The following is a 44,805-nucleotide window of genomic DNA, read 5'->3' as shown; positions in this document are numbered from 1 at the left end:
AATCAGAAGTGTACATTCTTAAATGATCATTTATGTACATATTTAGATTATCATTTATATAGTTTGTTATAAGATAAGAATAAATGTTGAAGAGGCAATTTTACAAACATATTTTAAAGAATATAAAAAATATAAGAAAAACACCTATAAGCTTTTTCCATATATATTTTGAGAAAAAAGGTTAATCTTTTATGTTCTAAGAGGGCATATAATTATGAAGTGTTATAAATTTATCATAACACTTTTCTAAAGTTACAAATATAGCAAATTATTCTGTTTCAATTTATCTTTGTCAAATTATCTTCGTCAAAATCAAAATATATCATCATAAGCGAAACCCATCTATTATTTATAGATTTTTGATCAGATTTTTACTTAGAAGATACGTAAATACGTCAACTTCTCGTGATTTATAAACATCTATAATTTCAAATGATTTAAAAAAGTCCAAATGGCTTTAAATAAAGCTGAAATGCAACGAATGTAGTTTAAAGAGTCGTGATAAATACTTTGTGGGGTTTTTAGAATCGTTAATAGGTAGGGCATAGAAAAATATGAAATGATAGTAATTGCGATTGAAATAACGAGTCCTAAAATTAAAGAAGCCGCGACGCTTTTCTTTAATTCATCTTCATTTCTTGACCCAAAATAACGAGCTGTAACAATACTAAAACCAGTGCCACAACCATTAGAAAACTGTACAATCAATTCAAAGATTGCGGCAGTGGCCCCCATGGCAGCCAGTGCATTGTCTCCTAAAAAATGTCCAACTAATACAGTGTCAATTGTATTATAGAGTTGTTGAAATAGATTGGAAAAGAAAAGTGGGATCACAAAGAAGAGTAGTCCTTTTGCGATGCTTCCTTGCGTTAAAGAATGATTTTTCATGAAACAAGCCTCCTTTTTGAATATAGAATAAACCATGTGACTAAAACAATACCTTTTATGATGCTAGAAACAGAAATAGCCCACCATACTCCATTAACCCCTAAGAAATGTGAGAATACAAGAGCCATAGGAATTCTTGCGGAAGTAAAGACAATGGAAACAATACTTGGAGGTAATGTTTTACCTAATCCGTTAAACGCTCCTTGTGTAGCAATTTCTATGCACATAAAGAGTTGAGAGAATCCAAGTATAACTAGATAGTCAATTCCATATGGAAGGATATTAGGTTCGTGGATAAAACAAGAAAAAATAGGACCAGGAAGGAAAATTAATATACATGAAGTAAGCAATCCCCATAAACCAACGACAAGCATTCCAGTTTTATAACCTTTTTGAACTCGATTATAGTTTTTTGCTCCATAATTTTGCGAAGTGAACGCATTGATAGATGCACTAAATCCATCGGCAGCCATCCATGAAATGGATTCGATTTGAGATCCTACTTTTTGAACGGCAACACTTATAGCTCCAAAGCTAGAAATTAAACGAGCAATGTACATGGAAATGCATGTAAATAACATGCTCTGAATAGAAGGTGGGAAGCCTATTTTTAAAATTTTAGATATGTGAGTTTTATCTGGTTTTGATAATAACTGTATTTCTTGAAATAAATCTAATTTTTTAGCATCATATAAAAAAACTAAAGTAACAATAATTTGAGCAATAATGGTTGCAAGAGCTGCACCAATGACTCTAAGGTTACAAACAAAAATCAAAACAGGATCTAAAATAAGATTTAAAACTAAACCTGTTGTGGTTGCGATAAAAGTACTTTTTGAATGACCTGCAGCCGTTAAAATACCCGTGAAGATTTGATTCACAAATGAGAAAATAATAAAACCACATGTAATCCATAGATAATTTTGTGCGTCTTGAATTATTGTTGGATCTTCCAAATTGAAGAGTTGTATTAAATTTTTTTGAAAAACAATAATAATGATTCCATAAATCAACGCAAACAATATTGAGCTTTGAAAAGCGGCTTCAATATAATTCTTTGTTTCCTCTTTATTATTAGCTCCTAAGCTTTGTCCAACTAATGCTTGAGAACCAATTTTAGGCATATTTACTAATCCATTTGCCAAATACATGAAATTTCCAGACACGCCAACACTAGCAACGGCGCCAGAACCCAAAAATCCAATCCATAACATATCAACTAGGTTATATGCCATTTGAATAAAATAAGTGGCCATGATTGGAATTGCCAGTAAACTTAACGATTTAAATATAGGGCCATGTAATAGGTCAACACTCTGATTTTTTTTCATACAGGAACTATTGTAGCAATTTTTTAATTATAAAACAAAAAAAAGAAATCTAAGAGATGCTTAAATTTCTTTTTGACATAACAAATAATTATTTATTGTATTCTTCTACAATTTGTACTGTTGCACTTGCACCAATACGAGTGGCACCAGCTTCGATCATTTCTTTTACTTCAGCGTAAGAATGGATGCCACCGGCTGCTTTTACTTCAACATCACTTCCAACGGTATCTTTCATCAATTTCACATCTTCTTTTGTGGCACCACCAGTACCAAATCCAGTGCTTGTTTTAATGAAATCCGGTTTAACTTCTTTAGCAATTTCAGCACATTTTTTGATTTCTTCCTTTGTTAGATAGCAATTTTCAAAAATCACTTTAATTCCTTTGTTTTGTTCGTGACAAATATTTGTTAGAGTTTCCATCTCCTCTTTTACTTTGTCAAATTTGCCCATTTTCACATCGCCAACATTTAAGACATAGTCAATTTCATCTGCACCATCTTTTAATGCCTCTTTCGTTTCGTAAGCTTTTGTGTTTAATCCACATTGTCCTAGTGGAAAACCCACAACACTGCAAACCATTACGTTTGTATCTTTTAGTAATTCCTTACAATAAGCAACCCATTCTTCGTTAACACAAACGCTTGCGGTATTTAATTCTCTTGCTTGTTGACAAAGTGTATCAATGTCTTTTTCTGTGGCAAATGCCTTTAAAAATGTGTGATCGAAATATTTATTGAATTCCATGATAACCTCCTATTTTTCGATATGTTTATCTATATATGAATATATTTCTGCTGGTGAATTTAAGCTTGCAATTTGATCAATACTCTTTTTCTTAGAGAAAATATTGAGCATATCATTTAATACATGAATATGTTTGGTTTTATCTTCTGCACAAAGTACAAGAATAATTTTGGCGTTTTGACCATTTAAAAAAGGAACGGGCTCTTTAAATGTACACATTGATACATCTAATCGATTTACGCCATTTTCAATCGCAGAGTGTGCTAGAACAAGATCATCAGCTAAAAACATATATAAGCCTTTATTTTTTTGATCATTTATGATGGCATTCACATAATCATTTGAAATAGAACCATCATCTAATAATGGTTTTGCTGAAATTTGAATAGCTTCTTCCCAGCTGACTTGTGAATTTACACATTGAATATGGGATCCTTTCAAAAAGTCTAATAAACCTCGATCATAAGTTTTATGAGGTACTTTTTGTACTTGTATACTTGAATAATAATCTTGTAGATTTTTATGGAAGTCATTTAATTGATCGGGATTAATATAATTTGATGCGATTTTCATAATATCATCAATTTGCATTTTTGCCTGCGGCTCAGTTGCCATGCAGTTTCTTAATATAGCTACACGATCTTGATCGGTTAGTATTGGGTGCACCATAATCAACTTTTGTTCATTTGGCAGCATAACCGTTGAAATAACAACATCATAATCGTGTTCTGGCTCATAACTGCTTAAAGGTAAGTTTTTAATTTCAGTTGCTTGAGGCACTAAAGTTGACACTTCTTGGCGTAACATATTTCCAGTTCCAATGCCATTTGGGCATATAATCAAGATTCTAAATGTGTGTTTGTTTGCTTTTTGTGTAGGCATAAAAGCTCCAAAATGCAGGGTTAGATAAGCAACTTCTGCATCCGAAATAAAACAATCAAGATTTTTAGATAATACATTGCAAGCACGTTTTGTTAATTCAAACAATTCTTCATATTCGGTTTTAATATTGTTAAGCATAGGGTTTCCTAATTGAATACCATATTTAAAACGATATAAAGAAGTTTTTAAATGCGCATTGATTGCATTGATCAATTCATCTTCCTGATCATAAAAAACATATGAAATCCTTTCAAATTCATGTACTAAAGATTTTGCCAATTCATATGTTTTATCTTCTTCCTTCATTACATTCACAGGAACAGCTTGCAGTCTAGATCCAAGAAGGTGTAGTGCAATATAAACTTGTTCATAGTCTTTTAAATCATTAAAATATTTATGTACCAAATTGTACTCATTTGTTTCAATAATTTCTTCTTCATCCATGTCTGAAAATGTAATAATGTCATTTCTATTTTGGATGGTTGAAATGAACATAGCTAAAGCAGGTAAGATTCCACTCACATATTCGGCATGCAATTCAGATTCAATATGTTTTAAGCAATTTAATATATCATAAAGTCTTTCTGAATCAAAAGCTTCAATAATGTGATTTTCATAGTAGTGCCAAAGGCTAGGGAACAGCATAAAAAAGACAGCTCTTTTTTTGATCGTATCTCCATGTATGTGATATCCTGTTTTTATACTATATGTAAGTTGAAGTGCATAATGACTTAAAAAAGCATCAACAGATTTTAAATCATTAATTATAGTGTTTCGACTAACTTGGCAAATATCGATAAAATCTTCGATATATAAAGGGCGGTTACGGGTAATTATAGAACAGATTTCAATACGTTGTCTTTCTTCAGGTGTAAAGACAAGTATACTTTCATTTTTTTTCTTATTTAATGTCTTTTGAATAGCCTGAACCTGCTCTTTATGAAGAATAATTCCTTTGCCGCGCTCTTGTATAATAGGATCGATATTATTATCGACCAGCCATTCGTTAATTTTAGAAATGTCATAATAGACGCTTCGTTTAGAAACTTCTAAGTCATCCGCAAGGTCTTGAACTTTTAAATAACCTGTTGTGTACATTACAATATTCAGGATTTCTGTACAACGTTTATCTAATGTATATGAAATAGACATAAGACTCTCCTTAAACCATACTTTCTTTTACTTTTTTATGATAAGGTGTGCCTTTTAAATTCTTTTTTGCTTTATTGAAATAATAATTTGCTTGTTTTACATCTGAAAGATATTGATATTGTAAACCAAGAAGATATTGTAAAATGCCTTGTTGTTGATCATCTGAATTTTTAGATAAAAGCTCATTCACAAATGAGATATCTTCGCTTTTTTTCTCAATCAAAATACGATATAACATACGATCATAAGCAACTTCATCTTCATTTCCTTTTCGTTCAATAATGTCTAATGATTTTTTAGATAATTCAACATTTTGATCGTCCAAAAAGTAAAAGTAAGTCAGACTAGCTACTTGATAAGCTTGGGAATTGTTTAAATTCTGTGACAACATGAATTCTACTTGTTTGGTAATTTCATGTGTATCTTGTTTAGACATATATGTACGTAGAATATTGTAATTTTTTTCATATGACGTAAATAATAAAGTATATAATGGGGCATTCATTTGTTGGATTGCTTCGTCATATTGACCTTTATATATTTTTTTAAGAATGGATTGCCACAAAAAGCTTCGAATAAAAAATGGAATGGCAATTGCACATAGAATAAGTGAAATTAATATAATTGCAGCTAAAAGACTCATATTCATAAAACTTAAAAACCCCTTTCATAACTATCTTTAAAATAACAATTGTTAAAGATTTTATCAAATCCAAATTTTTTCACGATAAACATCCTGCTTTGTGCAAGAAAAAGGATTTTTATGGACTTTATCATTATTTTGCACAAAAAAACACGCCTGTATATAATGATAATAGTGCAAAGCGCTTACAGACAAGGATAAAATATACATTTTGCACAATGTTTGTGCAAAACATTGTTCTTGTTTTTGAAAATCATTTCACAGATAATGCAAGTGTGAAGAGGAGAGATACGAGATGATTAAAGATTTGCTAAAAGTAAAAAATTGTTTTATTAAAGAAAGTGTAAAAGATTGGGAAGATGCAATTTGTGTTGCTTGTACACCAATGATTGAACAAGGATATTGTACAAAAGAATACGAAGATGCTGTTTTTGAAAACACAGAAAAATTTGGGCCCTATTATGTGTTATGCGAAAACTTGGCTTTAATCCATGCGAGCAATCAATCTGGTGTGAATGAAACACAGATGGCGGTTACAGTTTTAAAAGAACCTGTAAGATTCAAGCCTGATGGATATGATGTGCGAATATTAGTTACACTTGTTGCAAAAGATAATCATTCTCACATGGAAGGCATCCAAGCCGTTTCCAATATCTTCGCAGATGAATCAAAAGTGAATTCGTTACTAAATGCTTCAACTCCACAAGAGATATATAATATCTTTGTTGAAAATGTGGGATAAGCTAAGGTAACATAGAAGGAGAAAGATATGTTAAATTTTATCGTTAATATCTTGTCTACACCTGCCATTTTAGTTGGTTTATTATCTTTAATTGGTTTAGCATTACAGAAAAAACCAATCGAAGAAATCGTAAAAGGTACGGTTAAGACAATTGTTGGTTTCTTAGTATTAAGTGCTGGTGCATCATTCTTACAAACTGGATCATTAAATGCATTCGGTGATATCTTCAACTATGCATTCAATATGCAAGGTGTTGTTCCTAACAATGAAGCTATCGTTTCATTAGCATTGAAAGATTTCGCTACTGACACAGCTTACATTATGTGTTTAGGTATGATCGCAAATATTATTTTGGCACGTTTCTCAAGATGGCACTACATCTTCTTGACTGGTCACCACACATTATACATGGCTTGTATGTTAGCTGTTATTCTAAATGTTGGTGGATTGTCAGGAGCTCAATTATGGCTTGCTGGTGGATTAGTATTAGGATTCATCATGGTTGTCAGTCCTGCTTATTGTGAGCCTACAATGCGTAAAATTGTTCAAACAGATGAATTAGGATTTGGTCACTTTGGTGGTGCTGGTTATTGGTTCTCTGCTCAATGTGCTAAATTATTCAAAGGAAAAAGTAAATCAACTGAAGAAGTTAACTTCCCTCAACGTTTAACTTTCTTACGTGACACTACAGTTGCTATTGGTTTAACAATGGTTGTATTCTTCTTGATCGTAACTGGTGTTGCTGTTGGACGTGGAATCTTAGAAGCAGATCCAGAAACTATCTTAGCTACTTATACTAACTTAGGTGGTTTATTAAATGTTGGTGCTGAAACACAAACACACTGGGCTGTTTGGGCTATTACTTCTGGTTTAAGTTTCGCTGGTGGTGTATATATTATCTTAAGTGGTGTACGTTTGATCGTCGGAGAAATCGTTCCTGCATTCCGTGGTATTGCTGAAAAATTGGTTCCAGGTGCAATTCCTGCAATCGACTGTCCAGTTGTATTCCCTTATGCTCCAAATGCTGTATTAATTGGTTTCTTAGTATCATTCTTAGGTGGTATTGTTGGATTGTTCGTATTAGCATTTATTGACAAATCATTAGTACCTTGTGCATTAATTTTACCTGGTGTAATTCCTCACTTCTTCTGTGGTGCAACTGCAGGTGTATTCGGAAATGCTGAAGGCGGATTAAAAGGTTGTGTATTTGGAAGTTTCATGCATGGTTTATTGATTACATTCTTACCAGCAATCTGTATGCCAGTTATGGGTTCATTGAACTTTGCTAACTGTACATTCTCAGATGCTGACTTCTCTTGGTTAGGTATTGTATTAGGTAATATTGCTCAACATGTTCAAGGAACTGGATTATTAGTAATCTGTGTTGTAATCTTCTTATTACCAATCGTTTATAATTTTGTAGCTCCTAAAAAAGCTGAAGAAAAATAGAAAGGGGAATGAAAATGGCTATTCGTAGTATTATGTGTTGCTGTGGTCAAGGACTTGGAAGTAGTATGATGGTAAGTATGAATGTTGAAAAAGCATTGAAAAACCTAGGTGTTACTGGAGTTTCTGTTGACCATACAGCTTTAAGTGAAGTAAATCCTAACTCTGCAGATTTATTTGTAGTAGGACGTGACTTAGCTCCACAAGTAGCATCATATCCTAACAAAATCATTCTTGATCGTATCATGGATATGAATGAATTAACTGAAAAACTTAAAGAAGTTTTCGGTAAGTAAAATTTGATAAAAAGAAGGGTTTTATATCTCCTTCTTTTTGTTTAGCCATTTGGAGGAAATTATGGATAAAAAAGTAGAAATATTAGCAAAAAAAGTGCGTTATGACATTTTGGATATGTTACAACATAGAGGTTATGGACACTTAGGTGGCTCTTTATCTTTGGTTGAATTATTTGCGGTATTGTATGGGAAACAAATGAAATATGATCCTAAAAATCCAAAATGGGAAGGAAGAGATCGCGTTGTATTGTCAAAAGGACATGCAGGACCAGTTTGGTATTCAACATTAAGTGAATGTGGTTTCTTTGATAAAGAAAAGTTAATGACATTAAATGATGGTGGAACAATGTTGCCAAGCCATCCAGACCGAACAAAAACACCTGGTGTCGATATGACAACAGGATCATTAGGTCAAGGAACAAGTACAGCTGCAGGAATTGCTACAGCATTAAAGATGAAACATAGCGATAATTATGTATATCTTATTGTTGGTGATGGCGAATTAAATGAAGGTCAATGTTGGGAAGCCTTCCAATACTTGGCAAACTACAAAATGAATAATTGTATCGTTATCATTGATGACAACAAACGTCAATTAGATGGATATACAAAAGATATTATAAATCCATTTAGCATTGAAGCTAAGATGAAGGCATTTGGTTTTAATACACAAACTGTCAAAGGAAATGATTTAGATGCGATTGATGAAGCTATCACAAAAGCTAAATCAGTGACTGATTCAGCTGTATGTATTGTTCTGGATACAATCAAAGGTCAAGGTGTTAAGTTCTTTGAAGAACTTTTGGATAATCACTCAGTAAAATTCAATACAGAAGAAGTGAATCGAGCAACTGATGAGGCTAAAGCTTCTTTAAAAAAGGAAATTGAAGAGGAGGAGCAACATGTATAAATTAGTAGAAAATCGTAGTGAAAAAGGTAAAGAATTACGTGTTGCAGTTGTTGAGAGTATTCAAGAACTAATCAAAGAAAATGATAAAGTAGTTGCTATGGAAGCCGATTTGGGTGGAGCTAGTAAGTTCACAAATATCAAAAAATCAAATCCAGAAAATTTCATTCAATGTGGTATTTCTGAAGCAAATATGATTGGTGTCGGATGTGGACTATCAAGTGAAGGTTTTATTCCTTATGTACATACATTTGGACCATTTGCTACACGTCGAGTTTATGATCAGATTTATTTATCAGGTGCATATGCACATAATACAATCAATATTTATGGATCAGACCCAGGATTTACTGTAGGACCTAATGGAGGTACACATACAACTTGGGAAGATGTGGCTTTGATGCGTGAAATTCCAGGTTCAATCATTGTGGATCCTTGTGATGAAACACAAACAAGATGGGTTGTAAAAGAACTTTCTAAACATGAAGGTGTACATTATATTCGTGCAAACCGTAAAGATGTTAGAAATGTGTATACACCAGATTCAACTTTTGAATTAGGCAAAGGAAATGTTTTAAGAGAAGGTAAAGATATTCTAATTATTGTATCTGGCCAGTTGGTAAGCGATGCATTAGATTGTGCTGAAAAATTAGTTGAAGAAGGATATTCAGTAGAAGTAATCGATATGTATTGTATTAAACCTTTAGACATTGACTTAGTGTTATCTGAATCAAAAGGTAAAAAGGCTGTTGTTACATTTGAAAATCATTCGATTTATGGCGGACTTGGAAGTGCTGTTGCAGAAGTTTTAATGGAAAATGGAGTAAATGTTCCATTTAAACGTCATGGTGTTGATGAACGTTTTGGACAAGTAGGAACGCCAGATTTCCTTCAAAAAGAATTCCAGCTAACTGCAGATGATTTATATAGAACAATTAAATCAATGATTTAATTGAATGATAAAATAATGCAAAAAAGGAAATTCACATTTTAATATGAATTTCCTTTTTCAATTCCATTATCACCGATCGCATTTCAATCAAATACACTTTTTTGATTCTCTTAATGTATTTAAATCTAAACAAACAATCTCAGAGATTTCTTCAAGCGTTTGATTATTTCTTACAAGCATTTTAATCGCTATTTTGATTTGTGTATTTTTTACACCACGTTTAACACTTTGTAAAGAATGCATACAATATGTGCATTCTTTACAATCAAGCTTTCATCAATAGCTTTTTAATTGATTCTTCACTCACTGAGAAGATGGATGCAGCAGAAGCATTAAGCATATACAGAGACAGAGATGCCGTTGAAAAGACATTCAGAATGGAAAAGAGCTACCTTGGATTTGATGTATTCAGAGTACATGATACAGAAAAGCTGGAAAGCAAGGTGTTTATATCGTTTGTAGCACTCATAATAAGAAACGAAATATATCAGGTGTTGAAGCCAATGTACAAAAAGAACCGCAAAGAAAATACAGTACCAAAAGTAATAAGAGAATATGAAAGACTGAGAATAACAAAACTTTCGGATAATAAATATCATGTAAGATATAGTTTAACTAGCAGACAGAAAAAAATATTAGGTGCAGTTGGTGTAACAGAAAAAGACTACATGGATAAAGTCAATAAAATAGTACAAGCATTGAATGAATCATAAAGAATACCCGTTGTGACAGCACAACGGGATGTTTTTTGTATAGATGTATAAAAATTACGAGAAGTTGACGTAAATACTATTGTCGAATATATATAGATTCAATCCATAGAAAGTACTATATAATCAGGATTAGATAAAATAAATTGATGTATTCGACCTAAAAATGTTTTATCATTTATAGAAAAAGCCTCATTATTAGAATTTCATAATTTTATTTGTTAAGAATGTGTGGTAAAGTAATCTAAAACAGAAAGATAAGGATATTTAATGATTAATATTTTAATTTGTGATGATGAAATAAATGATGCCAACATTGTTAAAGCATGTATAGAGAATTTATTGGATTCAAAAAACATTGCTTACAATATAGAAATATGTTTGAATGCGACAGAGCTAATAGAGAAAAGTAAAAATGTTAATTTTCTCTTTTTGGATATGGAAATTAATGGAATTAGTGGAATAGATATGGGATTGAAGCTTAGAACGTTAAAAAATCAATGTCACATTATTATTACTTCGAATTATCAAAAATATTTATTGGATGGATATTCCATAAAACCAGATCGATATATACTAAAGCCTTATACGCAGGATAAATTTAATATGATTATGGAACCAGTATTCAATGAATATTTAAATGAAAATAGATATATTATGGATGAGAAGATTCCTGGAACAAAGATTTGTATTAATGATATCTATTATTTGGAATATAGTAGGAAATACACCTATTTATATCTACATAATAGAACAATTAAAACTCCTTATTCGTTAAGCTATTGGAGAAGTACACTATGTAACGAGGCATTTGAACAGTGCTATAAGTCTATATTAGTGAATTTGAAAAGAATAAATTATTTAGATAAGCAGGATGTCATCTTACAGAATAATGTTAAACTCCCTGTTTCCAGATTCTACAAAAAGACTTTTGAAGAAGCTTGGATCAATGAAATGAGTAAATCTATATGACGTATTTTTTTCACACATGCTTATTGATGATCTTATATTCAATTCTTTCCATACAAGATAAAATCAAGCCAAACATAAAATCAATCGGCAAATTTATAATATTCACAATCATCATAGTGCTTTTTAATTATTTTATTTCAAATAGTCATTTATTATGGATGTTTGCCTTAATAAATGTTGTTTTTTACGGATCGTTTATTCAGTTTATTTTTCATAAGAACTTAACCGATTCAGTTTACTTGTCCATTTCATATTGGATATGCATCGAAATGGTAGATTTAATATTTCAATTTTGTAAAATTGATTATTTGAATTTGACAAGCAACTACTTGTTTATGTTTGTCCTGATTATAATTATGTATGTGCCCTATCTATATTTAGAGAAAGTTGAAAAAAAGATATGGATCTTTGTATTGCCCATAACATTATGTTTGTTTATGATTTATACTTTAGAAAATGAAGATGTTTTTGAGAATGTTTCAATGCTCATACTGATTGGACTATTTATTTCGAACTTAATCTATTTATATTTCTTCTCATTTACCATCAAAAATATAGAGCTTCAAAACGAAAAAAACGAATTACATCGAAAATTGAAAATTGCTCAAAACAATTACAATAATACATTTGATTTTTTACACGCACTAATACATGATAGTCATTCTATAGATATGTATTTCAAGAACAAAGAATATGAAAAAGCAGAAAATGATTTTTATGTAATGAAGCGGGAAATAATTGAAAAGTTCAATGCCATTTATACCGGAAACACTGCTTTGAGCACCGCAATATGTAACATTGATCTTGGCAATACAACTATTCAGCATTTTGTTAAATGCAATACAGAAGAGTTTAATGATTCGGATTTGACTATATTTTTCATAAATATATTAAGTAATCTGGTAGAAGATAATGAACCAATAATATATGTATCCATAGTAGACATAGGTTTAAATAAGGTTATTTCAATTAAAACAAACCTAGTACATGACTTTTCAACTGTTGAAAGAGAGAACCATAGATTCATAAAAAAATACAATTTAAAAGTAGACAAAGAAGAAAAAAAGATTACTTTCGTGCATCTTAATCCCAAATAACAACCACATGATACCGTGTGGTTGTTTTACTTTCTTTTCTAGGTTAAAGTGAAAACGAAATAATAAAGGAAGAGGAAAAATATGAAGAAAGCATCAAGATATAATCATTTTATTATGCACAATAATTCAGTTATTGCATACAATGCAAGAACAAATGCATTAGCCGAATTAGAAAAAGAAATATATGAATCTTTTAAAAAATGTTCTAGTAATCACTTTAAAGGCATGGATACAAGTCTATTAGATAGTCTCGAATATGGTGGATTTATAGTGGACGAAGATATAAATGAATTAGATATAGTAAAGCATAATATGTATCTATCACGGTTTTCTACTCAACAGTTAGGCTTAACAATTGCTCCTACTTCAAACTGCAACTTTAGATGTCCTTATTGTTACGAAAAAGATGTACTTAGAAGTTCAAAAATGAATGACGAAACAGCAAATGGGATAGTAAATCTTGTAAGAAATAATGCTAATACAATAAATATGTTGGGTGTCACATGGTACGGTGGAGAGCCTTTGTTAGAAGTTAATCGAATTGAGAATCTAACGAAAGCGTTTAAAGAAATATGTAATAAAAACAATGTTAAATATCAAGCTAACATTGTTACAAATGGTTATTTGTTAGATAAGAAAATGATATTAAGGCTAATTGATTTAGATATTACAAGTATTCAAATTACGTTGGATGGAACAAAAGAATATCATGATCAAACTAGATATTTAATTGGAAAAAAGCCAACATTTGATACTATTATTAAAAACTTATTATCTTGTAATGATATCAGAAAAGAAATTAATGATTTTCCTAAAATTACTATTCGTATGAATATTAATAGAGCTAACTATGAAGGCTGCGAAAAACTTCTTATATTATTACATAAAAATAAAATTGATGAATTTATCGACTTTTATCCCGCAATTGTAACAGATCCTGATGATATAGATTTTAAAGAAGTATACACAGTTGAAGAATTTGAAAAAATAAAAAAAGAAGTAGAATTAAAGAAGAATAAAATTGAATGGAGGTTTCAAAATACACCTCAGTATCCAGATTTAAAAGGAAACTGGTGTGTTTGTGATATGTATAACTCATTTGTTATTGATTCAGATGGTGAAATATATAAATGTTGGGAATTAATGGGAAATAAAAATAATTCAATTGGGAATATAAGTGATCACAAATCCATTAATTATAACTCAGATTATTATAAAAACTTGTTAGAAGACCCAACAATTAATGATACTTGTTCTAATTGTGATATCTTACCAATATGCAATGGTGGAGGATGTACAATTTATAGAAAGAATCACAAATATAAACCCACATGTAAGTTTTATAAAGATACATTAATAAAACAAGTTATTGATACATTTGATAATCTTCAAGATAACATAGATAGGTGACATAAAATTAAAAACTTCGAAAAGATTAAAAAAGGTGAAAAGATGAAATATTTAATTGAACCACAAGCTGCTTCAAATGGAATGGCTTCAACAACATGCACATGTAATTGCACAATTAATTTTGGTGTGGGGCATTCAACAGGAGGAGGTAATAAGCCTTGTACAGCTTATTGTCCAAAACTAGTCGTATGTACTACTCCAGGTGGAATTAAGGTATCTCCACAAAACGTTTAATTAACACTTACAATATCTATCTTTGTTATAGTCCAAGTAATTATTATATGATTGCTTGGACATTTTGAAAATTAATGATGAAATAGGGAGGTGTAAAGTTTGAATATGCTCTGTTTCAAACATGTATTATTATGGAAGCACTCAGTATTAAACACTTAAATAAGAATAAGATCTTGAACGATATAAATCTAGACATAGAAGCTGGAGAAATAGTGGCTTTGGTAGGTCCGAATGGTTCTGGAAAATCAACATTAATGAAATGTATAATGGGATTTTCAAATGTAGATAATGGCGAAATTCGAATTCTTGATTCTCTTAACAATAAAAAGGTATTAAAAGATGTAGCTTGCAGCATTGAATATCCACCATTATATCCTGATTTAAATGGATTGGATCATTTTAAATTGATCTCTCAATTAAATAATATTAATAAGCAGCAGATGAACAACTATATAGAGTTTTCTGGCTTAAAAGAAAGACTTAAGAAAAAAACAAAGTATTATTCTGTAGGAATGAAACAGATGTTGATTTTATCCTTAGTTATTATGCAAAAGCCTAGACTTTTAATTCTAGATGAACCATTTAACGGGTTAGACTTACAAACCAAGAAAAGAGTCATAGATGAGCTGGAAAACTTGAACAAACAAGGGACAACAATACTATGGTCATCCCATGAAATCAATCAGTTAAGAGAGATGAGTGATAGATATGTCTTTATTAATTGTGGAAAAATCGTTGGGCATATGAAAAATGAAAAAAAGTATAAAGCAGAGTATCACGAGGATCCTTTGGAACAATACTACTTTGAGGTATGTAAAAATGTTTAATTTTCTAAAATTTGAAATTAGAGGTTTCATGTCAAAAAAAGTACTCTGTAATATTGCACTATGTGCTTTGTTGCTGTTTTGTGGCTGTGTCAAAACGAACAAAGAATATTTGGAGTTAAAGAATGGAAGAATAGAAAATTTACAGATAATGAAAGTTGATGAACAGAATCATATCAACATATTGAAATACGATTTGAGTCAACAATATGATAAGGAAAACGAAAAAGAATTGCAGTATTGGTATCTTCAAATTGTTTATACGGATGCATTGGAAAATGCCTATGTAAAAAATGATGATCTAGAAATACTGAAAAAAAGAATTCAAAGAAACAAACATGTTTTATATGGGGTGAACAAAAATTATTTGAGTCCATTTACAGATTCCTTTGTACCCAATAAGAAAAGTTTAAAATCTGATATAGCGATGGATGAATTTAATTTGAAAAACAACCAATTGGATGTGGTTGATCAACAAAAACCAACATTTTGTTTTTACTTGAAAAATATACAATGTAAATCCGTATTTATAGCTATTATTTTTCTGCTAATTCTTCTTATTAACGCAGACATATGGAGTAAGGAATTTTCAAGTACAAAACCATATCAATACATATTTTCATATCCATTAAAACGAAAATGTATTTTACTAATACGAAATATGTTTTATTGCATAATCTCTTTGTTGTTGGTTGTATCTTTTACTGCTGTTCTTTGTTTTGTTGGATATATTCAATATGGTTATGGAGGACACTTATTTATCCTAACAAATGGTTCATTACTAAAAATCATGCACATCCTATTAAAAAGCTTTCTTATTTTTATGTTGAGTCTACTAATGTATGTTCAATTTATACAGCTATTATCCTTAGTGTTAAAAGATGAGATTATTACCTGGTTTGCCGTAATCATGATATCACTGGTTTCTTGTTTTGTGGTAACAGGTTGGAATCCTTTCTCATATATTCTTTCTTTTAATATTGATTTTTATTATGAAAAGACATTTATTTTATTTTTCATAAATTTGCTTATACCTTTTATTAGCTGTGCCTTTATAGAAAATATGGATTTTGAATAGGAGATTCAATATGATTAAACATCAAGTAATCGCAATCTTAAAAATGAGAATCACTAAAATATTATTACTGTTATTGATTACGTTAAATCTGATATCTTTCATCAGTTTAAATAATCAGAAGAAAGATTTTGAGAATGATGTAAATAACAAAGTTCAAGAAACGATTGCATTAAAACAAAAATTTAAAAGTCTTAGAATTGTATATCAATATGAATCTGATGAAAGTTGGAATAATTTCTTTTCTTATTTGGATTGGAAAATAAATCGCTTAGAAAACTTAGCTGGTCAAGATTCTATCGACGCATATTATAAATGCTTATTAGAAATATCCAGTGTCGACATTGATTGTTATGCAAACGATAGAGTTGGGGATCGTCATTTTAAAAGTATTAAGCCCAAAGAATTTGATCAAGAAAAGTATGAGTTTAACAGAAATACGTTAAATACTGTTTTTGCCAAAGCAAACACATCGAGTTTTATACATCAACTCTATGTTAATGAAGTTTCTCATATGAAATTAATGTATCAAAGAGTATACAAAAATTCTTTTCTAGATAAATCCTCGTTATTAGGTTATTTGCTGAATAATCTGAAAGCAGATTCTATCCTATCTTTTTTGATGCCGATTTTGATTGTTATATTCACTATAACTGTTTTAAACGTATATCAAGACAATAATTTACATCAACTACTCATGATCCAATCTAGAAGAAGGTATTTGTTTAGAGTAGTAATATCTGTATGTATTTGTCTAGGAATTATTTATTGCCTCTCATTTTTTGCGATTGGTATTGCTCTTCTGAAAAATCATCAATTTACTAAGATAGATACAAAAATATTGGTTGACCAGGTCAATATTTTCAAGTTTAACAGTTATGTTCATGGTGTAGAAAAAATGTATTATATGGGAAACGAATACTTTGCTTCTGCTGATACGCTGTTTACTATACCTGAATGCTTAAGTTTAATGCCAATATGGAAAGTCTTATCTCTTTTAGAAATCATAAATATAATAAAAATACTGTTTTATACTTCGGCTACAACATTAATATTCTTATGCACACGAAAAAAGAAGAATTTTAAAACTGTGTGTATAGCATCCTTTATTATTACTTATTGCATTTCGCAATTTGGGTTGTTGTTTCCATGTGTAAACCCATTGGCAATTGTTTCTTCATTTAGCCTGATTTGCGGAGGATATGAAATAACATGGTTGTATGGAATGATAGAGCTAACTCTTTATACACTGTTGTTGTATTTGTTTATACGCAAAAGAATAAGAAAGGTTGATTTTTAAAATGATTAATATTATTAAATATTTTTTTTCCAGTACAAAAGATATTAGACCTCTCGTAATATTTTATTGCTGTATTTCTGTTATAGTCTCTATTATCTCAGCATTGTTTCCTCTGTTTGAAGGCTATTTAATTGATTCTATTACTCAGAAAAATATTCGGGTTTTCGTCGTTGTAATTTGTATATATGGTAGTTTATCATTAGTGTCATTGTTGTTAAATCTATTCATCAATAAATACGCAATTAAAATTTCCAATAATTCATTAAACCAAATGTTGATGAATAATATTGATGGAATTTTACACATATCCTATGATGAAATATGCAAAAAAGACCCATCAGTTATATCACAGGAATTAATTTATGATTGCACTATGATCAATGAATTTATTTTAAACAGTACATTATCTATGGGATTAAATATATGTATGTTTATTTTTACTTTAAATATAATAGCACGTTATTCAATCGTTATGATTTTTTTTATAATACTTTCATCTATTATATATATATTAATTTATTTTTGTGTTAAGAACAAAATATATGAATTTAGTAAACAATTAAATGAATCTAATGCTCTATATTTTTCATATTTTTATAAAATGATGAATTCTATAAAAGATATCCGTTTAAATTCCTTTATAGATAATTCTAAAAAAATACAAAATGATGTTTATAATAATCAGTTGTCGAATTCATTGCAATATCAGAATGTAATAAATCTTCAGGAACTTCTATCAGGCTTTTTATCTTTCTTTGTTCAATTATTCATTTTTATTTATGGCTTTAACTTAGTGTTACAAAACCATATCAGTGTAGGAACAATAGTAGTTATATCAAAATATTCTTCAACTATATTAGGATATTCAAAAGGTATATTAAATTATGTTTCAGAATACCAAAATACAAAAGCTAGTTACAATAGAGTTGTATTATGGAAAAAAATACCAAAAATTGAAAAAGGTACGATAGTTTTAAATAGAATTGATAAGATTGAGTGTAAGGATTTAAAATTTTGTTATAACAACGGATTTACGTTATATAAAAAGAATCTTCAATTTGAAACAGGTAATATTTATTTAATTAAAGGAAATAATGGCTCTGGAAAAACGACATTAGTAGATTGTATTTTTGGCTTGTTTGGAAATAATTATGAAGGAAAGATACTTTTTAACAACGTTAATATACAAGAACTAGATATGGACGCAACATTAAAACTAAATTTTTCTATTGCTCAACAAATCCCTTATTTAATGGAAACAAGTATCAAAGAAAATATGTGCTGTACTACAAATACAACAAATGAAATTATGGAACATTTCATAAAAGGTTTTGGCTTAAATCAATATATAAATCGATTACCAGATAAAGAGAATACAATTTTTAATTTATTTAGCGATGATATATCAGGAGGAGAGAAACAAAAAATTTCTTTAATCAGAACATTTCTGTCAAGAAAACCCGTGATTATATTTGATGAACCTTTCACATATTTGGATGAGAACTCAAAAAAATTTTTTGTTTCAGAAATCAACAAATTGAAAAAAACAACAATTATTATAATTGTAACACACGAAAATATAGATATTGATAGTTCTACGATATTCATTTAATACTACTCATGATAGTTATACATGTATTGACTAAAAGTTAAAAAGATGAGTATCATACGATAGAGATACTCAATTTTTAATGGCACAATAAATTTGGATGGGGTTAGGTGAATTTGTTCTTCGCAATTTAAGGAGTGTCATAACCCCTTAACGGATTATAACTGATACAAACCTTGGACAACCAAAGGTTGTCCAAGTCCGTGTTTGAATATTACGTATGGGCAAGCCCATCTAATACGGAAAAAAAGTCCAGTCGATACGGTGACGAAGTCCATTGAATCGGTTGTATAAGTCCACACTGCATTGTAGATATAAAATATTATCCTCCAGTTGTAAGATATTAACAGATAAGTAAGTATATTTATCTAGTCTTGCAATTAGGTGTATAAATGGCTCTGATTAATGGATTAGGTGGCTCTAAATGATGGAATGGATGGCTCTCAGTGCGTGGAATACTCATTTACAAAGTCGTTCTCTAAAAAATCGATGTGAAGTGTTTGGCAGATTGCTTTATAATTTCTTATAGCCTTAGACAACTCAATGTTGTCTAGGGCTATTTTATGATAGATTTAATTTCTAATAAAAAAGTCACAGATTACCTAAAACTTTTCGATTATACCTAGATATCACTTTATTGATCAACATTAAAGCTTCATGCATCATTTAATTATTTTTCCATTTTTTCTTCTCTTTTCTTAAAGAGTGTTCATTTAAAATGTCATAATACAGAATTTTAATAAATGAAAGCTGATATACTGAATGATAGAATTTATGCACTTTATATTGAACACACGATTTATAGTAACTTAATTTATCTGATACATCACGATTTTGCATTAATAATTCTATATTTTCATTTATACCTATAATATCATTCTTCAATTCCATATAAAGTGAGGGATTATATAGTTGGAAAAAATATAATTTTTCTTTTACTTTAGATAAAGAGTCTATGCAATCATAGTAATTATCATACGAGCATTCTTCTAAAAGATGGTATATTTTTTCAGGAAATTGCTTTAATAAATCATCTTCAAATACTTCCTTATACAAATTTTTCGTTTCATCAACTCTATAAATTTTTTTTGTAGTATATAAAGCAAACACAGAAACAATAAACGACATAATAGCAATCATAGTATCTAAACCAAATTTTTGAGTATTGCCAGTAGCATTCACTACATATTCAATCATTTTAAACTTAATAAAATCCATTCGATAGTAATCCCCTAAAATTTAATATTTCTATTTAATCGTTCTTGTAACATTTCGTTATCAGACTTCAAAGTAATAAGTTGTAGAACTTTTTCTTTACCATATTTGTTCACCAAATCTTTTATCAATCCTTGAATAAAAGAGATTGAAACGCCTTTTATCTGAATAGGAAAATATATTTCATTCTCTTCATCCAATTTTAACTGATCTTTTATTTGGTTTAAATATACTTCCTGCCCATAGGGATTTCCTGCTATATGAGAAAGAGATTTATCAAAGTATAAATTAATTCTATTCATCATTTTTCTCCTTGTCTGAAATTAAATTCAAAGAAAAAATAGTTCCTCCAAAAGACATAGAGGATTTTCCTAACGACTTTTTAGCAGGGATTGCAGATAAATAATCGTTTTCTTCATTAAATCCGATAAAAGTCTTATCTTTTGGTTGAATAAATTCTTCTATTAAAAACAGCACTTTATTACTTGTTAGTATATAACAAAAATTATCATCTGTCTTACCTAAAATGTTATAAATTATTTTTAACAGCCCAGTTCCTCCTGTATCTGATTGGTCTAGTCTTGATGATACACCCTTCTGAAACGCAGAAACCATATAAAAATACTCTTCATCATATCTTATAGAATACTCGTCGGATACAATTTCACCAAAATGGATTTTGTGGTTTTGTTTTGCCTTATCCAAATGTTTAACTTTAATCCTTCCTTGCTGACTAGCCTGTAAAATATTCTGATAAAACAAATTTTCAGATACATTAGAAACAACAATTGATAAAATATTTTTCTTTTGATTTTTTTCATTAAGTCCATAGCCACATTCTATAGTTAAAATGCAATCTTCTTTTGTATGTTCCGTAGCATTAGAACATAATTCTCCAATCACTTCTACACAGTCTTCTATATACGCTTCATCATTCAATTGATTTTGTAAAAAATTATAGGCATCAGTTGAAACATTGTTTATTTTTTTATTTACATCCTTGTCATTTTTAATCAACTTTCTATATCTATGAAGATTGGTATAAGGAGCTTCTGATTCAAAATTGTGTATGTAATCTTTACGTTTGAAAATAAAACTTTGATTTGAATTTATAAAATCGCCAACTATAGAGCCATCTATAAAATTTTGAGTGTATTTTAAATTACTAGGTCTAAATCTAATACAAACCGAGCAATTACTATATTTTAAAAGAAGATATATAATGTATTCAAAAACAACAATAGTTGCTAAATCACTGATTGTTTTTGCTTCTATTTCAATTCTTATTTTTTCGTTTATTTTATGGCAAATAATATACTTCACAGACATTGCTAAATCATTCATTGCCTGTGCATCCAGAGAATCCCCTTTAATTTTTATTTTATAAAGATTTCCGTACTTTTTAACTTCTTTTTCATCTATGTATTTAAAAAAGGTTTCCAACATTCTATCACCAATAAGATTATGCCATATATGTTATTAATTATCCAATCTGTAAATAGATGATTTTTTTATTTTTTTTAATACTGCTCTTGCGTTCAAGTTTATTGATGTATTCAAAATGTAAGATCGTATAACAGAAACTTTAATTATAGAAGATAATAAATATATTTATGATTATGATACAATCAAAGAAATAGTTGTTGTTTATGACTTTGATGAATTTAATCAAGTAGCAGGAACGAATTATACGAAAGAAAGTTTCTTAGATATTGCAATTGATTCTATTGAAAATACAGATTTAACTCCACAAGTTATACCTACGGAAATATGTGGTCAGACTTGGAAAATCGAAGGTTGGAATTATGGAAGAACTGCTCAAACCAAAGCTGTATCAAATGCTTTAGTTAACGATGCAAAAAATTATGCAGAAATTTGTCGTGCTGGTGGAGCCATTGGTGGTGCAGCAACTTCAGCTGTTCCAGCAGTTGCTGTAGTTTTGGTTGCAGCTTCAGCATTGGGTGTTGCATATTATAATACGTTTGCAAATAATTTATCATATCAAAATTCATTGTCAAAATGTGGAACTGTAATTGATATCAATAAATTTTATTTTCATTATCAAATTTGGAATCAGGCTAACTACAATGGATAAAAAATTGTAGAAAAAAGTGCGCAATAAATTTGGATGTGGTAAGGTGAATTTGCTCTTCAAGATTTTAAGGGGCGGCATATACCCCAAAACGGTTTATAGCTGATATTGGACTTGGACAACATTTAGTTGTCAGGGTCTTTTTTTCAATTATTTTAATGCTTGTTGATTGCCAAATTATTTGAATATGAAAGTTAATAATCTAATCACATTAAATGAAAAAGTCATAGCACAAGTTTGAATAAAATCTATTCAAATTATGTGTTATGACTTTTATAATATTTTCTATAGAAAGTGAGAAAAAGAAAAGAGAGTAAAACCAACGCACGCCAATGAGTTCTTTTTACTCTCCGCTCTTACAAACAAGATTATGATAACTGTTTATAAGGCATAAAAAAAGCACCTGGCAAATGCTAGGTGCAATCTTTGACAAATGGTGGTCTCAGTCGGAATCGAAAAGCTATTTTGTTTATAATGGATTTTATTGTTGTTTCTGCTTTATATAAAGGTGTAGCAATTTGAGTATTCCACGGTGGCGGAGCCGCCCAATCCATGAAAATAGGGCCATCGAATCCATTTGGACAGAGCCATGCAATCCATTACTCAGAGCCACTAAATCCACGAAGAGGTAAGCTCAAATAGGGCACATATTAAAAGATCCGATTTGAAATGATACAATGTCATTGTCAATCGGATCTGTTCTATTTTACATATAGGTTCTTTTGCAGCTGTTTAAAGTACGGCAATACACTATTTATGATTTCATTTGATAATCCTTATAATCCGTCTTTAGATTTCTCATTAATTTAACTATCTGATCTACATAATCATTCCATTCATTATCATGAGATACGACGATAGTTATTGTATTTTTTTGAAAAAGCTCATCTTCTAAGATATGAGAAATTAGGCTAAATACATCACTTTTATTTCTTCGGCTGTCCCTGCGGTGTATGGTTCTGTGGACTACCGGAAAAAATCCAAGTCATAGATTTTACTCTGAAGTTACAGTATAATGAGCCCAAAGAGCCGTATTTAAGCTATGTAAAATAATTTTGACAAGGAAAAAAGGTTTTGTAAAAGATATTGGATAGACATTTGATGGTTAATATATGACAATGACACCGAAAGGAGCAATCGGAATATGGAAATAGGTAAGAAACTTAAAAATGCACGAGTACAGTCTGGAATGACACAAGAAAATGTTGCGGGAAAAATCAATGTATCAAGGCAGACAATTTCAAACTGGGAAAATGAAAAATCTTACCCAGACATTATCAGTGTAATAGAGTTGAGCAATCTATATTCTATAAGTCTTGACGTATTGTTAAAGGGTGATGAAAAAATGATTGAACATTTAGGAGAAAGTACAAATGTTGTAAAAAGCAACCAAAAAATGATATGGGCAATTATTGTAAATATCATTGTCGTAGCATTTCTGATAACATTAAATATGTTTATACCAGATAACAGTTATTTCTTAGTTGGAATATTTTGTCTTATGGTTATTACTTCATCAGCATTACTTTACCAGATAATCAAAAAATTTTAAGGAGGATATTTTGTTGTGGACTTGAACATAGTTTTAGCGGTAATTTGTGGAGCAGTTGCACTTGTAGGAGCATTTTGTGTTGTGTTTCAGATTTATCATATGACTGTTATAGATGCAACAGCTAGAGGGTTAAAGCACCCTAAATTTTGGGGAGTATTTACAATGAGTGGGAATACTTCAAGTAGCTTGCTTATGTATTTAATCGGAAGAAGAAAATACCCTATTGTAAATATGAGTGAAAGTAACTCAAAAGAATTAGAAAAACGCAAAAAATCAGCCGGGATCGGATTGTTATTTTTGGCTATTGGTGTAATTGGTATTATATGTGCAACCTTAATATAACTAAGAAATACAGATTTATGATTATATTTTGCAACATTTACAAAGCAGTTAGTCTTAGGATTGACTGCTTTTTTCACACCCAGAAAGGAGTGATTGATTTATGCGTATAAATGATAATCTGGAAATTTATCCATTAATAGAATCCTAAATTTCACGTGCATCTGATTTATACTTTTCAAGATATTTGACTATTAAGTTTTAGCAATATTCATTGTTAAATCCTTTATTTTTACATATTGTTCTTTCTTTTCCAAATTCTTTCCAAACTTGGAAAGAGCTAAAATTATAAAATACTATTTGTTGGTACAGATCTCTGTTTCAGACAGTGAATCTGTTTTTTTTATATTCTTTGGCAAATTAGAAGAAGGGATACTCTTCTAATCAAATTTTTTTTAAAAAATTTCTTCGATTGTGCAATTTTTTGCGTTTTTCGTCGGCTCAATTATGAAGGGATATCCCTTCGAAGCTTAGCTATGAAAAGGAGGAATAATAATGGCTAAACCCTATAATCACCGTCGTGCGGAAAATGAGTACAAGAAATGGAAAGAGAAAGATGAAAGGTTTATGAAAAAGAACGGAATGCCAATGGATAAAATTCTTTTAATGAGAGATTTTGATAGAATGCAATTTAACTCCGATCGAAGATTTTTTGAAAAAGTGGATTATGATAGTGAACAAAAAATATCAAAAGTTGTGCAGCCAAATTTATCTGAATTAAACGATCCCAAAACTGTTGGAGATTTCTTGAATTCCATAACAAGTATTGCTTTTGCAGAATTATTAGAAGAATTTGGCTTTGAGATGCAGCTGATTATTTTTTTAATGTATCGTGGATATTGTGCAAAAGAAGTATCTAAAATCACAGGAATTCCTGAATGGACAATTTGTAGAAGACTAGCAAAACTAGATTGTACCTATAAAATAAGGAAAACAAATAAATAATTGAATTGCGGAATCGAAGGCGATTCCGCATTCTTTTTTATATTCAGATTTAATGATTTTAGCAACTGTAAGCATTAAATTCGTGACTTATTCATTGAAAACTCCTGTTGAAACTATCCGTTTTAGAAAAAAAATATACTTTTTTTTATAAAATTGCAATTTTGAGCCGTTTTCGTCGGCTCACTAGTGAAGGGGATACTCGTATCTTCTTGTGAGGTCTTTGAAAATAGCATAACAACTATTAGATACAAAACTTATATATTCGAGCTAGATCACTACTGCGCGATGATGAAGCAATTCGAGCGATGATACTTTAGAATGATCAACAATTTTGCTGATTGTGCCATGACAATATATAAGATAATGATACTTCTAGCGACAGGCCCAAGCGTAATATGGGTTGGTGAGATTCCAATGAGAGATAATTAGCAACTATCTTGTCTAATAGGATTCCTTTGTTTTCGGGTAATCAGGTGATAAATAGAAGACACGATGAATATTTTAATATTAATTATCAACCAGGAGATGTCCTGGTTTTACATATATTATAGGAGTGGATAGAAATGAAAGTAAAAAAAGGAGAAATCTATTTAGCAGATCTGAATGATGCCTCAGGATCAGAACAAGGAAAAGTTAGACCGGTATTAATTATTCAAAATAATCGTGGAAATAAACATAGTCCAACTACGATTGTTGCGTGTCTTTCTTCTAAAATTTATACAAAACATCATCTTCCAACACATTGTATTTTGCCGGATGGACTAGGATTGAAGTACAGATCTATGGTGATGTGTGAACAAATTCGAGTGATTGATAAATCAAGATTATTTAAAAAGATAGCAACATTAAATAAAAGGCAAATGGCGATTATTGATAAGAAAATAAAGATTAGTTTAGATTTACGTTTACATAACCCGAAGAAATGATTCTTCTGGTTATGGACTCTTTCCCTTTGGAAGCAGTAATGAAACACTGCTTCCTTTGTTTGTAGCTGGGAATTGTATTTTTTGAAAGTTTATAGTGAGGAGGAAAAGGAAATGATACCTGTGTTATGTGAAAAGAAAACTTACACAGTAGCTGAAATCGCAAAGATATTAGGTGTAAGTAAAGGAGCTGCTTATTCATTAGTGAAAGAAAATACTTTTAAAAGTATAAAGATTGGTAAATCTATTCGCATAAACAAGGAATCCTTTGACAAATGGTTTTATAGCGAAGAATAGGGAGGACTAAAAATGGCCGTAGTAATTACTAAAAGACGTAAGGCATACAATGTAATTTATACAATTCAAAATGAGAATGGGGATATAGAGAAAAGATATGAAACGTTCTACAATCGAGAGCAGGCATTGAAGCGTAAAGAACAAATAGATGGTGGAAAAAGAAATAAGATTATTGTAAATAAGAATACACTCTTTATTGATTATTTGAATCAATACGTAAGTGTGATTATATTTAATGATTATTCGATTTCAATATATGAGAATAAACAATCTTTGATCAACAATTATTTAAGTAAAGTTGTAGGAGATAAAAAGGTTAAAGAGCTTAATGCTAAAACATCAAAACAAATTATGCATGATCTTCAATTATTGCCAGGTGTACCTCTTAGAAATCAAATATCAAATGATGTTATTTGTGCATCTGCTGTAAGAGGCTGCTTAAATTTATTATGCCAGGCTAGTGACTATTTGGTTGATCATAATTTAATGAAATTAAATTATTTTACAGAATATAGGCCAAAAGTAAGTGCCAAGAATCAAGAGTCACCAAGTTGGAACTTGTCTTATTGGACTAGATTGATTTCTAATTGTACAAATGAAAAGTTGTTTATTTTATTGCATTTATGTTTTGATTCAGGTCTTTCTTTAAGTGAAGTGAGAGCTATTACCTGGAGTAATTTGGATCATTTAGAAGATGGATATATCGTATCGAATAAAAGAATTAGACGATTGAATAAGAATATTGTTTTAGAAATGGATCCATCTTCAATTATTCAAACTTATAAGAAGAAAGGATTTCAAAATACAAATACAGTTGTAGTACTTCTAAAGAATAAACAAGAAAAGAAAGTGTATTTACATAGCCAGGTCATTGAATTGTTGATGGAATGGCGAAATAGATATGCACAAAATCGTTGTGATGATTCTACTATTTACAGTTTGAAGAATAGTCTTCCTTATGATGACAGAATTATAAACAAACACTTCAAAGAACTTATTAATAAATTAGGATTACCAGGATTGACATTGGTAAAACTGATGTCATTTGGTAGACAAAAGGGTAGAAATGAGGTTTTGTATAGGGATGTGTATTATTCAAGTTTGGGGCGACCTTTAAGATGTAAAAAGCCTGATATTGATGGGGTTCGTGATTTTTTAAATTGCAGACAGGTGATGGAATGTAAAGAAAAATGGAATCAATCTTTTAAAGAGAAAACATCCGGTTTACTCCCAAAAGAAGAACATTCTGATTTTGATGCATTGGTGGATAAATTAAAATCAGATCCATCTTTAAAAAGAGAGTTGTTAAACAAACTATTAGAAAAGAGATGATATGAATGGCAACAATTAATAAGCGTAATAGTAAATATTGTGTAATTTATTATTATGTAGACACAAAAGGAAAAAAGAGACAAAAATGGGAAACATTTGATTCAATTTCTGAAGCTAAAGCTAGAAAGTCAATAGTTGAAGCTGAAAAGGCTAAGGGGGCTTTTATCCCACCTAATACAGATACTGTTGAATCATTTTTAGATACATTTATTGAACTTTATGGCTATCAAAACTGGAGTGTTTCTACATTAACAAGAAATCGTTCTACAATTAAATATTATATTCTTCCATATATAGGTAAAAAGAAGCTGCAAGATATTAAGCCAATTGTGATTGAAAAATATTATAGGGATCTAAAAGAACAAAGAGTTGTTCGACCTTTGAGATCAAACACAGATGGGAAAGTAACTTCTTATATATTAAAATCGGTTCATAAGTTATTGAGCTGTGCCTTTGGGTGTGCTGAAAAGTGGGAATTAATTGCGTCCAATCCTTTTAAAAAAGTTACACCTCCAAAACATGAATATGCCAAAAAAGAAATTTGGGCTTCAGAAATGATTTCTAGAGCACTAGAAGTTTGTGAAGATCCAAAGATTTCATTGGCAATTCAACTATCGTTTGCGTGTTCATTACGTATTGGTGAAGTTTTAGGATTACAATGGAAAAATGTATTCATAAGTGATGAAGATATTGAAAATGATAATGCTCATATTGTTGTAGAACAGCAATTACAAAGATTATCTAAAAAGGGAATTGATGAACTGAATGTTCAAGATATTTTGTATACATTTCCATCAGCTACTGATAATGAAAGCAATACAACAGTATTGGTGTTACGAAAACCTAAAACACAATCAAGTATTCGTACTATATGGTTACCTAATACATTGGTACAATTTTTACGTGAATGGAAAGAACAACAAAATGAATACAAAGAATTCTTTCAAGATGAATATCATGATTATGATATGGTTTTATGTTTTGAAGATGGTAGACCAGTAGAGCATAATATCATTCGTAAAGGATTAGCTAAGCTTTCAGAAAAAGCTGGACTTCCACCGGTGGTATTTCATTCGCTTCGTCATTCAAGTACAACATATAAATTAAAATTAAATCATGGTGATATAAAAGCAACACAAGGAGATACCGGTCATGCTCAGGCAGATATGGTCACAGATTTGTATAGTCATATTTTAGATGAAGATCGTAAAATAAATGCTCAAAAGTTTGATGAGTCTTTTTATCAGAACAATGATGAAGACAATGCCAAAAGGAAGAAAGATAGTATTGATGTGGATAAGCTGGTTGCTTCTTTAAAAGACAATCCAGATCTACTGGATAAACTATTAGATGCATTAAAATAAGATGTCCCTATCAAGGGACTTTTTTAATAAAATGGCCTTCTAGCTAATAGCCAGCTAATATTGACTATATAAAAAACACGAAATCAGGTGAAAAATTCCGTATATTTTATTGAGCGGTCAATATTAGAAAACACAAAAAAAGCCGATAAATAAAGCATATAACGAAATTGTATGTAAATTTCAAGATTAAATAAAATTGTGATGAGTGGTCTCCTAAGCGAAAGGTCGTAGGTTCGACTCCTATCTGGGACGCCAATTTTAAGGGATTTAACAGGATTTTTAATGGATTTTGGTCTGTGAATGATAAAAGAGATTTGTTTGATGTGTGTTCATCATTCAAATCTCTTTTTGTTTTGTGATAAGTGAGGAGTGGGAAATGTTTTCGTTCCAAGTTAATTTCTTTGTGTGAATTCTTGTAGATAAATTAGAATTTGTCATTCCTTTTTGTTCTTTTCAATAGCACTAATCGTGCAAGCAAAACCAGTAATCATTGAAAGTAATATTGCTCTGGTCATTGCTTCGTTCATTCTAGAACCAAAGAAAAAGACGACCAATGCTGCAATTATCATAAGAATAATTGAAATCATTGTTTTCATAATATACCTCCATCAAGTCCGATTTGTAATTCTATTCTTCATTTAAAAGATGTTGTAATTCTTCTTTGCTTGGTAATACTGTTTGGTATTTACTCGCAAATATTTGGTTATTGTTTTCAGGTAAAGTCATTTCCACAATAGATTGTTTTTTATCTTTGCATAAAATAATCCCAATAGTGTTATTTTCATCGTCAAGTTTTACTTTACGATCATAGTAATTCACATACATTTGCATTTGTCCAATGTCTTGATGTTTTAATTCTCCAATTTTTAAATCAATTAATACAAAACATTTTAGTATTCTGTTGAAGAATACTAAATCGACTTTGAAATGTTCTTCGTCAAATGTTAGTCTAACTTGTCTACCTACAAATGTATAGCCTTTACCAAGTTCGAGTAAGAATTGTTGTAAATGATCAATAATCTTATTCTCTAACTCAGTTTCGGAATATACAGGTAATTCTGGCAATTGTAAAAATTCTAATACATATGGATCTTTTATCGCATCTGCTGGCTTTTCGATTATTTGTCCTTTTTGTGATAATAACATCACTTCATCTTTATTTTTACTTAAAGATAAACGTTCATATAATGAAGAATCATATTGTCTTTTTAATTCTGATAAACTCCAATCGTTTTTTATTGATTCAATTTCATAAAAATGTCTTTCTTCAATATTTGAAATTCTCATTAGTTTCAAATAATGTGACCAGCTTAAATAAAATTTACGCCCTGTAACAGTTGTAGGGTAGTTTTTGAATTGGCTAAACACTGTTTGGCTAATTGAATCATTTGAGTATATAAGATAGAATTGACGAAAATTTTTTAAATTCGATATGGAATATCCTTTACCATAATGTTCAGTCAAAAAAGACGATAAGTTTCTAATTATATATTTACCATATTCTGCTCGATTATCGCCATTTTGTTCTTCTTCAATAATCATTCGTCCAATTTCAAAATATGTATAGACCATAGCAATATTCACAGCAGTCTTAACATTTTTCTTGGCTTCTTCGATTAATAAAGAAACTTTATTTAGAAATTTGTTGCTTACTTCATTCATATGTAATACACCACGCTTTCGCTATATAATGTTTTTCTTGCGAATCCTTTTCTGATGAGACTACAGACAAGAGAGGAGCAGTACCTACAGAATAGGTTTCCTAAACGAAAGGTTGTAAGTTCAAATCTTATCAGGGACACCATATAGAGTTAAAAATAGCACTGAAATCATTTTATGTTTTTTTTCATCCTTTTTACTATAACCGCTTACAAATGATAAAAAACATGTACTTTTTGTGTTCAATCACGTATACTAAAAAGTAGGTGAATACATAATGAGGAGAGAATAATATGATAATAAGGAAGCGAATAGTGTCGCTTTTTTTAGCGACGACATTGTTGATGCCACTTACACAAATTACTCCATTGAATGCTGAATCAGATGCAAAAGAAGTGGATGTCATGTTTACACATGATACGCATTCTCATTTGGATAGTTTCACAACAAATATAGATGGAGAATTTCAAGAAGTAGGTGGTTTTTCTCGAATTAAAACATTGATTAATGAACAAAAGAAAGAGAATCCAAATACACTTATCTTGGATGGTGGGGATTTCTCAATGGGAACGTTGGTTCAAACAGTATATGATACGCAAGCAGCTGAACTTAGAATGCTTGGCTATCTTGGATATGATGTCACAACATTAGGAAATCATGAGTTTGATTATCGTTCAAAAGGTTTGGCCAATATGTTAAAGACAGCCAAAAGTTCGGGTGAAACAATACCAGAACTTGTTATTTGTAATGTGGATTGGGATGGCATGAAAAAGGCTGGATTGAATAAAGGTCAAAAACAGATTCAGTCCGGATTTGAAACTTATGGAGTAAAGGATTATGTTGTCATTCAAAAAGGGGATACAAAGATAGCTATTACAGGTGCTTTTGGAAAAGATTCTTTAAAATGTGCACCAACATGTGAATTGTTGTTTAAAGATCCTGTAGAGGCAGTGAAAGATACAGTTGAAAAAATCAAGAAGAATGAAGAAGTAGATATGATTGTTTGTGTATCTCATTGTGGTACTTGGGAGGATGAAAATAAATCCGAGGATGAACTTCTTGCCAAAAATGTTAAGGATATTGATTTAATCATTAGTGGACATACACATTCAGAATTAAAAGAACCTATTCAACATGAAAATACATATATTGTATCTTGTGGTGAATATGGAAAAAATATAGGTTCTCTTTCGTTGAAACAGAATTCGAATGGTCGTTGGGATTTAAGTTCTTATGAGTTGATTCCTGTATCTGAAAATATACAGCCGGATGAAAAAACACAAAATCGTATTGATGAATTGATGGATACAGTGGATACGAATTATCTTGCAGATTTTGGCTATACAAGAAGTGAAGTTTTAGCGCAGAATGATATTAAATTTAATAGTTTAGAAGACTTGTATTCAAAACATGAAGAATCAAATCTTGGACAAATTATTGCGGATTCATTTGCGTATGCAGCTGATTCAGTCGATGTAGCCGTAGTTCCAAGTGGAACTATACGAGATACATATACAAAGGGAGATATTACAGTAGAAGATGTATATAATTCATTTTCTTTAGGAATTGGAAAAGATGGTATAGCTGGTTATCCTTTGATTTCTACATATCTTACGGGAAAAGAATTGAAACTAGCGGCCGAAGTAGATGCTTCAGTTTCTGATTTTATGACAACGGCAAGATTGTATAGTAGTGGACTTAATTTTACTTACAATCCAAATCGAATGATTTTAAATAAAGTTACAGATTGTTATCTTACAAAAGAAGGCCAAAGAATTGAGATTCAAGATGATCAATTGTATCATGTTGTGACAGATTTATACACAGGACAGATGCTTGGTTCAGTAAATAAAATGTCATATGGACTTTTGTCACTTGAACCAAAAGATCAGGATGGAAATCCAATTGAAAATCTTGAGGATCATATCATTAAAGAAGATGGCAAAGAACTAAAAGCTTGGGATGCGATTGCAAGATATATGTGCTCTTTTGATGATACAGATGGTGATGGAATTGCCAATGTTTCAAAATACTATGCTTCAAAACATGAACATAAGGTTGTGGATGATAGTAAGAATATAATTGACTTGATTAAAAAGCCAAATAAATTTAGTGCAATGATTGTGACAATCGTTTTAGTCATTATTTTACTAATTGTACTTTTAATTTTATTGATTCGTAGAATTGTTCGTAAGATAAGAAAAAAGAATAAATAGTAGAAAAGTTAGGGGAATCCTAGCTTTTTAAATATTAACATTTGATTGACTTATATACTTTGCATGATACAATTTAATTAAAAGTGAACGTGATTCATTTTTTAGAAAAGTTATATTTCTTTTACGATAGAAATCAATATTTCAAGAGTAGTCGTTTCATCAAAATCATAATCAAGATTTGAATAATTCGATTCAGCAACTGCATTGATAATTGAATGGATAGCACTCGCATATGTGTTTAATCGAATTTCTGAAGCCGAAGGATTTTCTTTTCTAAGAATGTATACTAATGTTTTTTGAAAAGCTCGCGTTGCTGGAGGAGTAGAGTCATTTATATCATTTTCTATAAGAGCTTCGGCATAATATTTATAAATGGGGTTATCACGGAATTTTTTGACGGATATAAGAATAGAAGATAATGTTTCCTCCAAAGTGGCGTTAGTTTCCTGGATACGAACAATGGATTTTAAACAAGAACTTTCAATATAATTTGTCCATAATTCGACAAGAATATCTGTCTTAGTCTTGTAGTGTTTGTAGAAAATACCTGTAGAGTAGCCAGCACGAGTAACAATATCTGTAATTGTAGTATGATTAAAGCCTTGTTCTATAAATAAGGAATGTGCAGCTTTCAATAATTCGTTATGTGTAATTTTAGATTTTTCAGTTTGATTCATAAGATACCTCATTGTTTCTTGAGTATATCAAATTATAAAATCAAAATCACGTTAAAAAGAGGAGAAAAATATATGAACCAGAATTACCCTACTTTATTATCGCCTGCAAAAATTGGAAATGTTGAACTAAGAAACAGAACAGTAATGGCAGCCATGGGAATGAGCCAGTCCACAAATGGCTTTGTGAATGATGCAGTTGTGAACCACTATGTTGAAAGAGCCAGAGGTGGAGTTGGTATGATTGTTGTTGAAGTAACATGTGTGGATGCACCCCTTGGTTTAAATACGGCACAAATGTTAGTGATTGATGATGATAAATATATTCCAGGAATGACTCGTTTAGCATCTGCCATTCATGAAGAAGGGGCGAAAGCTGTACTACAAATTAGTCATACAGGTCGTGGTGCGCGTCGTAAAATTACAGGGCACCAGCCAGTTGGACCTAGTGCGGTGGCGATGCCATATTCATTTATGATGGGGTTGAGTAATGAAGAGCCTCGAGAATTAACGATTGATGAAATTCATGATATTGAGGAAAAATATGCACAAGCAGCGTTACGTGCAAAAAAAGCTGGATTTGATGGTGTTGAAATACATAGTGTTGGATACTATATGGGACAACAATTCTTATCATCTACCGCAAATATTAGAACGGATGAATATGGTGGAAATCCAGAGAACAGAGTTCGTTTCCATTTAAATATTATTCGTCGAATTCGTGAATTATGTGGAGATGATTTCGCAATTATTGTAAAATTTAGTGCTGTTGAAGCTGGAGAAAACGCTGGTATCACAATGGAAGATGGTATGTATTATGCCAAGCGTTTCCAGGATGTGGGAGTAGATGCTTTAGAAGTACTTGCGGGTACTTGGAAAAAAGAAGCATCGGCAGAAGATATGCCGACATCGGCTGCCAAATCATGTCAAGCTGTTGGTCTTTGCCAGGCATTAAAATATGGAATTTATAAGATGACGGGGGCTCCTGCAACTATAAAAATGATTGGTGGAGGTCGTGCTCAAAATCCAGAAGCAGCAGAAAAGGCTTTGTCTGAAAATATGTGTGAATTTATCTTTATTGGCCATGGCTTGATGGCAGATCCTCATTTAGTCAGAAAGATTGCAGAAAATAAAGAAAAAGAAATTCAACCATGTTTAGGATGCGATATGTGTATTAACTCACAACTACAAGATGGAATGGCACTTTGTTGCTCAGTAAACCCAGTAGCTGGACAAGGCGATAATGACTATACTATCAAACCTGCAGATAAGAGTAAAAAGGTTATTGTAGTTGGTGGTGGTGTGGCTGGTGTTGAAGCAGCTCGAATTGCGGCAATGCGCGGACATCAAGTCGATTTATACGAAAAAAGTGATCGAATTGGAGGTCAATTTAATTTGGCAATTGCACCACCAAATAAAGATAACTTTAAACCACTCCTTCCATGGATGGAATACCAATTAGAAAAATATCATGTAAATGTACATTTAAATACAGAAATAAATGCAGATCAAATTTCTGAAATGAACCCAGACGTTGTGATTTGTGCAACAGGTTTAAAACCAGCAAAGCTTCCTATTATTGGATTTGAACGTGCAATAAACGCAAAGGAAGTTCTTGGTGGAGCTAAAACGGGAAAAGATGTTGTGATTATTGGTGGAGGTAGTGTGGGTATTGAAACAGCCGAATTAATTGCACAAGAAGAAGATAAGAATATTACAATTATTGAAATGACAGATACAATTGCATTGAATATGGTAAATTGCACAAGAACAGTTGTGTTAGGACATTTAAAAGCAGATGATGTCCATTTTAAAATGAATAGTATATGTAAAGAAATTAGAAAAAATGCAGTTGTTTATACAGATAAAGAGGGCGTAGAACATGAAATTCATGCCGATACTGTAATTGTTTCAGTTGGAGATGTTCCAAATACTGCATTATTTGAAGAGATCAAAGATAAAGTTAATGAAGTTTATAACATTGGCGACAGCAATGGTGGTGGACTAATTTATAAAGCTATGCAAGAGGGATATCGAGTTGCATTAAAAATTTAGTTAACAAAACGAGGCGCATTGCCTCGTTTTGTTGTCTTATGAGTCGTTACAGCTTTTATTCATGCCTTAAAGCTTCAATTGGATCTAGATTTGCAGCTTTATAGCTAGGCAACAATCCAAAAATAATACCTATAGCCATAGAGAATAATACGGATAACAACATGGCAGGAATACTAATGGATACAGGAGTACCATTGAATATTGATATTAATTTAGCCAAACCAATACCTGTTAATACACCTACAATACCTCCAATCGAAGTAAGTACTACAGCTTCAGTCAAGAATTGGAATAGAATAGCTTTTTTCTTAGCACCAATGGCTTTTTTAAGACCAATTTCTTTTGTTCTTTCCGTTACTGTTACTAACATGATGTTCATAACCCCAATACCACCTACAAGTAAGGAAATACCGGCAATCCAGATCAACATCGCATTTGTGGATTTAGAAAGATTTTGAATATCTTTAGCCTGCTTTAATAAATCTTGTGCTTTATATTGAACACTTGAAGAAGAAACATTTGTATTTAAGATAGTAGCTGCTTCTTTTCCAACACGAGTCATATTAGAAGTGGCATCCACTTTCAGTAATGCGTTTTGTGGTTCATCAAACTGATAGAAGATTGGCCAAGATTCACTTGGAACATAGACTTTAGAACCCGTAGACTGATTATATGTACGGTAATCATCAATACTTTCCATTATAGGTTCAAAAGTTTCTTTATCTGCACATACACCAACAATGGTGAATGGTGTTGAAGAAATTTCAATCGTTTTACCAATCGGATTGGTTTCACCAAAGAGAAGGTGAGCACTTGTTTCATCTAATATAGCTACTTGTCTAAAGTGTTTGTTGTCTTCATCCGTAATGCCTCTTCCTTTTTTTATAGTTAATCCAGCAATAGAGAAGTAGTCTTGTTGAACACCGACAATATAACCACCATCTAAAGATGTGTTATTTCGATAAATGGCTTGATAGCTTTGTCTAGAACGATAAAGCGTTGCACCTTGGACATGATCGATGTTTTTTAATGATTCAAGTGTATCTTTTGAAACTGTAGGCACACCATCAGGAATTCCTGAATCAAAGGAATATTCCCAATCCTCTTGGTATAGAGCCACCTTTACGGTGTTATCACCTGAACCAATTAAGTTTTTTTCAATCTGATCATTTGTCCCTTTGATTGTAGAAACAATCGCAATGATAGAAGCGATTCCAATAATGATTCCTAACATTGTAAGGAAGGAACGCATCTTATGCGCAAAAATACCTTGAAATGATAATCTTATATTTTCAATCATGATGCATCCTCCGATGATTTTTTGACTTTAACACCCTCTTTTGCGTTTTTACCATACGCAAACGCAATATAATCGGTATCTGTAAGACCCTCCTTGATTTCCATTGTATCTCCCCATACAATTTTACCAATTGTGACATACTGCTTTTTCAATTTGCCATGAACATCTTTAAGTACATAGTACTTGTTTCCTTCTTGTTTAACATAAGCCTTAGAAAGCCAAATGGAGCTTGTCGTGTCTGCAGAAATATTGAAGGTTAATTCTAAGGATTCTCCTGTCTTTAAAGAAGAAGCATCTTCAGCATAGGCTTCAAATCCATAATAGCTCACATTTGGATTGCCAGAACCATTATAGTAGCTATTTGAAGAAGGAACGGTATCAATACTTTGAATCTTGGCATCAAACGTTTCTCCACTTGTCCAGGCATATGCAGAAATTGAATCGCCCTTTTTTATTTGATCCAACATCAATTCACTGACAGTTCCTTTGATGTAGGTTCCTTGACCACCTGCAACTTCTAAGAAGGTATTTCCATCCTGTAAAGAATCGGATGTGTTTTTGACATTGCGAACAACGCCACTATGTGTTGCACGAATAATTCCATCATTTAATAGATTCTTATTTTCGCTTAAAGAAAGCTGGGCTTTTCTTAAATCTAAATCAAGATTTTTTAATTCTTGTTTTTTATCACGGATTGCTTTCGCAAGTTCGATTTCTGTATAACCCGAAGTGCTATCTTGACTTGATTCTTGTTTAATTTCTTCATATCGTTGGTCTTCTTTTGTATGTGAAGTAACTGAATACATATCGCCTTCATTCATAGATTGTTTTGTCGCAAATGTATCGCAGCGAATAAGCCATGAAGAATTTACTTCTCCCTCATTTGTATATACATCGAATCTAAAGTATTGATTTAAATTTGCATTGTCTAAAAATAGCTTTCCATATACATACCCTTGATCTTCGCTTAACTTGAATACATAAGGATTCTTTTTTGTTCCAGCTAAAGAAATATCTTCATAGGGAATTTGTTGTTTATTACTATAATATTCTACCGCATCCTTTGAATCATACGCATTGGTTGAACCATCTGTATATGTATATTCAATCCAGTACCAACATGCATTATCTGAAGCTTTTTCAACTCTTTCTTCTTTCCATAAGGAAGAAGCATCACTAGGTCCTTTTTCAGGAGCTTCACTTTCTGTGGAAGCATAGTAGATTTTATAAGCTGTAAAATTGTTTTCAGCTTGAGAAAGCGAAAGAATATAAGGATATGAACCATTCCCATTCTTATTCGGAACACCAGGCAAAGGTAGAGGCTTTGATTCTGGTATTTCTGGTTCAGGTGTTATTTCTGGAACGGGTGTAGTATTTAATAATTTCTTTAATTCGTGCTCGGCAAGTGTAATCGCATTCTGTGCTTTTTCAACTTCTAATTGGCTAGAGTCCACCGAACTTTTTAGTGTAGTTAAGTCATATGATAATAAAGGATCGCCTGCATTAACTTGTTGGCCTTCTTTGACAAAGACATTTGTGATTGTTTTAGAAGAATCATATAGAACGGATTGTGTTGCACTATTTGATACAAAGCCAGATGATGAAGCTGGATTATCCCAATAGCCTGAATTTAAGGTTGCGACAGAATGTACATCAATTACCTTTTTGGAATGCATATACACTTGAATTCCAACTAAAGAAATAGCACAGACTGAAGCAGCTATAATTCCTTTTTTTATAGAAGGTTTCATGCGACACCTCCTTGCTTATTTTCAATGATTTCTCCATCAATAATATGAAGAATCTTTTTGGCATGACTTGCGACATTGGCATCATGGGTAATCATAATAATTGTGACACCCTCACCATTTAAAGTTTTAAATAATTCCATAACCTGCTTTCCACTCGCTTGATCAAGAGCTCCCGTAGGTTCATCGGCAAGAAGAATTTTGGGGTTATTAATAATGGCACGGGCAATCGCAACACGCTGTTTTTGGCCACCTGATAATTGGTTTGGCTTAAATGTTGTACGATCTGCTAAACCTACTTTACTTAATGCAACATTAGCCCTATGATTTCTTGTCTCTTTATCAACACCTGCATAAATTAAAGGCAAGGCTACATTTTCTTGAGCAGTTTGAGAATTTAGAAGATTGAAATTTTGAAATACAAAACCAATTTTGTTCAATCTTAGATCACTTAAAGCATCATCATTCATTTCAGAAATGTCTTCCTCTTCGAAAAGATAGGTTCCTTCACTTGCTCGATCTAAACATCCAATAATATTCATCAGTGTTGTTTTACCAGATCCACTAGGTCCCATGATTGCAATATAATCTCCTTGTGCTACTTCAAGACTGACATCCTTTAAAACAGGGACAATCAAAGGTTCTTTACCATAGTTTTTATCAATATTTTGAAGATTAAGAAGCATTTGTTTCACCATCCGTTTCCGTTTGGATTTCAGTTGTTGTCTTCATACCTTCTGAATATGAATCATCAGCCCAAGCTATATAGTCATCTTCACTTAGTCCAGACTTTATTTCTGTAGTATATGTTGCTTCATCAGTGTTGCCAAGCTCTACTTTTCTTTTCTTTAATTTACCACGTTCAGATACCCATACATAGGAATTTCCATTATCATCCGAAACTATAAAGCTTGCATCAAGCCAGATTCCTTTTTTCTTTGTAGATTGTCCATTATCTACTTCAATATATACATGTTGACCTAACATTAATCCTTTATTGTTTTCTAAAGAGACAAAGAAAGGGTATTTAGATGCAGTTTCACCTGAATCATTTCCATAAAAGTTATTGTTTGAATTGGATTGAGGATCTGTTTCTACCTTTGTGACAGTTCCTTTATACACTTGATCTTCATTCACACGACTTCGGATAATGACATTGCTTCCTTCAGAAATAGATCCCATCTCACTTATTGTACCCTTGACTCTTAAATCGCCAGTTTGAGTAATAGATATAAGTGGTTTTTGGTTGCCACTCTCATCTGTACCACCATCCTTATTGATTTCTTTGATAATTCCATCAATAGTTGAAATAACAGTAGAATTTTCGATTTGTTTATTCAATTGATCTATTTCTGTTTGTGTGGATTTTATTGTGTTTTGAGCCTGACGAATCGCATAACTTGCATCATTGATTCGTGCCTGAATCTCAACCTTATCTCCACCTTTATTCAGTTCAGCTTTATAATCGGCGATGGTGTTATTCTGAGCAGCAATTTCATTGTTCTGTGCTTCAATATCCAATTTTTTTTGGGCAATGGAATTTGAAGCTTCCGTTGTATCATAAGTAAATAATCGATCACCCTTATGTACTTTTTGTCCTGCTTCTACATAAATATCTGTGATGCTTTTATTTCCATCTTGATTGATGTCTAATGTTTCCTGGGATTCAACTACACCAGAATAACGGTTTTCAGTATAGGATGAACCAATGACTGAGGATACCTTTTGAACGTAGATGTTTCCATTGTTGGATTCTTTTGGAAACAAAAAATAAATGCCGATAATGGTAATTAAAATGCATACTGAGATTAAAATTATAATTTTAGTCTTTTTTTTCATAGATTATTCTCCTGATTTATTATCGCTATATATTCAGTATATCAAATACTATTGTAGAAAATTCCTTAATATTCCTTAAATTATGGTATACTTTAAAGGTTGTTAAAAAGAGAGGGATATTAACAAATGAATTCACTGAAACCGATGTTACTTTTATCATTGAAAAGCTATGATAAGTCTCAGCTTGTCAAAGATGTGACAGCTGGAATTATTGTCGCTATTATCGCATTACCATTATCGATTGCATTGGCACTTGCTTCAGGTGTTGGACCGGAAGCCGGTATATTTACTGCAATCGTAGCAGGTTTTGTCATTTCAGCATTAGGTGGAAGCAGTGTACAAATTGCAGGACCTACGGCTGCATTTGCGACGATTGTTGCTGGAATTGTAGCCCATGATGGAATGGATGGACTTATTGTTGCCACTATTCTTGCGGGTATCTTTTTGATTTTAATGGGACTTTGTCATTTTGGAAGTCTAATCAAGTTTATTCCATTTACCATTACAACAGGTTTTACTTCCGGTATAGCCGTTACGATTGTGATTGGACAACTAAAAGATTTTTTTGGATTAACCTATCCAACGGGAGTAAAGCCTATTGAGACAGTCGAAAAATTTGAGGCTGTAATCAACAATTTTTCTACAATCAATATGGATGCCGTAATTGTAGGTGTGGTATCTTTAGCTATCTTGATTATTGCTCCATATATTTTTAAAAGAATTCCAGGCTCACTTTTAGCCGTTATTGCAGGAATTTTGATGGTTCAATTCTTGCCTTTAAAGGTAAATACAATTGGAAATCTTTATACAATCAGTAATGCATTACCCACTTTACATTTTCCAAGCTTATCATTAAACATGATTCAAAATGCATTACCAAATGCACTAACCATAGCCGTGTTGGCTGCCATTGAATCATTACTTTCTTGTGTTGTTGCGGATGGCATGATTAACGGTAAACATCGTTCGGATATGGAACTTGTTGCGCAGGGTGCTGGAAATATCGCATCCGCATTATTTGGAGGAATTCCTGCCACGGGTGCTATCGCTAGAACGGCTGCCAATATTAAAAATGGTGGAAGAACACCAATTGCTGGTATGGTTCACTCCATCACATTGGTGATTGTATTAGTTGTCTTGATGCCATATGCTGGTATGATTCCGATGCCTACAATTGCAGCGATTTTATTTATCGTCGCATACAATATGTGTCAATGGCGTACCTTTGTGAACTTAGTTAAAACTGCACCTAAGAGTGATGTTATTGTGCTTGTCACTTCATTTGTACTAACTGTAATCTTTGATTTGGTTGTAGCCATTGAAGTGGGTATGGTACTCGCATGTTTATTATTTATTAAACGTATGAGTGAAGAAACAAAAGTCAATGGATGGACATATGTAGATGATGATACACCAGATGTAGATGAACATCTTCAAAAGCTTCCACTTCAGATTCGTGTCTATGAGATTTCAGGACCTTTATTCTTTGGTGCTGCTAGTGTAATTGAAGAAATTGCCGTCAAAGATTTTACAACATGCCTCGTTCTTCGTATGCGCAGTGTTCCTGCATTAGATAGTACGGCACTAAACGCATTAAAAGATTTAGTTCAGGTTTGTGAATCAAAAGGAATCACGATTGTGTTCTCACATGTGAATGATCAACCAATGAAGGTTATGGAAAAGGCGGGCTTTATTGAGCTCGTTGGAGAAGAAAACTTCCAACCAAGTATCAGTGCTGCACTAGATCGTGCAGAAGAAATTATTCATAAATAAACAAAAAAACGCGTTTGCGTTTTTTTAATTTGTTTCAAATAATTTCATCCTATCGGATACAAATTCATTATCATTGATCTTTTGTTCAATATTCTTGTTGAGTGGACAATGTTCTCGTGTAATTGTATAGTTGCTTCCACTAAAATTAAATGTGATGTATTCAAGATTATCGATCAATTTGAATAGAGATACAGAATTGTACACTAGAGCTTTATGTATATATAAGTTTTCATTGTTGTACCAATCTGTACAATTATAGTTTATTGTAAGTCCATAGTTTTCAGAATCAATTTCAAAGACATAACCATATTCCGATAGGGGTAAGGAATTTAGTAAATGGGAAGTATTACTGTTGTCTCCAATATATTTACTTTTATATTTTTTTAGTTGTTCAAATGAACTTTTATCCACATTAAAAGGACTTGTTGGAACGGTATCAATGGTATATTGTTTCTTGTCGTCAATTAAGTAATATTCATTGGGTGTATTGGCATTGATGCGAAATACATTATAAAAAGGATTTTGGTATTCAATCATTTTATTGCCATCATCACTAAATACAGTAGTTGTAGTCAGTCGATAGATGGGTGGTTGTTTAAATTGGGTTACATTGACATAGTCGAAAATAAAGAAGATGCCTAAAAGTAAAATGAATAAAATTGTTGAAATCAATCCTTTCTTGAGTAGAGAACTAATCTTTAATTCTCTAAATATTCCAACTACAAATAAGAACAATCCAATCATAGAATAGATGCTGCTCCAGCTGCTTTCAGAAGGGAAAACAGTAAATGCGCAAAGGGATGTGAAAATACCTATACCAATAATGAATAATGATATTTTCTTATGTTCATTCTTGATTTTCTTATCTGTATAATCAATGGTTTGAATCAGGTTTTGTTCAGAATACTCCTTCGCCTCTTCTTTAATGATTTCTTCTCCAGCTAAAAGTTCATTTAATGTGATATCTAATTCTTTGCTCAAAGGTTCAAGTAAAGATAAGTCTGGCATATAATGTCCATTTTCCCATCGTGAAATGGTTTTATTTGTCACGCCTAATTTTTCAGCTAATTGTTCTTGTGTATATCCTTTTTTCTTACGATTCATCGCGATAAAGGCTCCTATCTTTTTTGTGTCCATAATGGACCTCCTTTCATCTAAAATCTTACTATTTCTAGTATAGATTGAACATACCACAAATGGCGAATTAGCTGATTCTTCTTGACTTAAATAAGTATGTCCCATACAATAATCGAGTACATTAAGAATAACGTTCACTCTTCACCGGATGAGTGGTTAAAGCGTCTAGAATCAAATCGTAGGTGCAGTGATTTACACTGTAAGATTTGGTTTTAGGCGCTTCTTTTTTTTGGAGGTAAGTATGAATAAGACAAAAGAATTATTGGTACAAATGATGTGGGAACTTGTTGGCAGTATTTTTGTGGCCATTGGTATCTATAACTTTGCCGTACAAGCTAAGTTTCCTATGACAGGATTTTCAGGGATTTCGATTATTTTTTATCGACTATTTAATATTCCGATTGGTTTTTCAACGATTTTATTGAATATACCTGTTGCGATACTTTGTTACAAATTATTAGGAAAGAAGTTTTTTATCAGTTCCATTCGCTGTATGATTGTTTCTTCATTGATTATTGACTATGTGGCACCATTATTTCCTGTCTATCAAGGAGATCGACTACTTGCTGCCCTATGTACGGGCGTTTTTGGTGGAATTGGCTATGCGATGATCTATACAAGAAATTCATCTACAGGAGGATCTGATTTTATTATCATGGCTGTAAAGGCATTGAGGCCTCATTTATCTTTAGGAAATATTGCCTTCTTGTCGGATGTTGGCATTATTTTAGTGGGTGGTATTTTATTTAAAGATGTAGATGGAATGATTTATGGTATGATTGTAAATTTATTATTCGCGGTTGTAGTGGATAAAATGATTTATGGTTTGAATTCAGGAAAGGTTGCTTTTATTGTCACAAAACAGGGAAAAAGAATTTGTCAGGTGATTGATGAAGCAAGTCAAAGGGGAAGTACGATTTTAAATGCACAAGGTGGATATAAACAAGATGATATGCAAGTGGTAATGTGTGCATGTAATAGTAAAGAAATGTATCAAGTTCGAAAGGCTGTACAAGAAGCGGATCCTGAATCTTTCTTTGTGGTTGTCGAATCGCATGAAGTGCATGGAGAGGGGTTTAAAATGACAAATATAGGAGAAGCTCAAAGTTAAATTCATGAACGTACTGAAA

42 protein-coding genes are annotated in these 44,805 nt (G+C 31.4%); 25 read left to right on the top strand and 17 right to left on the bottom strand.

Annotated features, from left to right (window positions below):
• Nucleotides 1–420 precede the first annotated feature (420 nt).
• The 5 genes from DWY01_RS08160 to DWY01_RS08140 form a co-directional block, all read right to left on the bottom strand.
• On the bottom strand, nt 421–888 hold the full coding sequence (locus DWY01_RS08160) for an MATE family efflux transporter (RefSeq protein ID WP_199519930.1): 468 nt from the start codon (nt 886–888) through the stop codon (nt 421–423).
• Nucleotides 885–2,219, bottom strand: a complete 1,335-nt coding sequence (locus tag DWY01_RS08155; RefSeq protein ID WP_117995652.1) for an MATE family efflux transporter — start codon at nt 2,217–2,219, stop codon at nt 885–887. The genes DWY01_RS08160 and DWY01_RS08155 overlap by 4 nt, the downstream gene beginning before the upstream one ends.
• Before the next feature lie 88 nt (nt 2,220–2,307).
• Nucleotides 2,308–2,964 (bottom strand): deoxyribose-phosphate aldolase, encoded by a 657-nt coding sequence (deoC, locus tag DWY01_RS08150; RefSeq protein ID WP_117995651.1) that lies wholly within the window; start codon nt 2,962–2,964, stop codon nt 2,308–2,310.
• A gap of 9 nt (nt 2,965–2,973) precedes the next feature.
• On the bottom strand, nt 2,974–4,998 hold the full coding sequence (locus DWY01_RS08145) for a BglG family transcription antiterminator (RefSeq protein ID WP_117995650.1): 2,025 nt from the start codon (nt 4,996–4,998) through the stop codon (nt 2,974–2,976).
• Nucleotides 4,999–5,008: 10 nt separating this feature from the next.
• Nucleotides 5,009–5,647, bottom strand: coding sequence for a hypothetical protein (locus tag DWY01_RS08140; RefSeq protein WP_117995649.1), 639 nt, complete (start codon nt 5,645–5,647; stop codon nt 5,009–5,011).
• Between the two features lie 289 nt (nt 5,648–5,936).
• Here DWY01_RS08140 and DWY01_RS08135 point away from each other — a divergent pair, with 289 nt between their 5' ends.
• The 5 genes from DWY01_RS08135 to DWY01_RS08115 are packed head-to-tail and all read left to right on the top strand — an operon-like array spanning nt 5,937 to nt 9,984.
• A complete protein-coding gene (locus DWY01_RS08135; RefSeq protein WP_117995648.1) occupies nt 5,937–6,383 on the top strand; it encodes a PTS sugar transporter subunit IIA in 447 nt (148 codons plus the stop codon).
• A 27-nt stretch (nt 6,384–6,410) separates the two neighbouring features.
• Nucleotides 6,411–7,832: a PTS ascorbate transporter subunit IIC gene (locus DWY01_RS08130; protein WP_117995647.1), complete on the top strand. Its 1,422-nt coding sequence runs from the start codon at nt 6,411–6,413 to the stop codon at nt 7,830–7,832.
• Nucleotides 7,833–7,846: 14 nt separating this feature from the next.
• Complete coding sequence (locus DWY01_RS08125) at nt 7,847–8,125, top strand: PTS sugar transporter subunit IIB (protein WP_117995646.1); 279 nt, start codon at nt 7,847–7,849, stop codon at nt 8,123–8,125.
• Nucleotides 8,126–8,162: 37 nt separating this feature from the next.
• Nucleotides 8,163–9,035: a transketolase gene (locus DWY01_RS08120; RefSeq protein ID WP_256372087.1), complete on the top strand. Its 873-nt coding sequence runs from the start codon at nt 8,163–8,165 to the stop codon at nt 9,033–9,035.
• Complete coding sequence (locus DWY01_RS08115) at nt 9,028–9,984, top strand: transketolase family protein (protein ID WP_117995644.1); 957 nt, start codon at nt 9,028–9,030, stop codon at nt 9,982–9,984. Before DWY01_RS08120 ends, DWY01_RS08115 begins: the two co-directional genes overlap by 8 nt.
• An 87-nt stretch (nt 9,985–10,071) precedes the next feature.
• Here DWY01_RS08115 and DWY01_RS11545 read toward each other — a convergent pair whose 3' ends face one another.
• Entirely contained in the window at nt 10,072–10,227 is a 156-nt protein-coding gene (locus DWY01_RS11545) for a hypothetical protein (RefSeq protein ID WP_158553683.1), read from the bottom strand.
• A gap of 71 nt (nt 10,228–10,298) precedes the next feature.
• On the opposite strand from DWY01_RS11545, the gene DWY01_RS08110 reads away from it, so the two are divergent.
• The 9 genes from DWY01_RS08110 to DWY01_RS08070 all read left to right on the top strand — a co-directional run bounded on the left by DWY01_RS08110 (nt 10,299) and on the right by DWY01_RS08070 (nt 19,218).
• A complete protein-coding gene (locus DWY01_RS08110; RefSeq protein ID WP_147332177.1) occupies nt 10,299–10,697 on the top strand; it encodes a hypothetical protein in 399 nt (132 codons plus the stop codon).
• Nucleotides 10,698–10,964: 267 nt separating this feature from the next.
• A complete protein-coding gene (locus tag DWY01_RS08105; protein WP_117995642.1) occupies nt 10,965–11,666 on the top strand; it encodes a LytTR family DNA-binding domain-containing protein in 702 nt (233 codons plus the stop codon).
• A gap of 437 nt (nt 11,667–12,103) precedes the next feature.
• Nucleotides 12,104–12,763 carry a hypothetical protein gene (locus tag DWY01_RS08100; protein ID WP_147332176.1) on the top strand — a complete coding sequence of 220 codons (660 nt, stop codon included), beginning with the start codon at nt 12,104–12,106 and terminating at the stop codon, nt 12,761–12,763.
• An 81-nt stretch (nt 12,764–12,844) separates the two neighbouring features.
• On the top strand, nt 12,845–14,173 hold the full coding sequence (locus DWY01_RS08095) for a radical SAM/SPASM domain-containing protein (protein WP_117995640.1): 1,329 nt from the start codon (nt 12,845–12,847) through the stop codon (nt 14,171–14,173).
• A 42-nt stretch (nt 14,174–14,215) separates the two neighbouring features.
• On the top strand, nt 14,216–14,407 hold the full coding sequence (locus DWY01_RS08090; RefSeq protein ID WP_117995639.1) for a hypothetical protein: 192 nt from the start codon (nt 14,216–14,218) through the stop codon (nt 14,405–14,407).
• 131 nt (nt 14,408–14,538) lie between these two features.
• Complete coding sequence (locus tag DWY01_RS08085; protein ID WP_117995638.1) at nt 14,539–15,234, top strand: ABC transporter ATP-binding protein; 696 nt, start codon at nt 14,539–14,541, stop codon at nt 15,232–15,234.
• A 28-nt stretch (nt 15,235–15,262) separates the two neighbouring features.
• Nucleotides 15,263–16,309 (top strand): hypothetical protein, encoded by a 1,047-nt coding sequence (locus DWY01_RS08080; protein ID WP_147332175.1) that lies wholly within the window; start codon nt 15,263–15,265, stop codon nt 16,307–16,309.
• Nucleotides 16,310–16,319: 10 nt separating this feature from the next.
• The gene (locus tag DWY01_RS08075) at nt 16,320–17,606 is read left to right on the top strand and encodes a hypothetical protein (RefSeq protein WP_117995636.1); all 1,287 of its coding nucleotides are present in this window, start codon (nt 16,320–16,322) and stop codon (nt 17,604–17,606) included.
• A 1-nt stretch (nt 17,607) separates the two neighbouring features.
• Nucleotides 17,608–19,218 (top strand): ABC transporter ATP-binding protein, encoded by a 1,611-nt coding sequence (locus tag DWY01_RS08070; protein ID WP_117995635.1) that lies wholly within the window; start codon nt 17,608–17,610, stop codon nt 19,216–19,218.
• Nucleotides 19,219–19,881: 663 nt separating this feature from the next.
• Here the strand turns inward: DWY01_RS08070 and DWY01_RS08065 are convergent.
• The 3 genes from DWY01_RS08065 to DWY01_RS08055 are packed head-to-tail and all read right to left on the bottom strand — an operon-like array spanning nt 19,882 to nt 21,876.
• A complete protein-coding gene (locus DWY01_RS08065) occupies nt 19,882–20,433 on the bottom strand; it encodes a hypothetical protein (RefSeq protein ID WP_117995634.1) in 552 nt (183 codons plus the stop codon).
• A 14-nt stretch (nt 20,434–20,447) separates the two neighbouring features.
• Nucleotides 20,448–20,732, bottom strand: coding sequence for a hypothetical protein (locus tag DWY01_RS08060; RefSeq protein ID WP_117995633.1), 285 nt, complete (start codon nt 20,730–20,732; stop codon nt 20,448–20,450).
• Nucleotides 20,725–21,876, bottom strand: coding sequence for a hypothetical protein (locus DWY01_RS08055; protein ID WP_117995632.1), 1,152 nt, complete (start codon nt 21,874–21,876; stop codon nt 20,725–20,727). Before DWY01_RS08055 ends, DWY01_RS08060 begins: the two co-directional genes overlap by 8 nt.
• A gap of 1,790 nt (nt 21,877–23,666) precedes the next feature.
• On the opposite strand from DWY01_RS08055, the gene DWY01_RS08050 reads away from it, so the two are divergent.
• From DWY01_RS08050 to DWY01_RS08020, 7 genes are all read left to right on the top strand, one after another.
• A complete protein-coding gene (locus DWY01_RS08050; RefSeq protein ID WP_117995631.1) occupies nt 23,667–24,074 on the top strand; it encodes a helix-turn-helix domain-containing protein in 408 nt (135 codons plus the stop codon).
• 15 nt (nt 24,075–24,089) lie between these two features.
• Nucleotides 24,090–24,416 (top strand): hypothetical protein, encoded by a 327-nt coding sequence (locus DWY01_RS08045; RefSeq protein ID WP_117995630.1) that lies wholly within the window; start codon nt 24,090–24,092, stop codon nt 24,414–24,416.
• Nucleotides 24,417–24,908: 492 nt separating this feature from the next.
• The gene (locus DWY01_RS08040) at nt 24,909–25,358 is read left to right on the top strand and encodes a hypothetical protein (protein WP_117995629.1); all 450 of its coding nucleotides are present in this window, start codon (nt 24,909–24,911) and stop codon (nt 25,356–25,358) included.
• Nucleotides 25,359–25,921: 563 nt separating this feature from the next.
• On the top strand, nt 25,922–26,284 hold the full coding sequence (locus DWY01_RS08035) for a type II toxin-antitoxin system PemK/MazF family toxin (RefSeq protein WP_117995628.1): 363 nt from the start codon (nt 25,922–25,924) through the stop codon (nt 26,282–26,284).
• Nucleotides 26,285–26,395: 111 nt separating this feature from the next.
• On the top strand, nt 26,396–26,578 hold the full coding sequence (locus DWY01_RS08030; protein ID WP_117995627.1) for a helix-turn-helix domain-containing protein: 183 nt from the start codon (nt 26,396–26,398) through the stop codon (nt 26,576–26,578).
• 12 nt (nt 26,579–26,590) lie between these two features.
• Nucleotides 26,591–27,910: a hypothetical protein gene (locus DWY01_RS08025; protein ID WP_117995626.1), complete on the top strand. Its 1,320-nt coding sequence runs from the start codon at nt 26,591–26,593 to the stop codon at nt 27,908–27,910.
• A 5-nt stretch (nt 27,911–27,915) separates the two neighbouring features.
• Complete coding sequence (locus DWY01_RS08020) at nt 27,916–29,274, top strand: site-specific integrase (protein WP_117995625.1); 1,359 nt, start codon at nt 27,916–27,918, stop codon at nt 29,272–29,274.
• A 434-nt stretch (nt 29,275–29,708) separates the two neighbouring features.
• Here DWY01_RS08020 and DWY01_RS11660 read toward each other — a convergent pair whose 3' ends face one another.
• Together DWY01_RS11660 and DWY01_RS08015 are read right to left on the bottom strand one after the other, a co-directional pair.
• Entirely contained in the window at nt 29,709–29,870 is a 162-nt protein-coding gene (locus tag DWY01_RS11660) for a hypothetical protein (RefSeq protein WP_199519929.1), read from the bottom strand.
• Between the two features lie 31 nt (nt 29,871–29,901).
• Nucleotides 29,902–30,936 (bottom strand): YhcG family protein, encoded by a 1,035-nt coding sequence (locus DWY01_RS08015; protein ID WP_117995624.1) that lies wholly within the window; start codon nt 30,934–30,936, stop codon nt 29,902–29,904.
• A 311-nt stretch (nt 30,937–31,247) separates the two neighbouring features.
• On the opposite strand from DWY01_RS08015, the gene DWY01_RS08010 reads away from it, so the two are divergent.
• Nucleotides 31,248–33,149, top strand: coding sequence for a bifunctional UDP-sugar hydrolase/5'-nucleotidase (locus DWY01_RS08010; RefSeq protein ID WP_371412824.1), 1,902 nt, complete (start codon nt 31,248–31,250; stop codon nt 33,147–33,149).
• 110 nt (nt 33,150–33,259) lie between these two features.
• On the opposite strand, the gene DWY01_RS08005 is transcribed toward DWY01_RS08010, so the two are convergent.
• Nucleotides 33,260–33,826, bottom strand: coding sequence for a TetR/AcrR family transcriptional regulator (locus tag DWY01_RS08005; RefSeq protein WP_158553682.1), 567 nt, complete (start codon nt 33,824–33,826; stop codon nt 33,260–33,262).
• Between the two features lie 72 nt (nt 33,827–33,898).
• Here DWY01_RS08005 and DWY01_RS08000 point away from each other — a divergent pair, with 72 nt between their 5' ends.
• On the top strand, nt 33,899–35,878 hold the full coding sequence (locus DWY01_RS08000) for an FAD-dependent oxidoreductase (RefSeq protein WP_117995621.1): 1,980 nt from the start codon (nt 33,899–33,901) through the stop codon (nt 35,876–35,878).
• Nucleotides 35,879–35,933: 55 nt separating this feature from the next.
• On the opposite strand, the gene DWY01_RS07995 is transcribed toward DWY01_RS08000, so the two are convergent.
• Genes DWY01_RS07995 through DWY01_RS07980 form a run of 4 tightly spaced genes read right to left on the bottom strand, consistent with a single transcriptional unit; the run spans nt 35,934 to nt 40,765 of the window.
• Complete coding sequence (locus DWY01_RS07995; RefSeq protein ID WP_117995620.1) at nt 35,934–37,178, bottom strand: ABC transporter permease; 1,245 nt, start codon at nt 37,176–37,178, stop codon at nt 35,934–35,936.
• Entirely contained in the window at nt 37,175–38,929 is a 1,755-nt protein-coding gene (locus DWY01_RS07990) for a biotin/lipoyl-binding protein (protein ID WP_117995619.1), read from the bottom strand. The genes DWY01_RS07995 and DWY01_RS07990 overlap by 4 nt, the downstream gene beginning before the upstream one ends.
• Nucleotides 38,926–39,612, bottom strand: coding sequence for an ABC transporter ATP-binding protein (locus tag DWY01_RS07985; RefSeq protein ID WP_117995618.1), 687 nt, complete (start codon nt 39,610–39,612; stop codon nt 38,926–38,928). The genes DWY01_RS07990 and DWY01_RS07985 overlap by 4 nt, the downstream gene beginning before the upstream one ends.
• On the bottom strand, nt 39,602–40,765 hold the full coding sequence (locus DWY01_RS07980) for an efflux RND transporter periplasmic adaptor subunit (protein WP_117995617.1): 1,164 nt from the start codon (nt 40,763–40,765) through the stop codon (nt 39,602–39,604). Before DWY01_RS07980 ends, DWY01_RS07985 begins: the two co-directional genes overlap by 11 nt.
• A 126-nt stretch (nt 40,766–40,891) precedes the next feature.
• On the opposite strand from DWY01_RS07980, the gene DWY01_RS07975 reads away from it, so the two are divergent.
• Nucleotides 40,892–42,538 (top strand): SulP family inorganic anion transporter, encoded by a 1,647-nt coding sequence (locus DWY01_RS07975; RefSeq protein ID WP_117995616.1) that lies wholly within the window; start codon nt 40,892–40,894, stop codon nt 42,536–42,538.
• 24 nt (nt 42,539–42,562) lie between these two features.
• Here DWY01_RS07975 and DWY01_RS07970 read toward each other — a convergent pair whose 3' ends face one another.
• Entirely contained in the window at nt 42,563–43,675 is a 1,113-nt protein-coding gene (locus tag DWY01_RS07970) for a DUF4825 domain-containing protein (RefSeq protein WP_158553681.1), read from the bottom strand.
• Nucleotides 43,676–43,916: 241 nt separating this feature from the next.
• On the opposite strand from DWY01_RS07970, the gene DWY01_RS07965 reads away from it, so the two are divergent.
• Entirely contained in the window at nt 43,917–44,786 is an 870-nt protein-coding gene (locus DWY01_RS07965; protein WP_117995614.1) for a YitT family protein, read from the top strand.
• The last annotated feature ends 19 nt before the right edge of the window (nt 44,787–44,805 follow it).

Origin of the sequence: Eubacterium sp. AF22-8LB (genome assembly GCF_003458715.1) — a bacterium.
Taxonomy (GTDB): domain Bacteria; phylum Bacillota_I; class Bacilli_A; order Erysipelotrichales; family Erysipelotrichaceae; genus Holdemanella.
The sequence above is the reverse complement of the archived record's forward strand: the minus strand, read 5'-3'. Positions and strand labels throughout refer to the sequence as shown.

Bases quoted from the DNA above. Each gene is read 5' to 3' on its own strand.
- DWY01_RS08160 (WP_199519930.1), bottom strand. From the start codon at position 888: ATGAAAAATCATTCTTTAACGCAAGGAAGCATCGCAAAAGGACTACTC.
- DWY01_RS08155 (WP_117995652.1), bottom strand. From the start codon at position 2,219: ATGAAAAAAAATCAGAGTGTTGACCTATTACATGGCCCTATATTTAAA.
- deoC (WP_117995651.1), bottom strand. From the start codon at position 2,964: ATGGAATTCAATAAATATTTCGATCACACATTTTTAAAGGCATTTGCC.
- DWY01_RS08145 (WP_117995650.1), bottom strand. From the start codon at position 4,998: ATGTCTATTTCATATACATTAGATAAACGTTGTACAGAAATCCTGAAT.
- DWY01_RS08140 (WP_117995649.1), bottom strand. From the start codon at position 5,647: ATGAATATGAGTCTTTTAGCTGCAATTATATTAATTTCACTTATTCTA.
- DWY01_RS08135 (WP_117995648.1), top strand. From the start codon at position 5,937: ATGATTAAAGATTTGCTAAAAGTAAAAAATTGTTTTATTAAAGAAAGT.
- DWY01_RS08130 (WP_117995647.1), top strand. From the start codon at position 6,411: ATGTTAAATTTTATCGTTAATATCTTGTCTACACCTGCCATTTTAGTT.
- DWY01_RS08125 (WP_117995646.1), top strand. From the start codon at position 7,847: ATGGCTATTCGTAGTATTATGTGTTGCTGTGGTCAAGGACTTGGAAGT.
- DWY01_RS08115 (WP_117995644.1), top strand. From the start codon at position 9,028: ATGTATAAATTAGTAGAAAATCGTAGTGAAAAAGGTAAAGAATTACGT.
- DWY01_RS11545 (WP_158553683.1), bottom strand. From the start codon at position 10,227: ATGCATTCTTTACAAAGTGTTAAACGTGGTGTAAAAAATACACAAATC.
- DWY01_RS08110 (WP_147332177.1), top strand. From the start codon at position 10,299: ATGGATGCAGCAGAAGCATTAAGCATATACAGAGACAGAGATGCCGTT.
- DWY01_RS08105 (WP_117995642.1), top strand. From the start codon at position 10,965: ATGATTAATATTTTAATTTGTGATGATGAAATAAATGATGCCAACATT.
- DWY01_RS08100 (WP_147332176.1), top strand. From the start codon at position 12,104: ATGATTTATACTTTAGAAAATGAAGATGTTTTTGAGAATGTTTCAATG.
- DWY01_RS08095 (WP_117995640.1), top strand. From the start codon at position 12,845: ATGAAGAAAGCATCAAGATATAATCATTTTATTATGCACAATAATTCA.
- DWY01_RS08090 (WP_117995639.1), top strand. From the start codon at position 14,216: ATGAAATATTTAATTGAACCACAAGCTGCTTCAAATGGAATGGCTTCA.
- DWY01_RS08085 (WP_117995638.1), top strand. From the start codon at position 14,539: ATGGAAGCACTCAGTATTAAACACTTAAATAAGAATAAGATCTTGAAC.
- DWY01_RS08080 (WP_147332175.1), top strand. From the start codon at position 15,263: ATGTCAAAAAAAGTACTCTGTAATATTGCACTATGTGCTTTGTTGCTG.
- DWY01_RS08075 (WP_117995636.1), top strand. From the start codon at position 16,320: ATGATTAAACATCAAGTAATCGCAATCTTAAAAATGAGAATCACTAAA.
- DWY01_RS08070 (WP_117995635.1), top strand. From the start codon at position 17,608: ATGATTAATATTATTAAATATTTTTTTTCCAGTACAAAAGATATTAGA.
- DWY01_RS08065 (WP_117995634.1), bottom strand. From the start codon at position 20,433: ATGGATTTTATTAAGTTTAAAATGATTGAATATGTAGTGAATGCTACT.
- DWY01_RS08060 (WP_117995633.1), bottom strand. From the start codon at position 20,732: ATGAATAGAATTAATTTATACTTTGATAAATCTCTTTCTCATATAGCA.
- DWY01_RS08055 (WP_117995632.1), bottom strand. From the start codon at position 21,876: ATGTTGGAAACCTTTTTTAAATACATAGATGAAAAAGAAGTTAAAAAG.
- DWY01_RS08050 (WP_117995631.1), top strand. From the start codon at position 23,667: ATGGAAATAGGTAAGAAACTTAAAAATGCACGAGTACAGTCTGGAATG.
- DWY01_RS08040 (WP_117995629.1), top strand. From the start codon at position 24,909: ATGGCTAAACCCTATAATCACCGTCGTGCGGAAAATGAGTACAAGAAA.
- DWY01_RS08035 (WP_117995628.1), top strand. From the start codon at position 25,922: ATGAAAGTAAAAAAAGGAGAAATCTATTTAGCAGATCTGAATGATGCC.
- DWY01_RS08030 (WP_117995627.1), top strand. From the start codon at position 26,396: ATGATACCTGTGTTATGTGAAAAGAAAACTTACACAGTAGCTGAAATC.
- DWY01_RS08025 (WP_117995626.1), top strand. From the start codon at position 26,591: ATGGCCGTAGTAATTACTAAAAGACGTAAGGCATACAATGTAATTTAT.
- DWY01_RS08020 (WP_117995625.1), top strand. From the start codon at position 27,916: ATGGCAACAATTAATAAGCGTAATAGTAAATATTGTGTAATTTATTAT.
- DWY01_RS11660 (WP_199519929.1), bottom strand. From the start codon at position 29,870: ATGAAAACAATGATTTCAATTATTCTTATGATAATTGCAGCATTGGTC.
- DWY01_RS08015 (WP_117995624.1), bottom strand. From the start codon at position 30,936: ATGAATGAAGTAAGCAACAAATTTCTAAATAAAGTTTCTTTATTAATC.
- DWY01_RS08005 (WP_158553682.1), bottom strand. From the start codon at position 33,826: ATGAATCAAACTGAAAAATCTAAAATTACACATAACGAATTATTGAAA.
- DWY01_RS08000 (WP_117995621.1), top strand. From the start codon at position 33,899: ATGAACCAGAATTACCCTACTTTATTATCGCCTGCAAAAATTGGAAAT.
- DWY01_RS07995 (WP_117995620.1), bottom strand. From the start codon at position 37,178: ATGATTGAAAATATAAGATTATCATTTCAAGGTATTTTTGCGCATAAG.
- DWY01_RS07990 (WP_117995619.1), bottom strand. From the start codon at position 38,929: ATGAAACCTTCTATAAAAAAAGGAATTATAGCTGCTTCAGTCTGTGCT.
- DWY01_RS07985 (WP_117995618.1), bottom strand. From the start codon at position 39,612: ATGCTTCTTAATCTTCAAAATATTGATAAAAACTATGGTAAAGAACCT.
- DWY01_RS07980 (WP_117995617.1), bottom strand. From the start codon at position 40,765: ATGAAAAAAAAGACTAAAATTATAATTTTAATCTCAGTATGCATTTTA.
- DWY01_RS07975 (WP_117995616.1), top strand. From the start codon at position 40,892: ATGAATTCACTGAAACCGATGTTACTTTTATCATTGAAAAGCTATGAT.
- DWY01_RS07970 (WP_158553681.1), bottom strand. From the start codon at position 43,675: ATGGACACAAAAAAGATAGGAGCCTTTATCGCGATGAATCGTAAGAAA.
- DWY01_RS07965 (WP_117995614.1), top strand. From the start codon at position 43,917: ATGAATAAGACAAAAGAATTATTGGTACAAATGATGTGGGAACTTGTT.